This is a genomic window from Rhodococcus chondri, from assembly GCF_036327435.1.
GTDB classification, from domain to species: domain Bacteria; phylum Actinomycetota; class Actinomycetes; order Mycobacteriales; family Mycobacteriaceae; genus Rhodococcus; species Rhodococcus chondri.
In genome coordinates this window covers 1-48,293 of the sequence record NZ_JAUZMZ010000016.1, presented here as the reverse complement: position 1 = coordinate 48,293, position 48,293 = coordinate 1, and the positions used below count along the sequence as shown (strand labels likewise).

Genomic DNA, 48,293 nt, shown 5'->3' with positions numbered 1-48,293 from the left:
CCAGTGGGCGGGGTGACCGGTGTCGAGCAGCAACGTCCGGTCGTCGCCGACCACCAGGTACGTGGAGACGTGACCGTGCCAGATCTCGTCTCCGTACTCGAACTTCAGGCAGTCGCCCAGCCAGAACAGGCCCGGGGCGATCTCGCGAAACGGCTCAGCCATGAACGGGAACCTCTCCTGTGGAGTGAGCTCGACCGCAGGTCAGCAGAAGCTCGCGGGTCAGCTCGTAGTAGGAACGGACGGTCTCACGCCCGACGATGATCCGACCGTGACCAGGAGCTATCGCACGGATGTCGTAGGTGTCGAAGAGCCGGTCCAGTTCTTCGACGAACGGTGCCGGATCGGCGAGCAGCAACCAGTCGATCTTCGTGAACAGGCGGCGTGCCGCGGCGCTGCGGTCGAACGTGTCCGGGGTCGTGTGACGAACCAGATCGGATCGATCCGCATGATCGAGTCCCTCATATGCGAAGAAATCCGAGGTGAACAGGGTGCCCGTGCGCTCGTCGTACAGCCAGAACGTGGTCAGGACGCGGAGTGAGGTCGAGAGCAGGTCGACGCTGCGTCCCGGGCCGACCTCGATGGTGTCTCCGGCCTTCTTGCGAAGGATCTCGATGTGGTGGTCGGTGCGGATCTGTTCCTGCGGGCTGACGTCCTCGAAGAAGTCGAAGGGATTGCTCACACCGCCGCCGAAGATGCTCACGACGTTGAAATCGCGAATGACCGGACCGAGTGCGGTCACACAGTCACCTTCGAATCGCGTGCAGAACACCGACAATTTCGTTTCGGGCCCGAGGATCTCGCCCAGTTGGCCGAGCATCGTGCTTTCATGCGCCGCGACACCGGGATCGATGAGGAGGGCGTGCCCGTCTTCGACGAGGAGAAAAGAGTTGACGGGCTCGAACGCCGACGTGCCGGGAGAGGCCCAGGACAGGCGTCCGTCGTTCGGTGCCGCGTCGCCGACTGCGTACAGCGCATCGGGCACGAGCTCTACAGGCTGGGAAGTCATGGACAACTCCTGATCCGTTCGGGCGATGGCCGGCATAGCCGATGTGTGCCTCAGATAATCGAGATACGTTGCTGTGCAAGTATTTTTATCGAAAATGTGCACTTCCGACCATGATATCCCGGATCTGACGACAGTGTACATTATCGGCAAGGGTAGAGCGATGCGGAGGAAAGCTGTGGGCGAGAACTCGTGGGTACTGCGGAGAGGGGTGCACAATCCGACCGATTCCACTCCGGCGCGATTGCCGTATTCCGTGCGGCGCACGACCGCGGTCGCCATCCTCCGCCCCGACGGTCGCGAGGGTCAGTTGCTGTTGCACGGCAGCGGAAGGGATCTCGGCACTCATGGTGACGGCTCGCCGGTGCAGTTCGACACCGTGCACAGCGCTGTGGAGATCGACTTCATTGGTGGTCGGACTGTGATGTCCGCAGATGCGGGGCAGGCGGGTCCGGATCTGACCGCATTGGTGGGCGTTCGTGCCGGGTCGGGGTTCCGGTCCGCACTCGCGGCAGCGCTCCCGAACGGTGCTCGGGAGCACTCGCTGCTCCACCGCGTACTTGACGACGTACCCGTGGCGACGGTGATATCCGGTTACGCACTCACTCGTGAGGATCCCGCCGTCACCGCTGTACCGGTTCCACGGACGAGTGCCCTTCCCCGCGCGGACTATTGTGCCGGATTCGCCACCGGTGGAGTGTTCATCGGCGGTATCGAAACCAACGGCACTGCGCCCGTGGTGATCGGTCCGCCCGCGCCGGACCTCGTTCGCGGGCCCGACCCGCTCGCGTGGCATCACCTGGACGCCTTGCCTGCGAAAGGTATGCGGCGGTTGCGGCGGATCGATGTCCGCAGAGAAGGGGACCTCGTCGTAGACGCGATGTTCCGCGATAGCTACGTGGACGAGCACTGCGTCGAGACGGTGGTGCACGAGTACCACCTGGACCTGACTGTCAGGGCCGACACGCTCGAGATCGTCCGTGCGGTGGCGACCCCGCGTGTGCTGCCCTGGCCGGAATGCTCGGGTGCTGTGGTCGCAGTGGACCGGCTGATCGGCAGGACCGTGCTCGATGTTGCACCCCTTGTGGTAGGCGAATTCAGGGGTGTCGGGTCGTGTACTCATCTCAATGACCTGCTGCGGTCCGTGGCAGACGTCGCGGAGCTGCCGATGAAGCTGGCGGCCTTGCACTGATGTCGCGCATCCCGACCGAGTCGGAGGTAGGTCAGGCCAGAGCCAAAGTCGTGAGGATGTCGGCAGAGAATGCATCGGAAGGCGCGTTCCATGGACCGGAATGCACGACTCCGAGCGCTGCGCCGAGTTCGGGATTCTCCCTGAGCGCACTGCGCATACGTGACCGCCTGGCAGCGCGGTCGGGCGAACCGAAGCCGGCGAGCAAGTCCGACAATGCGCTGGCGAACCGCAATCTCGCCATGCGTCTCTGACGCTCCTCGGCGTATCCGGCGAGGGTCTGTGGGGTCCATTCGTTGTGATCCAGGAGCGCCTCGGCCAGCACGCGCGCGTCGCGCAAGGTCACGCTGAGTCCCTGCGCAGTCACCGGATTGCTCCACCCGGCGGCGTCGCCGATCAATACTGCACCGGGAACAACGGTTTCGCTCGTCCACGCATCGTTCATCGGGAAGGTGGCACACGGACCGATGGGTGTCGACTCCGCAAGTGTCTGGGGGTCCGGGAAGATGGGCGTGCGGTACGACTCCAGGAACTCGGGGATCGCGGTGCGTCCCTTGATCGGGGTAGGATCGCTCGTGCGGCGTCCGACGTACAGCCGCAGTCGGTTGTCCTGTCTCGGGATGACTATGAACTGGTTGCGTCCGTCGATGGCAATCGTGGTCACGGAGCGGTCCCACACCCCGCCGTCGTCGACGAGCATGCCGGAGAGCTTGACCCTCGCATGGGTTGCGAACAATGTGACCCCGAGTGCAGCCCGGGTAGTGGAGGTCTTGCCGTCCGCGCCGACCACCAGTCGGCAACGCAGTGAATGGTTTTCACCGTCCATCTCGTAGGTCACAAGTGGCTCCGGCCCCACTTCGATTGCAGTTCGGTGCACGCCGCGAATGAGGACCGCCCCCGCTTCGGTTGCTGCTGCGGCAAGTGCTTCGCGTAGTTCGGGATGTCCGACGCCGATCACTCCGGGGGATCCGGGCACGACCGAGGACAGGTCGCTCGAGAGACGCTGTGCCGTCTCGACGGAGGATGCTTCGTCGTACGGAACCATCCGGGTGATCACCGACATTCCGTCGGCTGCGAGGAGCGTGTCTGCGACACCCAGTTCCACAGCCTCCAGATAGCCCCATGGCATGAGGGCCTCACCCCGGACCATGTCCCTGTAGACGGGTTCCCGCTCGAGTACGGTCACTTCCAGGCCGGCTGTGGCCAGACGGACCGCTAGTGCGCATCCACCGATGCCTCCACCGACGATCACGACGTCGCAGTCCATCCCACTACCTCCGATGCCGCCAAGAGTCATTTACCCACTGTAAATCAACCCATTTATTGTGACATAATGGCGTGTGCGTCGGCTAGACCGAATTCGAACGATCGAGGAGGTGCCGGATGGCTCGCCGCCGTGGTGGAACGCAGCCCAAGCCCATATCCGAGACAGATGTGGTGCAGGCAGGCCTGCGCGTCGTTGAACGTTCGTCCCTCGAACGGCTGACGGTGCGGGCGGTGGCCGAAGAACTCGGAGTCACCGCACCTGCTGTCCACTACCACCTGCGCGACACGGACGGACTCGTCAGTCGAGTCGTCGAAGCAGTGGCCGCACAGGTCGACATCACAGTGGACGCCGATGCCCCGTGGATCGAGCAGTACATGGATATGGTCACCGCGATGGACCGGACCTTCCTGCGGTACCCGGGTACCGGCGTGTATGCGTTGACGGTCACCCGGCCCTCGCCCGCAGCCGGCCGCCTCACCGATACCGCGCTCGGGATCCTGCGGAAAGCGGGCTTCAGCGACGAGGAAGCGCGCGAATTGTTTACCGCGACTTATCTGATGTTCGTCGGCTGGCTCGCTACACGCGGGCTCGCCGAAAAGGGTGCGACGCATCCCGCACTTGCCGTGGCGGTCGGAAACCGCCTCGGGAACAACCGCACCGAACCGCTCGACGCAGCGCTGCGTCGCTTACTCACAGCGGGTCCGACAACGAATGGAGAACGGTCTTGACCGACAACGGCTGGATGAAGAGCTACTATGCAGCATGGGATTCCGCCGATGCGGACGAAATCTGCGCTTGGTTCGACGACGATATCGTGGTCGAAGATGTCCCTACCGGGCACGTTGCAGTAGGGGCTGTGGAGGCGCGCGCGTTCGTCGAGCGAGCTCTCGAGCTTACGCCCGGGACCACCTACGAGGTCGTGACAACCATCGCCGACGGCGACGAGTTCGCAGCCGAGTGGATCATGCGGCCCGCTGGAATACGTGGGACCTCGATCGGAACCCTGCGCAACGGCAAGGTTGCCACCAATCGCGACTATTGGAGTTCTGCGCGCGAGAAGAAAGAACACTGAACGCGCTCGAGGGGGAGTGATGTTCCGGCCACGGGGCCGTCAGCCGAGTGGTCCACCGGCTCCGTGGCCCTATTCCTCCAGTTCGAGCGCCATCACTCGAGGTCAGTGCTGAACCTTGATCGCTCCCATCGGGCACGCCATCGCGCCGGATTCGGCCGAACTCTCTGATCCCGGCGGAACCTCGAAGTCCGTCGGCGTCGCGAAGCCGTCGTCGTTGAGATCGTAAAGGTCCGGCGCTGTTGCAGCGCACATGCCGTGTCCTTCGCACTGCAGAGCGTCGATATGAATTCGCATGGAGGTACTCCGTTTCGGTGGGTGACTGCTGTTCGGTTCGGTACGAAAGTTGAAGTTGCTACGCGCGAATTCGCTCACGCCACTTGTGCAGATCGATATCGCGCGCCCCGTGGTCCCGGAGCCACCCTCCCGGCCCTCCCGGTGCGGTGGCGATCCGTTCGACGACCGCGGCGATTGCCGGTTCGGGCGTTTCGAACCAGTGGGCGCCGAGGAGTGGACGGGTCGAGCGCGACTGAACGGAGGCCCACCGCTGTCGCAGTGCGGGCATGTTCGGCGCGGTGGCGAGATAGTCCGCGATCACTGCTTCGGGACGAACTCCGGCGGCGAGCAGTAGCGCGGCAATTGCGACGCCGGTGCGATCTTTGCCCACCGCGCAATGGACGAGTACGGGCCCGTCCGCGTGGGCCACCAATGGGACGAGTGCGGCGATGCGTGCAGCGCCGGAGTCGAGGATGAGATCGTAGAGTTCCGGTAGATCTCCTGGCGGGGTAACCCCAGGTGCAGCGGCGTCGTGTAGCGGATGGTGATGCACGGTGGTCTGGTGGGGCCACTCGCATCGTGAACGCTGCACCTCACGATGCGATCGAAGATCGACCACGACACGCGGCGGCCAGGACGAAACGTGTGCCGGTACTGCGTCGTCCGTTCGGGGTGCGTCGCTCCGGTGCAGCACTCCGGAGCGGGTTGTGCCGCCGTCCCCCATCGGTAGTCCGGCTACGTCGCGCAGATTGGCCAGGGTGGTGATGGTGTGTGCGGCAGTGCCGGATTCGATCACATCTGCTTCCTTCTGCGGGTCATGGTGGGGCGTGGGTGACGGCTTTGGGGTTGTCGTCCGCGCCGGTCCACCGAGTCTAAGTGACATCATCGTCAGATCCAAGGATTCGACGGTGTGCGATGGCAATCGAGCAACGAGCGATCCTCCCGTCTCGGACGCCGGGCTGCAGTAACCCTGTTGACCGCGATGAGTAATCGGATTACCGTCTCGATCGGTGGTGATGTGCTTCACAGTTCGTTCCTGCCGGCGATACGCCGCGACGCGTTGATCCGAGGTGAATACCCGCTCCGGCCGGTGACGGACCCGGCTCTCTCGACGAGAAGTCTCCTCTACGAAAGGTGTCCGATCATGGCAAACCGCCACGGAGTCGTGAGCGCGGACGCAATTGCCAGTGTTTCGCAGCCGCAGCCGCAGCCGCAGCCGCAGCCGCAGCCGCAGCCGCAGCCGCAGCCGCAGCCGCAGTCTCGGTCTGACCCGGGTGTTCAGACGCTCGGCGTGCGGGTGGCGGGCGATGAAACAGAACTTTCTCGACACGGAACGACTCCCCTCGACCGGTTCGTCGAAGTCGAAGCGCGACGCCAACTGGAGTTTTTCACCGGAGATGCGAGGGCCGCTACTTTGCGGCGCCATGCACGGCAACGAAAGCGATTGACCCGACCGAATACAGCATCGAATTGAGGCAGGAAAATGACCAGCCCTTCCGCGTCGCACGAAGGCGGCAGTGATTGTCCATTGAGCGGCATCCGTGTCCTGGAGGTGTCGACGACACGGGCCGCACGAATCGCCGGACAGCTCCTCGCCGACCTCGGGGCCGACGTCGTGCGGGCAGTCGACGTCCTGCCGGACCCGGCCATACCGGCGAATCCCGGTGAAGTGTGGTGGGACCGAGGAAAACGACTCGTGCCCTTGGGGGCCGAGGAGATTCAAAATGCGATCGGGGGAGCCGACGTCCTGTTCGTCGACCACACACCGGCCGGGCTCACGGCATCGCACTTACGCGCGGAGGAAATCCAGGCCAGGAATCCCGGACTGACACACGTGTGGATGCCCCCGTATGCAGCGTCGGGCAGGTGGGCGGAACTCGACGAGGACCCCTTGCTGCTGGATGCCGTCGGCGGCGTCGCAGGCCGGTACCCCTGTGTCGAAGATCGGCCGGTGGCGCCAGTCGTCGCAACCACCTCGCTTCTTCACGGTGCACTCGGGGCAGGGGCCGCTGTCGCCGGATTGGTGGGCCGCACCAGAACGGGAGCAGGGCACACCGCCGTTGTCAGCGGTGTGCACGCCGCTGCAACACAGATGGCGACGATGATGATCGAGGGAGTCGACCAACCCGTCTTCAGCCCCGGCCGCTCGGTGCGCTCGTTGCCCTTCTGGCGCATGTACCAGGCATCGGACGGGCAATGGTTCTTCCTTGCCACGCTGACCCCGGATCTGTTCTTCCGTGCCCTCGATGCACTCGATCGGATGGACATCCTGGTGCTTCCGGAGGTCGGCGGAGAGTTCACCAACCTGATGGTCGTCGGCAGCCCGGGAGTGCAAGCGGTCGAACACGAACTCGAGTCGCTGTTCGCGACGGAGCCCTGTAGTCACTGGATCAGCACCTTCGCTGCTGCAGACGTGCCGTGCGCGCCCGTCCGGACGAGGGCCGAGTGGGCAGTGAGCGACATCGTCGCGGCCAATCACGGCATGACCACGATCGAACACGACGTGCTGGGCGAAGTCACCATGCCCGACGTGCCGATCGCATTCTCCCGCAGTCGAGTGCAGACCCCCCGCGCTGCCGTTGTGGAGAGGTCGCGGACACCGGAGATCTGGCCGCGCCGCACCAGGACCATGGACGCCGCGGCTCCGTCGGGACAGCGTCCCCTCGAGGGTATCCGGGTGATCGACGCCGCTACGTTCCTCGCGGCTCCTCTGGCCGCGTCGCTGCTCGCGGATCACGGCGCAGAGGTGATCAAGGTCGAACCGCGGGACGGGGATCCCTACCGCGCGTTCACCCTGTCGTTCATCTCCGTGAATCAGTGCAAACGCGGGGTGGTGCTGGATCTGGGCACCGAGCCGGGACGCGACGCGCTGCTGAATCTCGTTCGCAGAGCAGATGTCCTGGTCGAGAATCTGCGCCCGGGCCGTCTGGACAAGCTCGGCGTCGGCCCGGAAGTGTTGCAACGTGAGCGTCCCGAGTTGGTGCAGTGCACGGTGTCCGCCTATGGTCGTGCCGGCGATTACGCGACAGCGCCGGGATTCGACCCGGTGTTTCAGTCGCTGAGCGGCATGGCGGCCGCGCAAGGCGGTGACGCCCAACCTCTCGCGGCCCCGATGCCCGCGCACGACACCTGCACGGGCGCCCTCGGGGCCCTCGGTGTACTTGCAGCACTGTACGAGCGTGGCACTACCGGCGTCGGACAACAGGTATGGGCGTCGCTCGCGAGCACGTCGATATTTCTCCAAGGCAGCGAACTGACGGCATATGCGGGTCGCCCCGAACCGCAGCGCGGTGGAGTGGACCATCCGGGTCCCGCGGACGGCCACCGGTTCTACGCCTGCACCGACGGATGGATTGCCGTCGCCGCTGTCGGGGCCGATCGAACGACGGCTCTTCTCCGGGCACTCGGGATCGGTGACCTCGCCGAAATCGAATCGGTACTGACAACGCGCACGGTCGAGGAAGCGCTAGCCCTCCTCGCCGAGCACGGCGTGCCGGCGTGCCGTGTCCTCGAGCAGCAGGGTGCGCTCGAGGACCCGTTCCTCCAGGAAAACCGGTTCTCGCACGTCGTCACCGATCCGCAGTTCGGGAGGTTGCGCATGGTCCGCACCTTCGTGGAGTGGGGGAATGACGACAAAGACTCTCCGGGAAGGTCTTTCACGGTCGGCGAGGACACCCGAGAGGTGCTCGCGGGCTTGGGGTACCCGAATGCCCGGATCGACGAGGTCCTGGGAGGCCGTCGAACGGTACAGGAACAGGAGACGAGTGTCCGTACCTCGTGATGTGGCAGGAGGCGGGCCGCTTGCCGGTGTGCGAGTCGTCGAACTTGCGGGGATCGGGCCGGGACCGCACGCAGCCATGATACTGGCGGACCTCGGTGCCGAGGTCGCGTGTGTCCGGCGCCCCGATTACAATTTCGGTCCTGTCGGCCCGCGGAATCCGCAGTTCCGCGGTCGAATTCTTGTAGAAGCAGATCTCAAGGACCCCGAAAGCAAGGAATCGATTCTCGCGCTGATCGACCGTGCCGACATCCTGATCGAGGGATTTCGACCGGGTGTAGCCGAACGGCTCGGTCTCGGACCCGACGATGTCCTGGCACGCAACCCGCGAATGATCTACGGCCGGATGACCGGATGGGGACAGGACGGCCCGCTGAGCCTCCGAGCCGGGCACGACATCAACTACATCGCCCTCACCGGACTGCTCCACGCAGTCGGACGGGCCGGCGAGCGCCCGCTACCGCCCCTCAACCTGCTGGGCGATTTCGGTGGCGGATCGATGTTCCTGGTCGTCGGGATCCTTGCGGCACTACACGAACGAAACAGATCCGGTCACGGGCAGGTGATCGATGCGGCAATGGTCGACGGTGCCCCGATGCTGGGTCATCTGCTGTGGGCGTTGCGTTCTGCGGGTCAGTGGTCGGACGAGCGGGGCACGAACCTGCTCGACGGCGGAGCGCCGTTCTACGACACGTACGCGTGCGCCGACGGGAAATACGTTGCGGTCGGTGCGCTCGAGGCCGAGTTCTACCACCAGATGGTCACGGGCCTCGGGTTACCGGCGGCGTCGCTCCCGGAACAGCATGACAGGTCGCGGTGGGCCGAGTTGCGCACCGTGTTCGAGGAGAGGTTCGCGACGAAGACACGCGACGAATGGACGGCCGTCTTCGACGGAACCGACGCATGCGTTACTCCGGTCCTCGACTTCGCCGAGGCGCCCGAGCATCCACATATGGCGAGTCGCAGAGTGTTTCAAGAACTTGCCGGTGTCGTGCAGCCGGCACCGGCGCCGAGATTCTCCCGCACACCGGCAGAACCCCCGGCTCCGCCTCCGATACAGGCGACCACCGCATCCGAACTATGGAAGAACCCATCGTCTGTGACGGCGAGTCCCGGAAGTTATCAGAGGAGTGTCGAATGAGGCGAACAACCCGACTGTGTGTGGCGATATCGGTAGCGGCCCTGGTGCTTGCGGGGTGCGGGGGCAGCGACGGGGATTCCGATGCGGCAGAACGCCTGCGCATCGCCTCGATTCTCGCGCCCACCACGTTCGATCCGCATCTCGCGCGGAGTCCGCTGGCGATGGAGCCGTACATTTTCCCGATCTACGACCAGTTGATTCGGGTGGACAAGACGGACGACGCTACGACGCTGCAGCCGATGGTCGCCGAGACGTGGTCGTACAGCCCGGACATGCGGTCCATCACGTTCGAGCTTCGCGACGACGTGACGTTCCACGATGGCACCCCCGTGACGTCTACGGCGGTCAAAGCGAGCATCGAACGCGCGCGAACGCTTCCTGGATCGACCGTGACGGAGTATTTCTCCTTCGTCGACGGTATCGAGACACCGGACGATCGGACCGTCGTTGTCGCATTGAACGCGCCGCGTGCCGACGCGATCTTCGCATTCGCGACCACACCCGCGAGCATCATCAATCCGGCGTTGATGAACCACGATTTGAGTCAGCTCGATGCCGGGTCAGGCCCATACCGGCTCGTATCGGTTCGGCCGAATGACCGTGCAGAGTACGAGAAGAACGCCGACTACTGGGACACGGAACTGTCGGCGTTCGACACTCTCGAAATTCTTGGTATCCCGGATGACAACGCCCGCTTCAACGCGCAGCGCAGCGGTCAGGTCGAGGCGTCCATGGTCCGGCTGCCACAGCTTCGCGATGCTCGGGCCCTCGTCGATTCCGGAGGGTACGAGCTCACCGAGATCGATCATGCGACGTGGTGGGCCATGTACCTGAACAGTACCCGTGGACCACTGGACAACCCCGATGTCCGGCGGGCGATGAACTACGCGATCGACCGGGACGCGATCAACGAGGGCTTGCTCGACAGCCGTTGCGCGCCGACCGGGCAGCCGCTCCAGGCAGGTATCGCCGGGCACGTGGACGATCCTTCTGTGAAGTACACATACGACCCCGCGAAAGCACGGCAACTCCTGCAGGCCGCGGGGTACGGCGACGGATTCCGGCTGAAGGTCGTGACGGGGGGCAGCCTCGTACCTGTGACGGCCGCGATGCAGGATCAGCTCGCTCAGGTCGGCATCGAACTCGACGTTCAGGCCGCAGACCTGAACGACGCTCTGGCGCAGTGGCAAGGTGGGACGGCAGATGCGTTCTCCTATTCTCGAGGGGCTTCGTCCGATCCTGTGATCACCCTGCGGGACAATTTCTTGACGTCACGATTTCAGGGGCAGCTACCTGCTGGGGTGCGGGAAACCCTCGACCGACTGGTGACGCAGCAGCACTCCGACGAAGAGCGCGTTGCGTTGCTGGAGGACGTTTCGCGTACGGTCTCGAGCGAAGCGTTGGAGTTGTTCATCTGTGCCCCACCCACTACGTATGTGCATACCGACTCGGTCGGTGGATTCGACACGATGGGCGTCGTCACCCACGGTGGCCCGTTCAATGTGCGCGATCTGTATCCGCGTCCGTGAGCGATGCCGGGGATCTGTAGTCGCCGGGACGGGATCGATCTTCAGGAGTCCTGTTCATGACGTCAGCGTCAGAGGAGCTGTGCTCCAGTATCCGGAATCAACCGGGAGCAAGGGATGGAACCCTCGGTATCGACCTCTTGCCGAAAAGTGACATGACTGCCAGAATCAATGAAGACCATGGCAGGCGGTACAACCGCACCACGTGGCTGCGGAGCGGATCCACGCTCCCGGTCGAAAGGAGTCCGATGCGGACGTTCGATGGAATCTACGTAGCCGGTGCGTGGCATCCCGGCCGGGGCGAACGTATCGAGGTGGCCTCACCTGCGACGGGAGAGGTACTGGGATACGTCTCGGAAGCCACTCCGGAAGAGGTGGGGCAGGCGGTCGACGCAGCCCGCGCAGCGCTGCACGGTGAGTGGGCGTCGTACAGCCCTGCGGACCGCGCCGCTGCACTCGGCCGGCTCGCGGACGGCCTCGAGGCACGGAAGAACGATTTCGCCGAGCTGTTCTCGGCCGAGGTCGGAACACCCCGCCGCGCATCGACATTCGTCCATATCATGAGCACCCTCGGCGTGCTTCGAGCCTACGAGAAGATCGGGACCGACTATCCGTTCGACGAGGTGCGCCCGTCGATGACCGGAGGAGAAGTCCACGTCCGCGGGCTGCCGGTCGGCGTCGTCGGTGCGATCCTGCCGTGGAATGCGCCACTGTTCACCGCCTGTCTCAAGCTCGCCCCGGCCCTCGCCGCCGGATGCACGATCGTGTTCAAGCCGGCCCCGGACGCTCCTCTGGCAGTCTCGCTCTTTACCGAGATCATCGAGCAGGCCGACCTGCCTCCGGGCGTCGTGAACATCGTGTCGGGCCACGCCGCGACCGGCGAGGCACTCGTGACGCACCCCGGTGTGGACAAGATCAGTTTCACCGGTTCGACCGCGGTCGGTGCTCACATCGGCGCGTTGTGCGCCGCGGACATCCGCCGGTGCAGTCTCGAGCTCGGTGGCAAATCAGCAGCGATTCTCCTCGACGATGTCGTACTCGACCATACGACGATCGCCGGATTGGTCGGCGGCGTGATGGGCAACAACGGCCAGGTATGCGTATCCCGCAGCAGGATCCTGGCACCCCGATCACGCTATGACGAGGTGGTCGCGGCACTCGGCGACGCCGTCGGTGCCCTGACCGTGGGAGATCCCTCGGACCGCGCCACGGACGTCGGCCCGCTCATCAACGCCACCGCGCGCGACCGCGTCGAAGGCTACGTCGCACAGGCGGTGGACGAGGGCGCACGGATTGTCGTCGGTGGTGCGCGACCCGAGGGCCTCGACACCGGATGGTATGTGGCCCCGACGGTTCTCGCGGACGTCGACAACAGCATGACCATCGCCCGTGACGAGCTGTTCGGTCCCGTCGTCGTGGTCATACCCTACGAGGGCGACGACGACGCCGTCGCTCTGGCCAACGACTCGGAATACGGCCTGGGAGGAGGGGTCTGGTCGCCAGACACGTTGCGGGCGAATCGTATTGCGGTACAGCTCCGCGTCGGCGCGGTGTCGATCAACTCGGCTCCGTCCCTGGACTGCGGCGCTCCCTTCGGTGGATTCAAGAAGTCCGGCCTCGGTCGGGAAGGTGGACCGGAAGGCCTCGCCGAGTACCTCGAATTCCAGTCGATCATCCGCTGACCCCGATCGACCGTCCAACGCGTAACCAACTCTCACCGGCGCCGAGGCGCCGACATGCACGGAAGGATTCACATGGAGACTCAGGCCGCGATCCTCTGGGAGCACAACGCGCCGTGGTCCGTGGAGACGATCGAGCTCGATCCACCGAAAGCCGGGGAAGTGCTCGTCGAGCTGCACGCGTCGGGGATGTGTCATACCGAGGAACACATCCTGCTGGGAGACATGCCGTTCCAGATCCCGTTCGTCGGCGGGCACGAGGGTGCCGGTGTGGTCAAGCAGGTCGGCGAGCACGTGTCCTGGCTGCAGCCCGGCGATCACGTCGTCTTCAGCTTCGTCCCCGCGTGCGGTCGCTGCCCGTCCTGCTCGACCGGGCACCAGAACCTGTGTGATCTCGGCGCCCTGATCGGTCGCGGTCGGCAGATCCTCGACGGCGGCAGCCGGCACCACGCACGCGGCCAGGACCTGTCGATCTCGTCGGCGCTCGGAACGTTCGCGCATCACACCGTCGTCAACGAGGCCAGCTGCGTCAAGATCGAACCCCACCATGCTCTCGACCGGGCCTGCCTCCTCGGATGCGGATTCGTGACGGGGTGGGGTGCGTCCGTCTACGCCGCGGAGATCGAACCGGGCCACAATGTGGTCGTTGCGGGTCTCGGCGGCATCGGTGCGGCAGCGCTTCAAGGTGCGAAATTATCCGGTGCGCGCACCATCACGGTGATCGACCCGAGCGAGTTCAAGCGCGAGAAGGCGATCGAGCTGGGTGCAACCCACGTCGCTGCCTCCTGGGAGGAGGCAGCGGAAGTGGTGAAGGAAGCCACCTGGAACCGGGGCGCCGACCGATTCATCTGTGCCATGGGCGTCGGTGAGGGCAAGCTCATCGCCAAGGCACTGAGGATGGTCGCGAAGCGGGGCTGGCTCGTGGTGGCCAACATGCACCGTCTCGTCGAAAAGGAGGTGTCCATCAGCATGATGGATCTGGCTCTGATGGAGAAGCGCATCGTCGGGACCCTCTACGGGTCGGGCAATCCACGCTCCGATATTCCGAAGATGCTGGAGCTGTGGAGCTCGGGGTCGGTCGATCTCGATGCGATGGTGACCCGGACGTATCCTCTGGAAAAAATCAACGACGGATTCGACGACATGCGCGCAGCACGAAATATCCGTGGCGTACTTCGGTACCCGGCGGCCGAGGCAGCCGGCGCCTGATCCGGCGGGTTCCCTCTACGACACTGCCCCTGCCGGTCATCGACCGGCAGGGGCAGTGTCGTAGAGGTCTCGGATCGGTGAGCTCAGCGCCGCCGAACCGCAGGGGTGCGAGAAAGATGTTCCTGGGCAAGGGAACGCAGGGCAACACGATCGATCTTCGCCATGGCGTTGAGAGGAATCGCGTCGACGACGATCATGTGGTCGGGTGCCTTGTAATCGGCGAGCCGCGCACGCGACCACGTGCGCAGATCCTCGAGCGAGGGTGGGCTTTCGGGATCCTCGGGAACGACGAATGCCACACCGATCTCACCGATGACCGGGGCCGGGTGACCGACCACAGCGGCCTGTCGCACGTCCGGGTGCTCACCGATGGTGTGTTCCACCTCGATCGGATGCACATTGAAACCACCGCGGATGTACATGTCGCCGACTCGTCCGGCCAACGCCAGGTTGCCTTCGCCGGTGAAATATCCGAGGTCGCCGCTGACGAAGAAGCCGTCCCGGTCGAAGCTGTCGGCGGTGAGCGTGTCGTTGTTCCAGTAACCCCGGGTCACACAGCCTCCACGAATGCGGATCCGGCCGACCTCACCGCGGGGCAGCTCCCGGCCGTCGTCGTCGGTGACCCGGACCGTCATGCCGTGCTGGGGCCGGCCCACCGTCCGGAACTGGATCTCTCTCGCATCGTCCGGTTCGGTGCCGCTGACTGTGGGGGATTCGGTCATTGCGTACCGCACGACCAGTGGCACTCCGATCAGGTCGCGGACACGCGAGACGAGTGCGGGTGAGGCCGGCGCGCTGGCGACCACGCCGACGCGCAGGTGCACAAAAGCGGAGCGATCGAGGCCCGGTAGTTCGAGCAGTTTCTCCCACTGGGTGGGGACGCCGCCGCCAACCGTGACGCGTTCGTCGCGGAGCACCGCGTACATCCCCGCTGCCGACCACGGAACCGGGCCCGTGACTACCGCGGTGCCCCAGATCAACTGGTCCCACAGCTTGGACATGTAACCGGCGTGGGGAAACGGAGTGCCCGTCAGTCGACGGTCGTACGGGGCGCTCATGACGCCGGCCGCGGCGGCGGATGCGGCAAGGTTGTCGGCGTCGAACCAGGCCCCCTTGGGCAGGCCTGTGGTGCCGCTGGTGAAGACGATGGTGACCGGATCCGAGCGCGTGACTGCTACCGAGGGCGTCACTCCAAGCCCCGCCATTGCTGCAGCGACCGCGTCCGCGCGGGACATCACCGGATAACCTGCGGGCACCTCGCGCAGACCCGCATCGGGGTCACGGATAGCGAGCACTGGGCGCGACTGTTCGAAGATCGCCTCCGTCTCGCGTGGGCCCAGCCTCGGATTGACGCCGGTGGTGACCGCACCGAGTATCGAAATCGCGGCGAAGCACACTGCGTAGTCGATGCCTGACGGCAGTATCAGAGCGACGACGTCGCCCTTTCCGACGCCATGTTCGGACAGGTGCGCCGCGAGCGAACGTGACCGGAAAACCCACTTCGCGAACGAGATCCGCGCCGTACCTGGCTCGACGTACGCGTCGCGGTCGCCGTGGACGCGTGCCGCGGCGTCGAGCAGGTCGCCGGTGTTCGCGAACTCCTCCGCGCGCAGCGGGGGAGAGGTCTCGAGCGCGGTCACGGTTCTTCGGAACCCAGGAGCACGGTGCCGCTGGAGCAGAACCAGCCGCCGGTACCACTCACGCATGCGATTTTCGCGTCCGGGACCTGCCGCGGTCCGCTTTCCCCGCGCAATTGCCGCGCGGCCTCGACGATGAGGAACAGTCCGCGCTGGCCCGGGTGACACGCCGACAGTCCGCCACCATCGGTGTTGGTGGGCAGCGAGCCGCCGAGTCGCAGTGCTCCGGACTCGACGAACTTGCCACCTTCGCCCTTCTCGCAGAAGCCGAGATCCTCCATGGTGAGCAGTAACATGTAGGTGAAGGCGTCGTAGATCTCGGCGACGTCCACGTCGGACGGCGTCACCCCGGCCCGCGAGAAAGCGAGCGGACCGGTGACCGAAGCCGGACCCACGGTGACGTCGTCCCACTGACTGGTCAGCATGTGCGAGGTCGCTTCGCCGGTACCCAGTACCCAGACCGGGTCCGACTTGAGGTCCTTCACACGGTCCTCGGCCACGAGCACTGCAGCGGCGCCACCGTCCGATCGGATGCAGCAGTGCAGCTTCGTGAACGGATCGGCGATCATCGGCCCCGACACCACGTCCTCGATGGTGATCGGATCGCGGTAGTACGCCTCCGGGTTGTCCTTGGCGTTGAATCGTGCGGACACCGCGACCTCGGCGAGCTGCTCGATGGTCGTGCCGTACTGGTACATGTGACGACGCGCAGCCATGGCGTACTTCGAGATGAGGGTGTGTCCGTACGGGGCGTCCCACTGCAGGGGGCCGCGCGATCCCCAGTTGACGTTCGCTGTCCGTAGACCCTTGCGGAGGTCGGCGCGGGCCGTGGAGCCGTAGGTGAGTAGGATGACGTCGGCATGGCCGGCCGCGATGGCATCGGTGGCGTGCGCGAGCATGACCTCCCAGGACGCACCGCCGACGGTGGTCGAGTCGATCCACCGAGGCTTCAGGCCCAGATATTCACCGACGTCGGTGGGGGGCAGCGTGCCCTGGCCGGTGGAGGCAAGGCCGTCCACATCGGAGGGGGACAGTCCGGCATCCGCGAGCGCCCGACGGCTCGCCTGGGCCATGAGTTCGTAGGCGTTCTTGTTGTCGACCCGACCGACATCGGACAGTGCGACTCCGGCGACAGCTACTTTGCGGCTCACTGGGGGGCTCCCTGCTCGAGGAATTCGGCGAGAGCGGCGGTGGGCTCTTCGACGAGGTGGGACAGGACATGTGCGCGTTTGAGGAAGAGATGGGCATTGTGTTCGTAGGTGTACCCCATCCCGCCCTGGATCTGAATGTTGGCGGCGCCGTTGTCGATTGCGGCACGCGAGGAAGAAATTCTTGCCGCAAGAACCTGGAAGTCGGAGTCTCTGCGGCCGGCTTGGAGGGCCGCGGCAGCAAAGTAGACCTGGGAGCGTGCGGCGTCGGCCCGCACGGCCATGTCGGTGCAGGCGTGCTTGACGGCCTGATGCACGCCGATGGGCCGTCCGAACTGCACCCGGGTCTTCGCGTGCTCGGTGGCCATGTCGGCGGCCGCCTGCGCGACTCCGGCGAGGCCCGCCGCCGACAGCAACAGTGCCCGCGTCCGGATCGGATCCGCACTGGCGGAGACCCAGTGCAGAATACGACCCGATGTGACGGTGGCGGTGGCCAACCGGGTCCCGGGGTCGATGGATTCGAGGGTTTTGACGCCGGTGAATTCGGTGGCTTCGACCAGTGCGGCTCCGTCCTCGGCGATAACGAGCAGGTGGCCGGCGCCCGCCGCGTCGATGAGATCGAATGTGCCCTTGAAGCCGTCCGGACCGACGGCACCGTCGTTACGCAGTTCGGCGAGACCGACCAGGGTACGGCCATCGGTGATTTTCGTGATGAGGTCGGTGTCTCCGCAGTGCGCGGCGATCCTCGCTCCGAGGGAGGTGGCGAGGAACGGGCCGGTGGCCAGGTGTTGTCCGAGCGTTGCGAACAGCAGCGCTTCGTCGTCGAGTCCGCGTCCGGAGCCGCCGTGTTCCTCGGGAAGCCCGAGCGTGGTCAGGCCGAGCTCAGCGCCTTCGCGCCAGATATCGATGTCGACGGACATCGGTTCGTCGATACGCCGCCGGATATTCTCGACAGGCATCCGCGCGGCGATGAAATTTTCAGCAGCGGAGATGATCTCGCGTTGCTCGTCTGAAGGTAGGAGATCCATGATCAGTCGCTTTCTGTCACCGCGGAAGACCGAGGACGCGCTCCCCGATGATGTTCCGCTGTATTTCGGAGGTGCCGCCGCCGATGGACTGGGAGAAGGAGTGCAGGTAGGTTCCTACCCACCCGTCCGTGTCCCATCGTGAATTTCCGCGCAAGGCATCCGGCCCGAGGATGTCCATTGCCAGAGCAGCGACTTCCTTGGTGACATCGGAGTACAGCAGCTTGAGCATCGAACCCTTGGGGCCGGGAGTATCGGACTTCATGTTCTCGCAGATGCCGACGTAGGTCATCGCGCGCAGGGAGGCGACGGATGCGCGCGCGCGGGCGAGTCGGCGGGCGAATTCGTCGTCGGCGATGGCCGGGCGCCGGCCGTCGGGTCCGACGTGGTCGTGTGCGTAGTCGATCAGCTTTTCCACGATGCGGGCCAGTCGAACCTGGTTGGCGGTGAATGCGGTACCGCGTTCGAAGGACAGGGTCGACATCGCCACGCTCCAGCCGTTGCCGATCTCGCCGACGACATTGCTGATCGGGACTCGCACGTCGTCGTAGAAGACCTCGCAGAATTCGGCTCCACCCTCCATCGTCTCGATCGGTCGGGTGGTGATTCCGGGGGTTTTCATGTCGCAGATGACCCAGGTGATGCCCTTGTGCTTCGAGTTTCCGTTTTCGGTGCGGACGAGCAGTTCCTGATAGTCGCCGATATCGGCGTAGCTTGTCCAGATCTTCTGCCCGGAGACGATCAGATGGTCGCCGTCCAGAATTGCCTGGGTCTTGAGCGATGCGAGGTCCGAACCTGCCTCGGGTTCGGAAAATCCTTGGCACCACAGTGATTCGCCGCGGAGGATCCGGGGGAGGTGGAACGACTTCTGCGCCTCCGATGCCCTTGTGATCAGAGTCGGCCCGGCATGGTTGAGGCCCACGAAGTTGGCGTCGATGCCGGGGAAGCCCTGGGCGGCATACTCTTCGTACCAGATCAGCTGCTGGAGCAGCGTGAGTCCGCGGCCGCCGTATTCGGTCGGCCATGCGATGCCTGCCCAGCCGCCCTCCCATTGGGCGTGTTGCCAGGCCAGATCGTAGTCGCGGATCTCGGCGTTGTTCCGGGGGCGTGGTTCGGTCGGTTTGTTCTCGACCAGCCAAGTGCGTACTTGATCCCGGAACTCCACCTGTTCCTTCGTGAAGTCCAAATCCATGGGAGACCTTCCTTGGGGCGGATCCGCGGATCCGCGATCGTCACTCCGAGTGTAAGTGACAAGAGCGTCAGATTGAAGTGCTAATTCTGCCGTGTTCGGCAGCCGTACCGAGCGGCGAGAGCTTCGCTACCGCGGGCCAGCAACGTCACGTCCGCGCCGACGAGAACGAAGCGAGCGCCCGCGTCCACGTAGCGGCGCGCGAGCTTCTCGTCGAATGCGTTGACTCCTGCAGACTTACCGCACCCGGAAATGGTCTGCAGCGCTTTTTCTATGGTCTCGACGACTTCTGGTGCGTCGGGGCGACCCAGATATCCCATCGATGCGGCCAGGTCGGCGGGCCCGATGAAGACGGCGTCGACGCCATCCACGGCGGTGATGTCGGGCAGGGCCGCGAGCCCCTCGACGGACTCCACCTGAACCGTGACGGTCAGTCCCTGGTCGGCGATGATGAGATAGTCAGAAGTTCGATTCCATCGGGAGGCGCGCGCGAGTGCGCTACCAACCCCGCGGACACCCTCGGGGGGATATCGGGTGGCTGCGACGAGAGCCCGCGCAGCGTCGGCAGACTCGATCATCGGCACGATCAGGTTGGTCACACCGATGTCGAGTAGCTGCTTGATGGACACCGGATCTGCGGATGCCGGCCGCACCAGCACCTCGATGGGATACGCCGCCACCGCCTGGAGCTGCGCGAGCGTCGATCGGATGTCGTTGGGTACGTGCTCCTGGTCGAGCATCAGCCAATCCAGCCCGGAGCCGGCGCAGATCTCTGCGCTGTAGGCGTTGCCCGAAGCGATCCACATGCCGTACTGCGCCCGGTCCCCACGCAGCACCTCCGCCCATCGATTACGCGTCATCGGCTCTGCTCCTCGCCGCGCTCGAAAGTGATCGACACAGTGCCCAGCGGGCCGTAGTCGGCGACGAAGGAATCGCCGGGCTCAGCGAAGATCGGTGTGGTGAAGGACCCGGCGAGGATCACCTCGCCGGCTTCCAGTCCGACGCCGTGCGGGGCGAGCCGGTTCGCCAACCATGCGACACCGTTGGCCGGATGGTTCAGAACTGCTGCAGCAACACCGGATTCCTCGATGACGCCGTTTCGGAGAAGCAGAGCCGACACCCACCGCAGGTCGATGTCCATCGGTTTGACCACCCGACCACCGAGCACCAGCCCAGCGTCGGCGGCGTTGTCGGCGATGGTGTCGACGATCGTGCGCAGGTGCCCGGTGTCCGGGTCGCTCATCTGCACCCGCGCGTCGAGAATCTCGAGCGCCGGCGTCACATACTCGGCTGCGCGCAGCACGTCGAACAGTGTCACGCCAGGGCCTTTCAGCGGTTCACCCAGTACGAACGCGAGCTCGACCTCGATGCGTGGCCGGATAAACCGCCCGGCGGGCACCGAGCCACCGTCGTCGAAGAACATGTCGTCGAAGATCGCGCCGTAGTCGGGTTCGGTGATCGACACCGCGCGCTGCATCACCCGGGAAGTGAGCCCGATCTTGCGGCCGCGCACCACCCGGCCGTCGGCGACCTCGAGTTCCACGAGGCGCCGCTGGACGGCGTATGCGTCCTCGATGGTCATCTCCGGGTATTGCAGCGACAACTGCCGGATCGGGATTCGGGTTCTTTTCGCCTCGTAGAGACGGCGCGCGGCGTCGTCGAGTGCGGCGTCGTCAGGGGCGCCCTCGGCGGGTTGTCCACTCATCGGTTGTCCATCCATCCATCGTCTCGTGTGTTCACTCACGGTCTGTTCATCGCCGTAGTGGTCACCGCGTGAGGAAGGCGACCGCTGCCGGGTTGAAGCTCTCGGGATCTTCGAAGTGTGGCCAGTGGCGCACCTCCGCCATCTCGAACACCTCCGAGTTCGGGATGACCCGCGCGACGGTGCGTGCCGTCGACTGGTATTCGCCGTGGTCCTTACCGGAGGCGACGACCATCGTCGGGGCGGTGATGGTCGCCCATTTCTCCTCAGGGATGAGGTTGCGGTCGCGGGCCTCGGCATCCTGCAGGATCAGCAGGTGGTCGATGCTCTCGCGTGTGTCGTCGCGCTGGTAGATGGCCTGGCGTAGCGCGATGAGGTCGGGCAGGCGATTGCTTTCGTCGGCGATGAGATGCTCGAAGACCTTGTGGATCGATTCCCAACTCGGGTTGTTGACAGCCTCGGTGCGCTCGGCGCGGATTCGGGCCATGTTCGACGCTGTGGCGATCAGCCCGGCGGGGGACATGAGGATCAGTTTGGTCACGCGATCGGGGTGTTCAACCGCGACGGCTGCAGACACCCAGGCGCCCAGCGACATGCCGACGAAGTGGGCCCTGTCCATGCCGAAGTGGTTCATGACAGCGAGAATCTGCCGGACGTACACCGCAATCTCGTAGTCGTAGTCGGGCTTTTCCGAGAAGCCGTTACCGACCATGTCGATTGCGACGCAATGGAAGTGCTTGCTCAGTTCGGCGAGATTGGGGGCGAAGGTCTCCCAGTGTCCGCCGGTGCCGTGCAACAGGATCGCATGCGGCTTGTCGGGCGAGCCGACTTCGGCAAAGCGGGTGCGGACACCGGCCACCTCGACGAAGCCCTGACGGAACTCGAGCTCTCGGAGATAACCCCAGATACTGCGGTAATTCTCCGTGTCGATGGTGGGCGCCGAGGTGGCGATCGTTGTCTCGGTCATGTGCGGACCTTTCCAGGGTGGGTTACCGAGGCGGGCTCGACGAGGAGGCCGCCCGAAACGAGTATCTAATCAGGGTGTGCATCTTTGCTTACTGCACATTAATACGCTCTGATCTGCATCATTCGCGAATAACCCCATTGGGGCCATTCGGCCTCTTCCATTGTTTCTGACAGTTGCATACGATATGACTATGGAGGGTCTTCGCAAGATGAGCAAGCCCCGCCGACTCGGTCTCACGTGTCGGTGACGTCAACAGCTAAGGGTGTCGAGCGCAATGTCTGCATCTGCCCAAACCGGGCCTGCACAGAACGGCGGTCACCACGCAGTCAAGCGCCGGCTCCTGGCGGAGCTGGTCAACGAGTTCGCTGCCGTCGGGATCAGCCTCGATACCAGCGGTAACGGACCCAGGCTGCTGGTCGAGGATCTGGAGTCGGGAGAGCACATCTTTCTGAGCCCACTCGAGCTCGCAAGCCTGTGTCTTGCCTCCGATGAAGACCGCGAGGACTGGATCCGGGTCGGCAACTACCGCGAATCCCGAGACCCATCCTTCGGTCGAGGTCCCCACGGTAACGGGGTTCGCTCGTGACCATGCAGACGGCCCTGGTCGGGTTGGGTATGACTCCCATGTCCCTGAAGCCGGGCGATACACCGCTACAACTTGCGTGCGAAGCCACCCGGTTGGCCCTGGCCGACGCCGGTCTGGCCCACTCCGATGTCGACGGACTGCTCGTGGGTTCGAGTCAGGGGGTGCGCCCCGACCGCCTCGGAGTCGCATTCGCGGCACAGGGAGGTTTCTCCGATCTGCGGCTGCTCGAGCACGTAGAAATCAAGGGCGCGACGACTATTGCGATGATCCAGCGTGCGCAGCTCGCCCTCGACACCGGCGCCGCCCGCACGGTCGTGTGCGTGTTTTCCGATGCGCCGCTGGTCGCGGGAAAGGGCGCCGGATCGACGTATGCGCACAGTGGAGGGCGGACCGGGGCCCGAGGTCTGGAACGGGCATCAGGCCTGCTGGGTTCCGTGCCCACCTACGCACTTCTCGCCAACCGGTGGATGCATCTCTACGGCGGTACTGCAGAGGACCTGTGCGCAGTCACTACAGTCACCCGAGACTGGGCGCTGGGAAACCCGGACGCCGTGGTGCGCACTCCCCTCGATGCCGACGGTTACTTCGCAAGCCCGATGATCGCGGAACCGTTGCGACGACTCGACTGTGCGCGCCCGGTCAACGGAGCGGTCGCGGTCGTGGTCTCCAGCGATCCGGCAGTGGGTCACAAGGCCCGCCTCGCGGTTCGTGGCATCGGACGCGACCATCCGGTGCGTCGCCGCCGTGCCGGTCGTGAGTCGTGGTTCGGCGGCGGCCGCCGCGCGGTCGACGATGCGCTGGCCACGGCGGGGATGGCCCGCAGCGACCTCGACACCGCCCAGCTGTACGACCCGTTCTCCGTCGTGACCCTGCTGCTCCTCGACGAGTACGACCTCACAGGCGGAGCGCCGGCGGGCGAATTCGTCCGGGCAGGAGGCACCGCGAAGGGGGGTGCCTTGCCCACCAATACCGGAGGAGGTCAATTGTCCGGTTTCTACCTTCAAGGAATGACCCCGCTCGCCGAGGCGATGATCCAGTTACGCGACCAGGGCGGCGACCGGCAGGTGGCCGGCGCGACCACTGCACTGGTCGGCGGTATCGGCGGTCGCATCGACCACCATGCCGCGATGATTCTGGAGCGGACGGCATGACCGCCGTGCAGAAAGCGCCGGACTGGCTGCTCGACGACGGGCTCGCACCCGATGTGGACAACGACCTGCTCGCCCCGCTGTACGAGGGCAGCGCCCGCGGAGAACTGGTCCTGCCCTTCTGCGGATCGTGCCGCCGTCCGCTGGACCTCGAGCAACCGGTCTGCGACGGATGCGGATCCTTGGAACGTGATTGGCTTGCAGTAGAACCGGTAGGAACGGTGCATTCGGCTACGGTTATGCACCGCGCCGAACCGGGCCTCGTTCACGCCGACGGGCCGTATCCGATCGTCGACGTGGACCTCACCAGCGGCCACCGGCTCATCATGACCACGCTCGAACCGACACGGATCCCACCGCCCATCGGCGCACCGGTCCACGTTGCGTTCCGATTTCTCGGAGGGGTCGCGATCCCCGCAGCCCAACCCACAGCCCCATCAGAGACGGAGGCCACTTCATGACCACCACCGAATCGACGCCGACCCACTCGGACGAATTCGACGTCACCCGCATCGTGCAGGAAGACCGCGTGCACGGTTCGGTCTACACCTCTCCGGAGATCTTCCAGCGCGAGTTGGACACCATCTTCCGCACCGGATGGGTCTACGTTGCGCACGAGAGCGAGGTCGCTGAGCTTGGAGATTACGTCACCCGGGTGATCGGCAAGGACCCGGTCGTCGTCTCGCGCGGCAAGGACGGTGAGATCCGCGTTCTGCTCAACCGGTGCACGCACCGGGCCAACAAGTTGTGCAACGCGGAGAAAGGCAACGCCAACTCCTACCGGTGCCCTTATCACGGCTGGACCTTCAGTAACGACGGTTCCCTCACCGCAGTACCCATGAGAAACGGCTACGGTGAAGCCTTCCAGAAGGTCAAGTCGGAATTGGGTCTGGCCCAAGCGCCTCGCGTCGACAACTACCGCGGTTTCATCTTCGCCTCGCTCGCAGCCGACGGCATCTCGCTGCTCGAGCACCTGGGGCGTTCGACCAAGGCGATCGACCGGCTGCTGGCGCTGTCGCCGACCGGCACGATCGACCTGCGTGCCAATTGGATGAAGCACCACCATCGCGCCAACTGGAAGATGGTCGTCGAGAACAACGTCGACGGTTACCATGCCCTGTTCACCCACGCGTCGGTCTACGACGCCGTGCGGCCCGCGAAAGTCTCGCATGTGCCGTCCAAAGTAGACGTCGTCGTCCGCGACCTTCTCGATGGGCATTCCGAAATCGACTACTCGGCCGAATATCGCAAGCTCGACGAGGAATTCATCTGGTACGGCCGCACGAAGCGCGAGAAGCTCCCAGAGTACGTGGCGGCCATGGAAGAGACGAACTCCGAGGACGAACTGCACGACGCACTCGTTGTGGGTCCGCCGCACACCCTCATCTGGCCGAACCTGTTCCTTGCCGAGATGAACATCATGTTCGTCGAGCCGATCGCCGTGAACGAGACCATCGCCTACACCACCGCTGCACTGTTCCCCGGTCAGGACCGGATGAACCAGAAGACGCTGCGTCGCGCCGAAGGTGCAATGGGTCCGGCCGGCTTCCTCATCGCAGACGACGGAGAGATCGGCATGCGCAACCAGGCGGGCCTCGCTGCCGAAGAACCCGAATGGCTCGTTCTCGCACGCGGCCTCGAAACCGATATCGAAGACGAGACCGGAATCGTCAACAGCGACAAGAGTGCAGAGACCCCGCAGCGCGGCTTCTATCGCCAGTGGGCCAAGGTCGTCGGACAGGAGAACTGAACACATATGACCACCATCGAATCGCCGCTCACGACCGGATCGCCGCGTAGCGACGCGCCGAAGGCGCTTCCGGCTCCGGACGCGGACATCATCGCGTTCCTGAATCTCGAAGCCCGTCTCGCGGACGAAGCCCGGTACTCCGAGTGGGAACTGCTCTGGGACGACGACGCCCTGTACTGGGTGCCGATGCATCCGGAGGACGACCCTGCTACCAGCCTGTCGTACATCTACGACAACCGGCGACGCATCAAGAGCCGTGTCGCCCAGCTTAATACCGGTAATCGGCACTCGCAGACACCGCCGTCCGTGATGCGCCGCATCCTCGGCAACCACGAGGTCGTCGCGTCCGACACCGACACCGTGACGGTCGAGTCCAACTTCGCCCTGTTCGAATACCGTTACACGCAGCGGATCTGGGCAGGACGCGTCGTTCACAAGGTACGTCGCACCGGCGACGGGCTGCGGCTCGCGTCCAAGACGGTCCACCTGATCAGCGCAGGCGGACCCGTCGAGACGCTGGCCTTCCTCATCTGACAAGCAAGCGCGACGAACAGGATCCGGGGCATCCGGATCCTGTTCGCACCGGAACCGATGCTCTGAAACATGATTGCGAGAAGCCCGTGCTCGTTGGAGATATCCCACGCAACAACGCCCGCCGCTACCCGGCGAAACCCGCTGTGATCGAGGGCGGGCGGACTCACACCTGGTCCGAAGTTGATGAACGGGCGACTCGCCTGGCCAACCATTTTCTGGCCGCCGGCCTGGTCAAGGGCGACCGGATCCTGGTTATCGCGCGCAACTGCATCGAATGGCCGGAGATTACGTTCGCATTCGCGAAGGCCGGTCTTGTCACCGTTCCGGTGAACATCCGTCTCGCGCCTGATGAGATGGCGCACGTCAGAGACGATTCCGGGGCACGCGCGGCGGTGGTCCATTCCGCTCAGGTCGAACGCTTCGGCATCGAACTGAATGAGCTCGACGCCGTGGTCCAGATCGGCGGCGACGCCGTCGGCGTCGAATACGAAACCGCACTGCGTGCCGCATCGTCGATCGACCCGGCCCCCGCGGACCTGACACCGAACGACATCCAATTCATTCTGTACACCAGCGGAACCACCGGCCGAGCCAAAGGCGTGGTGCACGCGCATCGCGGCATGCTCGCCCAGGCGGTCGACACCAACCTCGTCACCGAAGGCAACCGCTCGGACGTCTTCCTCGCCACTACACCGTTTTTCACCGCCGGCGGTATGGTGCGCACCCTGGCATGGACGTACCTGGGCCAAACCATGGTGATTCATCAGCGATTCGATCCTCAAGCAGTGATCGACGAAATCGAACGCAGTAGAATCACTTTCACGACCTTCATTCCGACAATGCTGCAGCGCACGCTGAAGATCCTCGAAGAAGGTCCGGCGCGGGATGTAACCAGTCTCCGGCGGATCAGTTACGGCTCGGCGCCGGTTCCGCCCGGCCTGGCGAAGAAGGCCATGGACATGCTCGGGTGCGACCTGCAGCAGCGGTACGGACTGACCGAATGTGGTGGCCAAGCCACGATTCTCACACCGCAGGACCACCGGGACATGGTGGCGGGCAAGGATTCGATCCGCACGTCGTGCGGGCAGGAGACACCGATGTGCTCGATCCGAATCGTCGATGCGGACGGCAGTGAACTGCCCGCCGGCGAGATCGGCGAGATCGTCATCGTCAGCGAGGCGAACGCAATCGGGTACTGGAACCGTCCGCAGCAGACCGCCGAGACGTTCCGTCCGACGGGTCTGTGGTCCGGCGACCTCGGATTCCTCGACGGCGAGCGGTACCTGCACATCACCGGCCGCAAGACCGACATGATCATCTCCGGCGGTTTCAACGTCTATCCGGCCGAGATCGAACGAGTCATCGGCCACCACGAGAACGTGGACCTGGTCGCTGTGGTCGGAGTGCTGGACGCAGAGTGGGGAGAGACGCCGGTCGCCGTGGTCGTGCCCCGCGCCGGTGTCGACACCGAGAGCCTCGCTACCGAACTCACCAGCTTGTGCCGCGCTGAACTGGCCGGTTACAAGCAGCCGCGCCGCTTCGAGTTCCGCAGCGAACTGCCCCTCGGGCCGGCCGGGAAGATCCTCAAACGTGTCGTCGCAGACGACCTTATCGCCGTGGGAGCGAAACGTTGACAACCTCCACATCCACCCGCCTGCGTACCGAAACGATCTGGGAGCTCGTCGAGGCCCGCGCCGAATCGACGCCGGGCGCGGAGTTCGCGGTCGACGAACACCGCCGCTCCTTCACGTTCGCCGAATTCCGCGATCTCGCCGAATGTATCGCCGCTGCCCTTTACGAGCGCGGTGTTCGCGCCGGCGATGTCGTGTCCTGGCAGTTGCCGACCACGGTCGAATCCATGGCCCTTGCAGTGGCCCTCACCCGACTTGGAGCGGTGCAGAATCCGCTGGTGATGATGCTGCGGGACAAGGAAGTCAAGTTCATCACCGACCAACTCGAGACGTCCCTGCTGATCGTCCGATCGGAATTCCGTGGATTCGACCACGCCGGCATGGCCGCGCGGCTGGCCACCGCCAGGCCCGGGATGGACGTCCTCGTCGTCGATGCTTCGATGCCGGCGAGTACCCCGGCGATCCTGCCGCCGCGCGCGTCGATGCCCTCCGAAACACGATTCGGTCCGGATATCTCGTGGATTCTCTATACATCCGGTACGACGTCTGCACCGAAGGGCGTCAAGCACACCGACCGTACCCTGCTCGCTGCCGCCGCAACGTTCACCGACAATGTGCAGACGACACCGCAGGACCGGTGCGCAGCGCTCATCCCGGTCGGACACGTCGGTGGTCTCGGCCACCTGCTGCACGCGCTGGAAATGGGACATACCTTGCTCGTCGGCGCAACGTTCGTGCCGGAAGAGACCACCGACTTCCTCATCGAACAGGGCGTGACACTCGTCGGTTCCGGCCTCCCCTTCACCAACGAGTACCTGCGGATCTCCCGTGAGAGGGGCATCGCACCCCTGTTCCCGCAGGCACGCGCCGTGCTGATGGGCGGATCCGGACGTCCGCGAACCCTTCACTTGGATGCGAAGAACAGACTCGGTGGCGTCGGGATCATCTCCGGCTACGGAATGACCGAATGCCCGTACGCGACATGGGGTCGACCCGACAACACCGACCTTCAGCACGCAGAGTTCGAAGGTGTACCCGGCAGCGGCGGCGAGATCCGAGTCGTCGATTCGGACGGCAGACAGCTTCCCGCCGGTGAAATCGGTGAGATCCGGTTACGCGCAGCACAGATGTTCAAGGGTTACGTCGACTCCTCCCTCGATGCCGATGCGTTCGACGACGATGGGTTCTTCCGGACCGGCGACCTCGGTTTCCTCGACGCCGATGGCTGTGTCTCGGTGACCGGACGGATCAAGGACATCATCGTCCGCAAGATGGAGAACGTCTCGGCCTGCGAGGTCGAGGAGGTCCTGATCGGTGATCCGACCATCGCGGACGTCACAGTTATCGGCCTTCCCGACCCGGTATCGGGTGAACGAGTGTGTGCCATCGTGGTTCCGGTCGATCCCGATACACCGCCGACGCTCGAATCCGTCCGCGATTACCTGCGGACCACGGAATTGAACGTGCGGAAGTTTCCCGAGCAGATCGAGATCCTCGACACGATTCCCCGCAACCCGCTGGGCAAGATCGCCAAGCACGAACTACGGAAGCAATTCATCGACCCCGACGGACAGGTGGCGCCCGCCAACAGTGACGCACCCGGAACGACCCCCGCCACCGAGGTGGTCGAGTTCGAGACGATCGAATTCGAGGTCGCCGACCACATCGCAACCATCACGTTGAATCGGCCCGAGCGGCTCAACTGCTTCAACGAGACGATGGCCCATGATATGGCCGCTGCGTGGGCCCGGGTACGCGATGACGACAACATCCACGTCGCGGTTCTGCGCGCCAACGGTGAACGGGCGTTCTGCACCGGTGTCGACCTCAGCGAAGGAGCGTGGTGGACGCACCTCAACAGGTGGAACCAAGAGGATCCGGGTATCGACCTCGGACCCAAACAGCACCGTGTCTGGAAGCCGGTAGTGTGCGCCGTGAACGGTATGGCCGCCGGTGGCGCAATGTATTTCATCAACGAGTCCGACATCGTGATCTGCTCGGAGGACGCCACGTTCTTCGATCCGCACGCCAACGGCGGAATGGTCTCGGCGGTCGAACCGATCGGCATGCTCGCCCGCGGAATCCCCGTCGGTGAGGTGTTGAGGTGGGCACTGCTCGGCAGCGACGAACGCATGACCGCGGAAACGGCGCTGCGCGCGGGCATCGTCACCGAGGTGACACCCACCGCGGAGTTGCGGGGGCGAGCACATCAATTGGCCACGGAGATTGCCGGTCGCCGGCCCGAGGCGATCCAGGGCACGGTCCGCGCGATCTGGGAAGCCCTCGACATGAACCCGACGACGGCCCTGCGGAACGGATTGTCGTACACGCAGATCGGAAACCAGGGCGAGGGTCGATCCGATTCCCGCAAGAACAAGCGCACCCCGCGCTTCCGCTGACCGCGCTCCCACAACGCGCTAGAACAGGAGTACACATGAGCAGCAGCGTCGAAGCAGACCGGCTCCTCCGATTCGGCCAGGTGATCGGTGGTGCCGAGGTCCAGGCAGCTTCCGGCAAGACCTACCGGAGCCTCGATCCGTATACCGGGAAGCCATGGGCAGAAGTACCGGACGGAAGCAAGGAGGACATCGACCGCGCCGTCGAGGCGGCACGCGAAGCGCTGAACGGCGAATGGGGCCGGCTCACGGCCACTGCTCGCGGCAAGCTGCTGCGCAAGGTCGGCGACATCATCGCGCGCGAGGCCGACAACCTCGCCGAACTCGAAGTGCGCGACGGCGGCAAGTTGATGCGCGAAATGTCGGGGCAGATGAAGGGCCTGCCCGAGTACTACTACTACTACGCCGGGCTTGCAGACAAGCTCGAGGGCAGTGTGGTTCCGACCGACAAGTCGAACTTCCTCGTGTACACCACGCACGAACCGGTGGGTGTCGTCGGCGCGATTACACCGTGGAATTCACCGCTGCTGCTGCTCACCTGGAAGCTGGCGGCGGGCCTCGCTGCCGGATGCACATTCGTGATCAAGCCGAGCGATCACACTCCGGCATCGACGTTGGCCTTCGGACGACTGTTCGAGGAAGCGGGATTTCCGCCCGGTGTCGTCAACGTGGTAACCGGCTGGGGACCCGAGACCGGCGCCGCGCTGGCGTCGCATCCAGGCGTCGACAAGATCGCTTTTACCGGGTCCACCGGGACCGGGATCAAGGTCGGGCGGGCCGCGCTCGAGAACATGACCCGCTTCACCCTCGAGCTCGGCGGTAAGTCGGCGCAGGTTGTTTTCCCCGACGCAGATCTCGATGCCGCGGCCAACGGTGTCGTTGCGGGGATCTTCGCGGCCACCGGACAGACATGCTTGGCCGGTTCGCGGCTGCTGGTGCATGAGTCGGTGGCCGACGAACTGGTCGCGAGGGTGGTCGACCGTGCGTCGCGGATCGTGATCGGTGACCCGAAGGATCCGAAGACCGAGATGGGGCCGGTTTCCAACGAACCGCAGTTCCAGAAGGTCCTTTCGCACTTCGCATCTGCTCGGGAGCAGGGTGCCACGATCGCTTACGGTGGTGAACCCGTAGAGGAGCTGGGTGGATTCTTCGTCAAGCCCACCGTGCTCACGAACGTGACGCCCGAGATGAGGGCTGTGGCCGAAGAGGTTTTCGGTCCCGTGCTCGCGGTATCGACCTTCACCGACGAGGACGAGGCGATCGCGGCGGCGAACAGTACGGAGTTCGGGCTCGCGGGATCTGTGTGGACGAAGGACGTCTACCGTGCGCACCGCGTGGCGGGACAGCTCCGCGCGGGCACGGTGTGGGTCAACGCCTACCGGGCAGTGTCTCCGCATGTTCCCTTCGGTGGCATGGGCGCAAGCGGTATCGGCCGTGAGAACGGCATCGATGCCATCAAGGACTTCACCGAGACCAAGGCTGTGTGGGTGGAACTGAGCGGCCAGACGCGCGACCCCTTCACCCTCGGCTGACCGAACACTCCGGAATCGTAAGGAAGAATATGACCGACAACGGAAAAATCGACGCCGTCATCGTGGCAGGGGCTCGCACCCCGATCGGGACCGCGTTCAAGGGCACCCTGAAAGAGACCACCGCGATGGAACTCGCGCAGGTGGTGGTGGAAGAGGTGCAACGTCGCTCCGGCCTCGACGCGTCGCAGATCGACGACATCATCCTCGCCGAGTCCAACTACGGCGGCGGTGACATCGCGCGGCACGCGGCAGTCGTGGCCGGAATGCTGCAGGTGCCGGGACAATCCGTGAATCGGCACTGCGCGGGGAGCCTCACCGCGATCGGTAACGCTGCGGCGACGATCATCGCGGGAGCCGAAAAGGCCATCATCGCCGGCGGTACCAACTCGTCGTCGACCGCGCCGTGGCAGAAGTTCCGAACCCCGGGCACAGTCGACGAATTCACCGAGAAGTGGATGCCGCCGTCGCACCCGGACACTGCCGAGGCCCCCAACATGGACATGTCCATCACCGTTGGGTGGAACACGGCCGAAGAAGTCGGCATCACCCGCGAAGAAATGGATGCGTGGGCCGTTCGCTCGCACCAGCGGGCTATCGCTGCGATCGAAGCAGGCGCCTTCAAGGAAGAGATCGTGCCCGTCCAGGCTTTGCAGGCGGACGGTAGTCGTGTGGAGTTCACGACCGACGAACACCCGAGGCGGGACAGCACGCTCGAGAAGCTCTCGGGCCTGAAGCTGCTGCACCCCGAGATCGAGGGATTCTCCGTGACCGCGGGAAGTGCAAGCGGCATCAACGACGCGGCCGCCGCGGTGGCGATAGTCGGCAGTGAATTCGCGGCGGAACAGGGGCTGACTCCCCTTGCGACAGTGCGGGCGTGGGCGGCGTCGGCGGTGGACCCGGCCCGGACGGGCCTGGCCGTACTCGATGTCATCCCCAAGGTGCTCGACCGCGCAGGCGTCGGAATCGGCGACGTCGCACTGTGGGAGATCAACGAGGCGTTCGCATCGGTGCCGATCGCGGCCTGCAAGAAGCTCGGCATCGATGAGAACCTCGTCAACGTACTGGGTAGTGGTTGCAGCCTCGGACATCCGGTGGCGGCCTCCGGTGCACGCATGGTGATCTCCCTTATCCATGAGCTGCGCCGTCGTGGTGGAGGTATCGGTGTCGCGGCAATGTGTGCGGGCGGTGGACAGGCCGGTGCGGTGGTAATCGAAGTTCCGACAGATTCCCACTAGAAATGAACAGAACTGTCAGATAGTCTGGGCTCAGGCGCCCCGAACGGGTGGATGAAACCCCGCTCGGGGCGCCTGACGACTTGCACGAGGTTCGACGTTTCGGTGAGGGAGGTGCAGCGAATGCAGTCGACACCGCGTCGCGCAACGTTCGAGGGTGCAGGGGTCGCCCTGGTGGGGGACCTGTGGCCGGCTGGGGACGACAACACCCCTGTACGCGGGATCGCGCTCTTCCTGCACGGTGTGGCGCAGACCCGGCACTCCTGGCGTCGCACGGCGGCGCGCCTCGCGCAGACCGGATGGGTGGCCTATGCGATCGATCTGCGAGGGCACGGTGACAGCGAGTGGGCAGTCGACGGCAGCTACGGTGTCTCGGCCCATCTGGCGGATCTCCACAAAATTGTTCAAACCGTCAGAAATGAACATCCGGGACTGCCGGTTGCCATCATCGGGGCCTCTCTCGGCGGCAAGGTTGCACTGATCGGTCTCGGGGAGGCCCCCGATCTCGCCGAGATCCTCGTCCTGGTGGACATCGCCGTTACGGTCGAGATGGGTGGCGGTCACAGGGTGCGCGAGTTCATGAAAAGCGCACCGGCCGGATTCGCGTCCCTCGAGGAGGCCGCCGAGGCGGTCTCTGTCTACAAAGCCGGGGCGCCGCGCGCAGGCAACGTCGACGGCCTCCGGAAGAATCTGCGCCTGCGTGACGGCCGCTGGTACTGGCACTGGGATCCGGCCATGCTCGCCCCTCAGGACTCGACGGATCCGGACGCACCTGTCAGTGAGGAAATCCGCCAGCGCGCATCGGAGGCAGCACGGAGGATCACTCGTCCCGTGCTGCTCGTCCGCGGACAGGCATCGGACGTGGTGTCCGAGGCCGGTGTCGACGAGATGCTCTCTCTGATAACACATCTGGAGGTGATCGATGTGCGTGAAGCAGGGCACATGGTCACCGGAGACGACAACGACATGTTCACCGCCGGTCTCGGCGACTTCCTGACGCGAACTGCGTCGGACCACGGTGCTTTTCCGAAGGGAACGGGATAGAACGATGAGTTCCGAGACAATGGCTCCGGATTCGGAGCAACGGTCGTCCGAAGGGGCGACCAAGCTCGAACAGGTGGTGATCCGCATTGCGGGTGACTCCGGGGACGGTATGCAGCTCGCAGGTGACCAATTCACAGCCGAGGCTGCCGCCTTCGGTAACGACCTGGCAACTCAGCCGAATTACCCCGCCGAGATCCGGGCGCCTCAGGGAACTCTGCACGGTGTGTCGAGCTTCCAGATCCAGATTGCCGAGTACGACATCCTCACCGCCGGCGACCGGCCGGACGTGCTGGTCGCGATGAATCCTGCGGCGCTTAAGGCGAACATCTCCGATCTGCCGCGCGGCGGCACATTGATCGTCAACACCGACGATTTCACCAAACGCAATCTGGCGAAGGTGGGGTACGACAGTAATCCCCTCGAATCCGACGCCTTCGAGGAGTACCACGTACACGCCATTCCGATGGCGACGCTGACGATCGGCGCGGTCGAATCCGTCGGCATCGGCAAGAAGGACGCCGAACGGTCCAAGAACATGTTCGCTCTCGGTGTCCTGTCCTGGATGTACGGGCGACCGCTGGCAGCGATCGAAGAGTTCCTGGAACAGAAGTTCGCGAAGAAACCCGATATCGCGAAAGCCAACATGCTCGCACTGAGGGCCGGGTGGAACTACGGCGAGACCACCGAGTCGTTCGCCACGACCTACGAGGTCGCTCCGGCGAAACTCCCCGCCGGCACCTACCGCCAGATCACCGGCAACACCGCCCTGGCCTACGGCCTGGTCGCGGCGGGGCAGAGGGCCGGTATGGACGTGTTCCTCGGCACCTACCCGATCACCCCCGCGTCGGACATCCTGCACGAGTTGAGCAAGCTCAAGCAATTCGGTGTGGTGACGTTCCAGGCCGAGGACGAGATCGCCGGCATCGGCGCAGCGATCGGGGCATCCTACGGTGGAGCCCTGGGAGTGACCAGCACGTCCGGGCCGGGTGTCGCGCTCAAGTCCGAAGCGATCGGCCTCGCGGTGATGACCGAGCTCCCGCTCATCATCGTCGACGTCCAGCGCGGAGGCCCGTCCACAGGCCTGCCCACCAAGACCGAACAGGCCGACCTGCTGCAGGCGATGTTCGGGCGCAACGGTGAGTCCCCGGTCGCGATCGTCGCGCCGCAGTCGCCCGCCGATTGCTTCGACGCAGCGGTGGAAGCCGCACGGATCGCCGTGACCTACCGGACGCCGGTGATGTTGCTGTCCGACGGTGCGATCGCCAACGGCTCGGAACCGTGGTCCATCCCGGACATCGGTTCTCTGCCCACCATCGAATCCGACCTCGCCGTTGCGCCGCACGATGCGGAGCAGCCCGGAACACATCTGCCCTACGCGCGCGATCCCGAGACCCTGGCACGAGACTGGGCCGTGCCCGGCACTGCGGGACTCGAACATCGAATCGGCGGGCTCGAAAAGGCCAACGGGACCGGCGATATCTCCTACACCCACGACAACCACGAACTGATGACCCGGGTGCGCGGTGCGCGGATCGCCGGTATCGAGGTGCCGGATCTGATCGTCGACGATCCGGGCGCAGATGCCGACATCCTGGTGCTGGGATGGGGATCGTCGTTCGGGCCGATCGGCGAAGCCGTGCGCCGGGTGCGTAGCTCCGGCCATACCATCGCTCGCGCACACCTGAGGCACCTGAACCCGATGCCCGCCAACCTCGGGAAAGTCCTCGGAAAGTACCGGCGCGTGGTGGTACCGGAAATGAACCTCGGCCAATTGTCGATGCTGCTGAAGGCCCGCTTCGACGCCGACATCCAGCCCGTGACCAAGGTGTCCGGAATGGCGTTCCTCGCCGAGGAGCTGCACGAGGCGCTCCTCGCGGAGTTCGCCGGAACCCTGACCGCCATCGAAGCAGCGAAGACACCCGCCGCCGTTGCCGCTGTCGTCACCCGTTGACGACGCGCACCGATTTGGAGAACACCATGACCAGTGTCATCTCGAACGGAATCGATTCGAGCACCCGTATCGGCGTCGACCTGGGCCTGAGCGCCCTCGCCGACGTACCACACACCGACGTGCCGCAGAAGGCGAAGGATTTCACGTCTTCGCAGGAAGTGCGCTGGTGCCCGGGATGTGGCGACTACGTCATCCTCGCCACGGTTCGCAGCATGCTCCCGCAGCTGGGTCTCAAGCGCGAGAACATCGTGTTCGTGTCGGGCATCGGCTGCTCCTCGCGGTTCCCGTACTACCTCGAGACCTACGGCGTGCACTCGATCCACGGCCGTGCCCCGACCCTGGCAACCGGATTGGCCGTCACCCGACCGGATCTGTCGGTGTGGGTCGTCACCGGTGACGGCGACTCCCTGTCCATCGGTGGCAATCACCTGATCCACGCGCTGCGACGCAACGTAAACATGCGAATCCTCATGTTCAACAACCGGATCTACGGGTTGACCAAGGGACAGTATTCGCCCACCTCGGAAGTCGGCAAGGTCACCAAGTCGACGCCCATGGGATCGATCGACGCACCGTTCAACACGATGTCGCTGGCGATCGGCGCAGAAGCGACCTTCGTGGGACGCGCACTCGACTCCGACCGCGCCGGGTTGACCGAGGTTCTGCTCGCGGCCGCCCAGCACCGTGGTTCCGCATTCGTCGAGATCCTGCAGGACTGCCCGATCTTCAACGACGGGTCGTTCGACGCTCTCCGCAAGGACGGGGCGGAGTCGCGACTGATCCACGTGCGGCACGGCGAACCCGTCGTGTTCGGCGCCGACGGAGGACTCTGCTTGGTGCGCAAAGGTTTCGGTTTGAGTGTCGCTCGAACGAGCGACGTCGACCCGGCCCATATCATCGTCCACGACGCGCACACCGACGACCCCGAATACGCCTATGCGCTGTCGCGGTTGTCGGACCAGGGCCTCAACTACACCGTGACCGGAATCGTGCGTCAGGTTGTGCGCTCCACCTACGACGACGCCGCCCGTGAGCAGGTCGTCCGCGCAAAGGAGACCGAAACGGCGGATCTGCAGCAGGTTCTCCACGGCAACAACACGTGGACTGTTTCCTGAACCCGGTCTCTTCCTAGGGCCCTAACCCCGTCCCGTTAGCAACGCCACGTCCCATCCGTTCCGACAACGAAATGAGAGTTCCATGACCTTCGATACCGATGCCGCGAACCGCGCTCTTGCCGGCCTGCGTCCGTTCCCGGTTGCCATCACCACGGTCAACGGTGGATTCGCCAACGGTCTCATGTCGTTGTCCGCGGGGTCGGCCAGCATCATTCCCGAGGCTCCTCGCGCCACCATCAGTCTCACCAAATACAACAAGACGCACGACATGGTGCTCGAATCCGGGATCTTCGTGATGCACATGCTCAGTGCCGAGGACGACCAGATCGAGAAGTCCCTCGAGATCCTCATGACCCTGGGCGGCAGCTCCGGCCGCGACGGCGACAAGATCTCGAAGCTGCGGACCAAGACGGGTGTCACTGGAGCACCCATCCTTCTCGATGCCCACAGCTACGTCGAGGCCCGCGTCACCGGGTCGCTCGACGTGCAGGAGAGCACCATCTTCGTCGGTGACGTCGTCGGCGCCGAGATCCTCCACGACGGGGGACGCCTGCGTATCGGAGAGGCATGGAGCAAGCTCCCGCAGGACTGGATCGAACAGTACGACGCGAACCACGAACCGCAGCTCGCGAACGCCCGCGCTCGCCGCTTCGGCTCGACCGTCTAGAGGGAGTCTCGTGACCACCGTCGAAGACACGTCGATCACAGGTGCCTGGGAACTGCCCGAAGAGTTCCGCATGCTGCGCGACACCGTGCGCCGGTTCATGGCGACCGAGGTGCATCCGCTCGAGGACACTCTCCCGCACGACGCCGCGGGCCTGCCCCGCGAACGGTTGCTGCTGCTTCAGGAGAAGGCACGCACGCTCGGCCTGTGGGCCATGCAAACTCCGGCCGAGTACGGCGGTGCGGGCTTGAGCGTCTTGGGTCAGGTTATCGTCGCCGAAGAAGCTGCCAAATGCCGTATGGGAGCCTTTTTCCCGGCACTCGGAGCCTTTGGTGGCAACCCGCCGAGTGTGATGTTCAAGGCGGCACCCGAGCAGTTTGCGAAGTTTGCCCAGCCGATCATCGACGGCACGGCGACCAAAGCCTACACCTCGATCAGCGAGGCATCCGGCGGCTCCGATCCGGCACGCGCCATCCAGCTCAAGGCAGTCCGTGACGGCAACCACTACGTGCTCAACGGCAGCAAGATGTGGACGAGTCACGCGGAGAATGCAGACTGGGGCGTCGTGTACGCACGCACCGGTGAAGGCCGCGGGGGGATCTCGTGCTTCATCGTCGAAAAAGACACCCCCGGAGTGTCTTTCCGTCGTATCAACGTCATGGCGTCGTTCGCTCCGTACGAGGTGCACTTCGAGGACGTGCGGATCCCGGTCGGCAACCTGATCGGGGAGGAGGGCAAGGGCTTCGCCCTGGCGAGCGACTTCCTCGTCTACGGCCGAATCATGTACGCCGCGGGACCCATAGGAATCGCACAGCAAGCCCTCGACATGGCATGTCGGTGGGCCAAGGACCGCGACGTGTTTGGTGGCAAGCTCGCCGACAAGCAGGGCATCCAATGGATGCTCGTCGAGTGCGAGGTGGAACTGCGCGCGGCACGGCTGCTGATGTACCAGGCCGCATGGAATGCCGATCTCGGCAAGGACGTCAAGGTCGATGCGTCGGTGTCGAAAATGTACGGCACCGAAGCCGCATTCAAGATTCTCGACCGGTGCATCCAAATCCACGGTGCGCTGGGCCTGTCCGACGAACTGCCGCTCGAACGTTGGTACCGCGACCTGCGCGTCAAGCGTCTCGGCGAGGGCGCCACCGAGGTGCAGCGCGTCGTCATCGCCCGCGAGTTGCTGCGCTGACAGGAAGAGACACACCATGACGCTGAAATTCAATCTGATGTTCCCGATGCGCGCGGTCAAACACTATCCGCAGTGGATCGGGGACGGCAGTCTCGGAAAGGCCGCGCGACTCATCGAGGACGCCGGCTTCGACGGCTTCTCGATGAGCGAGCATCCCTACCCGGACAAGGACTGGCTGGCCGACGGAGGGCACCATGCCTTCGATCCGTTCGTCTCCCTGAGTATGGCCGCGGAGGCGACCCGGCGGATTCGCCTCATCACCTACGTGATGGTCGCCGGATACCGCAGCCCCTACCTCGGTGCAAAATCGGCGTCGAGCCTCGATGTCCTGTCCGGCGGTCGCCTGACCCTCGGAATGGCTGCCGGATATCTGAAACCGGAATTCGATGCGCTCGGAGCCGATTTCGCGCGACGCGGCAAACTGCTGGACGAGGCTATCGCCGCGATGCGGGCCACGTGGGCAGGAACCGAGCACACGGGCTCGGAATTTGCCGTGAGCAACCATATTTCGCTTCCGCTGCCCACACAGATCGGTGGCCCGCCCATCTGGATCGGGGGCAACAGCAAGGCGGCGCAACGCCGTGCCGTCGAGTCCGGAGACGGATGGATGCCCATGGCACAGAACACGCGCACGGCCGAAATCACCCGCACCCCGGCTCTCGAGAACATCGACACGCTTCGTTCTCTGATCACGGCGCAGAACAAGCGTCGCGCCGAGATGGGCAAGCCGGACATGGACGTGAGCTTCGTGCCGTTCGAGAAGGAGCTGCTCCGCACCGCCGACAACGCTACGTTCTGTGCCGAACTGGCACCGCGACTGGACGAGTATCGCGAGGCCGGCGTCACCTGGATCACGATCGAGCCATCGAGCCGCAGCTATGACGATTTCGTGGGCGACATCGAGTTGATGAGTGAGACGCTGATTCGCGGTTAGCGCGGGAATGGAGGTTGCGATGTACATCGCTTTCACCGAAAGCATGCTGGCCCTCCGGGACGAGTTGCGCGCCTACTTCACAGAGTTGGTGACTGCCGAAGAACGCTCCAGCAAAGAGATCTTTAGCCGGGACCGACTGATGGAGATCTCCGGAAAACTCGGCCGCGACGGCTGGCTCGGGATCGGCTGGCCGGTCGAGTACGGCGGCCAAGGTCGTTCCGAACTCGAACAGTTCGTGTTCTTCGACGAAGCCAAGCGCGCCGGCGTACCCATTCCGATGCTCGCGCTAAACACCGTCGGACCGACCCTGATGACCTACGGAACCGAGGAACAGAAGCAACGGTACCTTCCGGCGATCCTGAGTGGCGAGATCGATTTCGCGGTCGGGTACACCGAGCCCGCCTCCGGCACGGACCTCGCGTCGTTGCAGACCCGGGCCGTGCGCGACGGCGACGAGTACGTCATCGACGGCAACAAGATCTTCACCACCGGTGGCGCGGTGTCCGACTACATCTGGCTTGCCGCCCGCACCGATCCGGCCGCACCCAAGCACAAGGGCCTGTCGATCTTCATTGTGCCCACCGACAGTCCCGGGTTCGAGGTCACACCGCTACCGACGATCGCCGAGGACGGCGTGCGGGCGACGACATCGACGTACTACTCGAACCTGCGCGTCCCGGTGGCGAATCGTGTTGGGGACGAGAACGACGGTTGGAGGTTGATCACCACCCAGCTCAACCATGAGCGTGTCGCGCTCGCGGCGTCGCGTGGTTGGATTCTCGGCCTCGCCGAAGAGGTCGGGGAGTGGGCCGTTGCGGCCGAGACGCCGGGCGGTGGCCGCCTGATCGACACGCCGTGGGTACGTCACCTGCTCGCACGGATCGACGCGCGGCTCGAGGCGATGAAACTCTTCAACTGGCGCATGGTTGCACTGGCCAACGGCGGCGGTGCGCTCACCCCGCACGACGCGGCAGTATCGAAGGTGTACGGCACCGAGATGCTCATCGAGGCAACTGCCGACCTGCTCGAGGTGCTCGGTCATGCAGGATCCCTGCGAAACGGATCTCCGGCCGCTGTGCTGCACGGACGAGTCGAGACCGCGTATCGCGGCGCGGTCGTGGGCACATTCGGTGGCGGTAACAACGACATGCTGCTGGAGATGATCTCGACATCGGCGCTGGGCATGGTTCGCACGAAGCGATGAGTATCCGTCGCAGTAGATCGATTACATCGGAAGACGAGGACTGACCATGGATTTCGCGCCCACCAAGGAACAGGTTGCGGTACGCGAGTTGACCGCCACAGTGGTCGCATCACGGGATGCGTCTGCCCCGAAATGGCCGGACACACAGTTGTGGACCGCCCTCGCCGACGCGAGTCTGCTCGGTATTGCATTACCGGAGGACGTCGGCGGCAGCGGGCTGGGTCTCGTCGAGTTCGGCTTCGTGCTTGCCGAATGCGGTCGCGGACTCGCCCGCGTGCCGGTGCTGTATTCGACGGTTGCGGCGCTTGCGGTCGATCGTTTCGGCTCCGAGACCCAACGCCGAACGTGGCTGCCCGGCCTGGTCGACGGCTCCCGGATCCTGACTGTCGGTATCGACCTCACCGAGCGCAGTTCCCACCCCACAGCCCGCCGCGACGGCGAGGGCTGGATCCTCGACGGAGCGCTCCCGTCGGTCCCGTGGGCGGAGCAGTCCGACCGGATCCTGGTCGCCGCGGACGCAGCCGACGGCACAGTCCTGGTGCTTGTCGATCCGCATGCCGAAGGCGTAGCGACGACCGCGCAGGACACCACCAACGGAGAACCCGACGCCACAGTTACCCTTACCGGGGTCGTGGTGGCTCCCGATGAGGTGATTTCCGGTCTGGACCCGAACCATTCTGCGTTGCAGTGGGTCTGGCAAAGACTTGTCGCGGGATCCTCAGCTCTACTGCTCGGAGTGTGTGAGGGTGCGCTCCGTCTGACTGCGGACTACACCAACGAGCGTGAGCAATTCGGACGGGTGATCGCGACGTTCCAGGCGGTCAAGGTCCATGCGGGAGAAGCGTTCATCGATACGGAAGCCATCCGCGTGACGACGTTTCAGGCGCTGTGGCGGCTGGACCGTGGATTGCCGGCCGAGCGAGAAGTCTCCATCGCCAAGTTCTGGGCGTCGGAGGGCTCGGCCCGGGTCACCGGTACTGCTCAACGACTGCACGGAGGAATCGGGGTTGCGCTGGACTACCCGGTGCACCGGTATCTGTTGTGGGCAAAAAATACCGAACTTCGGCTCGGCTCCGCGCAATGGCATCTGGGCCGTCTCGGCGAGTTGCTGGAAGCGTCGTCGTGAGTGTCGGAGCGCTCGACGGTCTGCGCGTCGTCGAGCTCGCCACCGGCATCGCCGCGCCCTTCGCGGCGCGACTGCTCGCCGACCTCGGAGCCGATGTCGTCAAGGTGGAAGACCCGCAGGGTGATCCTCTTCGCCGGGAAGGCCCGTTCCGCTCCGACGACTCCGCGCACACCGACGGCGGTGTGTTCGGGTACGTCTCGGCCAACAAACGCGGCATCGTGCTCGACCCGTCCGAGATCGACCGGGTCCGCGAACTCGTCACGGGCGCCGACATTCTGGTCGAGAATTTCGGCCCTGGCGGACTCGAGGAACGTGGCTTGGCGCCTGCACTGCTGCGCGAGAACAATCCGGCCCTGGTGATCGCTCGGCTCTCGGACTTCGGCCAGGACGGCCCGGATGCGAACCTGCCCGCCTCCACCTTGACCCTTCAGGCCCGGGCGGGCTGGGTCTCTGCCCGCGGCGGCGCGTCCTCGCCGCCTACCCAGGTCGGCGGCGCCTACCTGGACTTCATCGCGGGCACCTACCTGGCGGTGGGAATCCTCACCGCGGTCGAGACCGCCCGCGTCACCGGTCGCGGGAGCGATGTGGACACCTCGCTTCTCGAGTGCGCGCATTCCACGACGTCGTTCCCGGTCCTCACCAATGGTGTCCTGTCCAGGATGGGTCGAGGTCCGAACAGCCCCGGCCATGTGCTCCTCGGTGTCAAACCGTGCGCCGACGGGTGGGTCGGCATCAACGTTCTCACCGGACAGCAGTGGCGTGACGTGTGCTCGCTCGTCGACGCGGAGGAGTACGCCGACAAGCAGGACGCGCTGCGTACCGGGGGGCCGGACCGCGTGGGCTTCGAGGCCCGTGTCGACGCGTGGCTTGCAGACCAGCGTGCCGAGGATGTCGTCGAACTGTGTCAGGCCTTGCGTATCCCTGCCGTCCCGGTTTACGACGGTGCATCCATCGTGCGGAGCGCGCAGTGGACCGAACGCGAGTTCTTTACCCGTGCCGGCTCCCGGCACGGGGAGTTTCTTCACCCGTCCTTCCCGTGGCGACTGTCCGGGAGTCCCGCACAGTGGCACCGGCCCGCGCCGCGGCTGGGTGAGCACACCGCCGAGGTGCTCGCCGCGCCTTGGCCGCGTCGCCTGCCGCGCGCAGTCACACCGGGAGCCGACCCGCAGCGTCCGCTGGCAGGAGTGCGAGTCCTGGACCTGGGCACCTTCTGGGCTGGTGGCGCGTGTGGCACGTACCTCGGTGCGATGGGCGCAGACGTCGTCAAGATCGAATCCCTGCAGCGGCCGGACGGTTTCCGATTCAACATGTCCGGGCCCGCGCTCGGCCCCCGATGGTACGAGTTCGGTCGCTTCCGAGCGGTCAACCTCAACAAACGGTCACTCACACTGGACCTCACCCGTGACGAGGGTCGGGAACTGCTCGAGCAACTCCTCGCCTCCGCGGACGTCCTCCTGGAGAACTATTCGGCGCGCGTGATCGAGACACTCGGCTTCGGCTGGGACCGCGTTCGCGACATCAACCCGAATATCGTCATGGTTCGCATGCCGGGGTACGGCCTCGAAGGACCCTGGCGCGGCTACGTCGGCTGGGGCAACGCGTTCGAACAGGTAGCCGGACAGTCCTATATCAGTGGCCCGCCCGGCGGGAAACCGCAGACTCCCGGCGGTTACACCGATCCGCTTGTCGCGATGCACGGGGTCGTCGCGACGCTCGCCGCCCTGGAACATCGGCGTCGAGGTGGCGGTGGACAATTGGTCGAGGTATGCCAGATCGAGGTCGGAGCAACTGCGTGCCCGGAACCGGTCATTCACCATTCGATGACAGGGGAGATTCGGCATCGCGTCGGAAATCGGAGCGTCTCGGCTGCGCCGCAGGGCGTGTACCCCACGACCGACGGCTGGATCGCCCTATCGGTGCGCGACAACGCAGAGTGGAACGCACTGCTCGAGGCACTCGGCCCGGACCGCTTCGGGGATCCGGACTTTGCCACACCGGAAGGCCGTCATGCAGCACATGATCGGCTCGACGCTCTGTTGGCCGACATCACATCGCTGCATGACGTGGCCTACCTGACGAAACTTCTGTCGAACAACGGCGTTCCCGCAGCCAAGGTCGCCGTCAGCAGTGATTATCTGCAGGACCCCCAACTGTCGCATCGGAAGTACTACGAAACCTTCGACCACGATGACGCCGGCCCCGACTGGTACCAGGGCTGGCCCATGAGATTCTCCGTCGGACCCGAGCGCTCCCACCGCAGCGGTACGCCCACGCTCGGGCGGCACAATCGGGAAATTCTCGGCGGTGAACTCGGACTCGACGACGACGAACTGGCAGCACTCGAGCAGAACGGAATCATCGGAACCGTGCCCACGGGACTGCAACTGTCCCCTTCCGGATCGGCGGAGAAGGGATGACCGGACAGGTCGGGACGGATGCTGCGGTCAGCAAGGGCGGGATCGAATTCGAAACCCTCATCGCCGAGTTCCGTCGAATGCATGCTGCACTGTGTGCTTCGGCGCCCGATCAGGAATTGACAGCGGCGTTGCGAACCGAGTTCCGTTCCCTAGCCGACCGATTGGAATCTGTCCGGCAGCCGGTCGAGGCGAACCGTGCGTCGTGGCGGACCGGGATGAGTTCGCGCGGCCATCCGACCCTGGTGCCGTTCGATGTTGAGCACCTCGACCAGCGGGTCTTCTGCGCGCGCCTCGAGTTCAGTGATGTACACCTCGGTGGAAACGGTGCGGTCCACGGTGGGACGATCCCGCTGTTGTTCGACGACTTTCTCGGCATGTTCGTCAGCGCGAAGGGACAACCACACTCGCGCACGGCGTTTCTGAAAGTCAACTACCGCAGGATCACCCCGATCTACACCCCGCTGTTGGTAGAAGCGACCATCGACCGGATCGACGGTCGCAAGACGTGGGTATCGGGCCGCTTGTCGCACGGGTCCGAGGTCACGGCAGACGCCGAGGCACTGTTCCTCCGGTTGCTTCCGGGCCAGCCGTGAACGGTCCGGCAGCGCCGAAGGCGGGTACCTGCCTTTCTGACGCATCGAGAAACAGGAGAGCCGTCGATGTCTGTGCAATTTGGAGTCTTCGTACCGCAGTTCCGTATCGGCTTCGACGGGATGCGGGTTCGCGCCCTCGCGGCCGAGCGTGCGGGATTCGATTCGTTCTGGCTCATGGATCATCTGTACTCGCCCGGCGGCAAACCGACCGACAGCCTCGAGAGCTGGACATTGCTCACTGCACTCGCCGGCGCCACATCCACAATTCGGCTCGGACACCTGGTGGGATGCAACCCGCTCCGCCATCCCGCACTGCTGGCAAAGATGGCAGCCACGGTGGACAACATCAGCGCCGGGCGACTCGACCTCGGGCTCGGCTGGGGCTCGGTCGAAGCGGAATTCGATATGTTCGGCATCCCGGTCGGGTCGCGGCGTGAACGTGCGGAGGCGCTCGGGGAAACCCTCGAGATCTTCCGGAAAATGTGTGTGGGAGAGCCATTCGACTACGACGGCCGGCATTTCCGGCTTCGTGGCGCGTACGGTTTGCCTGTTCCGGTACAAAGCCGCATTCCGGTCCATATCGGCGGTGGAGGCAAGCAACTGACAATGCCGCTCGTGGCGGACCACGCAGACTGGTGGAACTGTCTGGGAAGTGCTCGGCACCGGATCGACGAGTTGGCGCCGTTGCGCGGACAAGCACGGATCTCGGCGCAGTACGCAGTGGGGTTCGCGCACGACATCGAGCAACTTCCGGAGGTGGTGGCCGCGACCGCACGCCGAATGCCCGCGCAGAGTTGGGGTGCACCGCTTGTCGGAACAGCGGACATGCTGGTCGATCAACTGAACGCAGAACGTGAGAACGGCGTGGAGCTGTTTGTTCTTCGGTTCCATGATTTCGCGGAGCCGGAGACCCTCGAACGCTTCGGTCGGGACGTGATCGCAAAGATGTCGTGAACCAAAATGTGCTGTGGGCGCTACGTCGACAACTCCCGAGAACAGGAAATTTGGATGCTCGAAACACTGAAGGATAGGCGCATCATCATCACAGGCGGCGCCAGTGGGATGGGAGAGGGCCTGGTACGGGCTTTCCCCGGCCTCGGCGCCGAAGTGGTGTCCCTCGACATCTCAGAACGTCAGGGGCGGGAGATCGCAGAGGAGAGCAAAGCGCAATTCGTGCAATGCGATGTGGCGGACCAGCAGTCGGTCGAGAAGGCGGTAGCACAGGCCGTCGATACCCTGGGCGGCCTCGACGTATTGATCCACGCAGCGGGTATTGCTCCCGGGGGCGCGGCAGAGGAAATTCCACTCGAGACCTGGAATCGCGTCATGAACATCAACGCGACGGGCACGTTCCTCACCAACCAAGCAGCCTTCCGTTATCTGAAGGACGACGGTGGACAAATAATCAACTTCGCGTCCGCTGCGGGTGTTCAAGGCCTTAAGAACAAGGCTGCATACTCGGCGAGCAAGGGAGCTGTGATCGCCTGGACCCGAACGGCAGCGCAGGAATGGGCCAAGTACGGCGTCACTGTCAACGCCATTGCTCCTGCCATTTGGACACCCATGTACGACAAGACCCGCGCGTCGATGACCGCAGAACAATTGGCGGCACACGACGCCTACATGGCCACCGCGGTGCCGCTAGGAGGGAAGCTCGGCGACGTCGAGAGAGATTTCGTTCCGGTGATGGCGTTCCTCTCCAACGAGGGAGCCCGATTCATGACGGGTCAGGTTTTCCCGATAGATGGCGGAACCCTGATGATGCGGTGACCTGGAGATGTTGTGCTGCCTCTCGGGCTCGGGGCGATCGAAGCGCCTGTGGTCGGACCGCGGCGACGGAGGTTGGTAACGTGACGGCTCTCCGACCTGTGCTGGTGAGCCACCGGATGCTGTGGACCTCGGGCATCGCCGTTCGGTTCGCGTAGGTGCTCTTCCCTACGAGAGACAGCAGATCGAGGGGATGCAGTCGTTGCGGCACCTACCGGTTAGAGCATGAGGACGGAAAACGTATGAATACGGCACGACCAGGGACCCTTTCCGTCGCCGATCTGACGAAAGACGCGGCGGGAGAGCCGCTCCTCGCCGAGGGTGGTGTGGTGAGCAATCCGTGGCTCGTCGTCGACCTGGACGAGGCTCCTGTTGGCGGCCTCGAGGGGGCGGTCGAGCAGGCTGCCTTGGCGGACCGGCTCTTGATCGGGCGCTCCACTCGGGAGGTGCGAGCGGACCTCGCACCGTTGATTGATGCACTTGATCTCACCTATGCTCCCCGTGCGGTGTCGCGTGGTGTGGTAGAGACCGCCGATCCCCACGCGGCTATTGCCGCGTTCACCGACGCGGTCGAGAAGAACCCTCAGGCGGCGCTCACGCTACGACAGGTGTTACGAGCGTCGGAGACTCTGGCAGCACCCGCAGCGATCGATGTCGAGTCCTTCGCATATTCCATGTTGCAGGGTGGGCCCGAATTCGCGGCGTGGCTCACCGAACGCGGGTCGCGGCCGCTGCCGCCGCCGTGCGACGAACCGGTGCTGATCGCGCGCGACGGTGACGTACTGCGCATCACCCTCAACCGCCCCGATCGGCGTAATGCGTACGGGACCGCACTACGTGACGCTCTGGTGGAGGGTCTGCGGCTCGTGGTACTCGACGACAGTATTGAGCAGGTGGTGCTCGAGGGGGTGGGTTCGTCGTTCTGTGCGGGTGGTGACCTCGACGAGTTCGGGCGCACCCCCGATATCACTCTTGCTCACCTGATCCGCACGCGTGGGGGAGCAGGACGGCTCGTTGCGCAGCTGGCCGATCGAATCGAAGTGCACTTGCACGGTCATTGTATCGGCGCTGGTATCGAGATACCTGCGTTCGCCGGGAGGGTGGTGGCGGAGCCCGGCACGATGTTCCGGCTCCCGGAAGTGGCCATGGGGCTCATCCCGGGAGCCGGTGGCACCGTAAGCATTCCGCGCAGAATCGGCAGGTGGCGGGCATTGCACCTATTTGTCACGGCGGTGCCGATTAACGCGACGGACGCTCTGCGGTGGGGGCTGATCGACGAGATCAGGCCAGCAGGGTCGTAAGCCGCCAGCCCGAGTCTGCAATCGGATCGGCAGTTTACCCGCGAGGGCGGGTTCTCGATCCGCGGAGGCAAAATCCCGCTACGAAGGACTTACCGGCATTGTGTCCGACCCGAGAATACTGGGCAATCGGTCTGATCGTCTTTGCTTCGGCGGGTGTCCCGGTGGCCTCTGCGCTCCGGCATGCTCATGGGCTGCGACGCGCCCCCCTTCTGATCGGGCGAGCCACCGGGCGGCGTCGACGTACTAGCCTGGAAAATTCGTGGTTGTTCACCGATCCGAGCATGTAGATAAGCGAAAGCGCCTGTCCTGCAGGGCATAATGGGACTTCTCTAGGGTTCCATCACGCAGGCGGGAAGGCACTTCGCAGGTGAAGA

Annotated in this window: 41 protein-coding genes and 1 pseudogene; 31 read left to right on the top strand and 11 right to left on the bottom strand. The window is 64.6% G+C overall.

Features of this window, described 5'->3' with window-relative positions; translation table 11 throughout:
- Window positions 1-154 precede the first annotated feature (154 nt).
- Window positions 155-1,006: an oxygen-binding di-iron domain-containing protein gene (locus tag Q8814_RS04950; protein ID WP_330150903.1), complete on the bottom strand. Its 852-nt coding sequence runs from the start codon at window positions 1,004-1,006 to the stop codon at window positions 155-157.
- A gap of 208 nt (window positions 1,007-1,214) precedes the next feature.
- On the opposite strand from Q8814_RS04950, the gene Q8814_RS04945 reads away from it, so the two are divergent.
- Window positions 1,215-2,195: a DUF2889 domain-containing protein gene (locus tag Q8814_RS04945; protein ID WP_330150902.1), complete on the top strand. Its 981-nt coding sequence runs from the start codon at window positions 1,215-1,217 to the stop codon at window positions 2,193-2,195.
- Window positions 2,196-2,226: 31 nt separating this feature from the next.
- On the opposite strand, the gene Q8814_RS04940 is transcribed toward Q8814_RS04945, so the two are convergent.
- A complete protein-coding gene (locus Q8814_RS04940; protein WP_330150901.1) occupies window positions 2,227-3,489 on the bottom strand; it encodes an FAD-dependent oxidoreductase in 1,263 nt (420 codons plus the stop codon).
- Window positions 3,490-3,575: 86 nt separating this feature from the next.
- On the opposite strand from Q8814_RS04940, the gene Q8814_RS04935 reads away from it, so the two are divergent.
- Together Q8814_RS04935 and Q8814_RS04930 are read left to right on the top strand one after the other, a co-directional pair.
- Window positions 3,576-4,187, top strand: a complete 612-nt coding sequence (locus Q8814_RS04935) for a TetR/AcrR family transcriptional regulator (protein ID WP_330150900.1) — start codon at window positions 3,576-3,578, stop codon at window positions 4,185-4,187.
- Window positions 4,184-4,531: a nuclear transport factor 2 family protein gene (locus Q8814_RS04930; RefSeq protein ID WP_330150899.1), complete on the top strand. Its 348-nt coding sequence runs from the start codon at window positions 4,184-4,186 to the stop codon at window positions 4,529-4,531. The genes Q8814_RS04935 and Q8814_RS04930 overlap by 4 nt, the downstream gene beginning before the upstream one ends.
- Before the next feature lie 102 nt (window positions 4,532-4,633).
- Here the strand turns inward: Q8814_RS04930 and Q8814_RS04925 are convergent, their stop codons facing one another.
- Both Q8814_RS04925 and Q8814_RS04920 read right to left on the bottom strand, forming a co-directional pair.
- Window positions 4,634-4,825 (bottom strand): ferredoxin, encoded by a 192-nt coding sequence (locus Q8814_RS04925; protein WP_330150898.1) that lies wholly within the window; start codon window positions 4,823-4,825, stop codon window positions 4,634-4,636.
- A gap of 58 nt (window positions 4,826-4,883) precedes the next feature.
- Window positions 4,884-5,600, bottom strand: coding sequence for a tyrosine-protein phosphatase (locus tag Q8814_RS04920; RefSeq protein WP_330150897.1), 717 nt, complete (start codon window positions 5,598-5,600; stop codon window positions 4,884-4,886).
- A 687-nt stretch (window positions 5,601-6,287) separates the two neighbouring features.
- On the opposite strand from Q8814_RS04920, the gene Q8814_RS04915 reads away from it, so the two are divergent.
- From Q8814_RS04915 to Q8814_RS04895, 5 genes are all read left to right on the top strand, one after another.
- Window positions 6,288-8,585 (top strand): CoA transferase, encoded by a 2,298-nt coding sequence (locus tag Q8814_RS04915; protein ID WP_330150896.1) that lies wholly within the window; start codon window positions 6,288-6,290, stop codon window positions 8,583-8,585.
- Window positions 8,569-9,723 (top strand): CaiB/BaiF CoA transferase family protein, encoded by a 1,155-nt coding sequence (locus tag Q8814_RS04910; RefSeq protein ID WP_330150895.1) that lies wholly within the window; start codon window positions 8,569-8,571, stop codon window positions 9,721-9,723. Before Q8814_RS04915 ends, Q8814_RS04910 begins: the two co-directional genes overlap by 17 nt.
- The gene (locus tag Q8814_RS04905) at window positions 9,720-11,252 is read left to right on the top strand and encodes an ABC transporter substrate-binding protein (protein WP_330150894.1); all 1,533 of its coding nucleotides are present in this window, start codon (window positions 9,720-9,722) and stop codon (window positions 11,250-11,252) included. The genes Q8814_RS04910 and Q8814_RS04905 overlap by 4 nt, the downstream gene beginning before the upstream one ends.
- 245 nt (window positions 11,253-11,497) lie before the next feature.
- Window positions 11,498-12,931, top strand: coding sequence for an aldehyde dehydrogenase (locus tag Q8814_RS04900; RefSeq protein ID WP_330150893.1), 1,434 nt, complete (start codon window positions 11,498-11,500; stop codon window positions 12,929-12,931).
- A gap of 72 nt (window positions 12,932-13,003) precedes the next feature.
- A complete protein-coding gene (locus Q8814_RS04895) occupies window positions 13,004-14,137 on the top strand; it encodes an NDMA-dependent alcohol dehydrogenase (RefSeq protein ID WP_330150892.1) in 1,134 nt (377 codons plus the stop codon).
- An 83-nt stretch (window positions 14,138-14,220) separates the two neighbouring features.
- Here Q8814_RS04895 and Q8814_RS04890 read toward each other — a convergent pair whose 3' ends face one another.
- From Q8814_RS04890 to Q8814_RS04860, 7 genes are all read right to left on the bottom strand, one after another.
- On the bottom strand, window positions 14,221-15,777 hold the full coding sequence (locus Q8814_RS04890; protein WP_330150891.1) for a class I adenylate-forming enzyme family protein: 1,557 nt from the start codon (window positions 15,775-15,777) through the stop codon (window positions 14,221-14,223).
- Window positions 15,774-16,925, bottom strand: a complete 1,152-nt coding sequence (locus Q8814_RS04885) for an acetyl-CoA acetyltransferase (RefSeq protein WP_330150890.1) — start codon at window positions 16,923-16,925, stop codon at window positions 15,774-15,776. Before Q8814_RS04885 ends, Q8814_RS04890 begins: the two co-directional genes overlap by 4 nt.
- Window positions 16,922-17,950, bottom strand: a complete 1,029-nt coding sequence (locus Q8814_RS04880) for an acyl-CoA dehydrogenase family protein (protein ID WP_330150889.1) — start codon at window positions 17,948-17,950, stop codon at window positions 16,922-16,924. Before Q8814_RS04880 ends, Q8814_RS04885 begins: the two co-directional genes overlap by 4 nt.
- Window positions 17,951-17,966: 16 nt before the next feature.
- Complete coding sequence (locus Q8814_RS04875) at window positions 17,967-19,139, bottom strand: acyl-CoA dehydrogenase family protein (RefSeq protein WP_330150888.1); 1,173 nt, start codon at window positions 19,137-19,139, stop codon at window positions 17,967-17,969.
- 80 nt (window positions 19,140-19,219) lie between these two features.
- Window positions 19,220-19,996, bottom strand: coding sequence for an aldolase/citrate lyase family protein (locus Q8814_RS04870; protein WP_330150887.1), 777 nt, complete (start codon window positions 19,994-19,996; stop codon window positions 19,220-19,222).
- Window positions 19,993-20,841 carry a 2-oxo-hept-4-ene-1,7-dioate hydratase gene (gene hpaH, locus Q8814_RS04865; protein WP_330150886.1) on the bottom strand — a complete coding sequence of 283 codons (849 nt, stop codon included), beginning with the start codon at window positions 20,839-20,841 and terminating at the stop codon, window positions 19,993-19,995. The genes Q8814_RS04870 and hpaH overlap by 4 nt, the downstream gene beginning before the upstream one ends.
- 61 nt (window positions 20,842-20,902) lie before the next feature.
- A complete protein-coding gene (locus tag Q8814_RS04860; RefSeq protein ID WP_330150885.1) occupies window positions 20,903-21,805 on the bottom strand; it encodes an alpha/beta fold hydrolase in 903 nt (300 codons plus the stop codon).
- A 274-nt stretch (window positions 21,806-22,079) separates the two neighbouring features.
- Here Q8814_RS04860 and Q8814_RS04855 point away from each other — a divergent pair, with 274 nt between their 5' ends.
- The 23 genes and pseudogenes from Q8814_RS04855 (at window position 22,080) to Q8814_RS04745 (ending at window position 47,919) form a co-directional block, all read left to right on the top strand.
- Window positions 22,080-22,391, top strand: coding sequence for a hypothetical protein (locus Q8814_RS04855; protein WP_330150884.1), 312 nt, complete (start codon window positions 22,080-22,082; stop codon window positions 22,389-22,391).
- Between the two features lie 2 nt (window positions 22,392-22,393).
- A complete protein-coding gene (locus Q8814_RS04850; protein ID WP_330150906.1) occupies window positions 22,394-23,542 on the top strand; it encodes a thiolase family protein in 1,149 nt (382 codons plus the stop codon).
- Window positions 23,539-24,000 carry a Zn-ribbon domain-containing OB-fold protein gene (locus Q8814_RS04845; RefSeq protein ID WP_330150883.1) on the top strand — a complete coding sequence of 154 codons (462 nt, stop codon included), beginning with the start codon at window positions 23,539-23,541 and terminating at the stop codon, window positions 23,998-24,000. The genes Q8814_RS04850 and Q8814_RS04845 overlap by 4 nt, the downstream gene beginning before the upstream one ends.
- Window positions 23,997-25,289 carry an aromatic ring-hydroxylating oxygenase subunit alpha gene (locus Q8814_RS04840; protein WP_330150882.1) on the top strand — a complete coding sequence of 431 codons (1,293 nt, stop codon included), beginning with the start codon at window positions 23,997-23,999 and terminating at the stop codon, window positions 25,287-25,289. The genes Q8814_RS04845 and Q8814_RS04840 overlap by 4 nt, the downstream gene beginning before the upstream one ends.
- Before the next feature lie 6 nt (window positions 25,290-25,295).
- Window positions 25,296-25,823 (top strand): aromatic-ring-hydroxylating dioxygenase subunit beta, encoded by a 528-nt coding sequence (locus Q8814_RS04835; RefSeq protein WP_330150881.1) that lies wholly within the window; start codon window positions 25,296-25,298, stop codon window positions 25,821-25,823.
- A gap of 86 nt (window positions 25,824-25,909) precedes the next feature.
- Window positions 25,910-27,457: a class I adenylate-forming enzyme family protein gene (locus Q8814_RS04830; RefSeq protein ID WP_330150880.1), complete on the top strand. Its 1,548-nt coding sequence runs from the start codon at window positions 25,910-25,912 to the stop codon at window positions 27,455-27,457.
- Window positions 27,454-28,920: pseudogene (locus Q8814_RS04825) on the top strand (AMP-binding protein); the annotation flags it as partial. The gene Q8814_RS04830 and the pseudogene Q8814_RS04825, both read left to right, overlap by 4 nt.
- Window positions 28,921-29,076: 156 nt before the next feature.
- Window positions 29,077-29,853 carry an enoyl-CoA hydratase/isomerase family protein gene (locus Q8814_RS04820; RefSeq protein WP_330150905.1) on the top strand — a complete coding sequence of 259 codons (777 nt, stop codon included), beginning with the start codon at window positions 29,077-29,079 and terminating at the stop codon, window positions 29,851-29,853.
- A gap of 35 nt (window positions 29,854-29,888) precedes the next feature.
- The gene (locus tag Q8814_RS04815) at window positions 29,889-31,382 is read left to right on the top strand and encodes an aldehyde dehydrogenase (protein ID WP_330150879.1); all 1,494 of its coding nucleotides are present in this window, start codon (window positions 29,889-29,891) and stop codon (window positions 31,380-31,382) included.
- A gap of 29 nt (window positions 31,383-31,411) precedes the next feature.
- The gene (locus Q8814_RS04810; RefSeq protein WP_330150878.1) at window positions 31,412-32,617 is read left to right on the top strand and encodes a thiolase family protein; all 1,206 of its coding nucleotides are present in this window, start codon (window positions 31,412-31,414) and stop codon (window positions 32,615-32,617) included.
- Window positions 32,618-32,737: 120 nt separating this feature from the next.
- Window positions 32,738-33,658: an alpha/beta fold hydrolase gene (locus Q8814_RS04805; protein ID WP_330150877.1), complete on the top strand. Its 921-nt coding sequence runs from the start codon at window positions 32,738-32,740 to the stop codon at window positions 33,656-33,658.
- Window positions 33,659-33,662: 4 nt separating this feature from the next.
- Window positions 33,663-35,609: a 2-oxoacid:acceptor oxidoreductase subunit alpha gene (locus Q8814_RS04800; RefSeq protein ID WP_330150876.1), complete on the top strand. Its 1,947-nt coding sequence runs from the start codon at window positions 33,663-33,665 to the stop codon at window positions 35,607-35,609.
- Window positions 35,610-35,635: 26 nt separating this feature from the next.
- Window positions 35,636-36,724, top strand: a complete 1,089-nt coding sequence (locus Q8814_RS04795) for a 2-oxoacid:ferredoxin oxidoreductase subunit beta (protein ID WP_330150875.1) — start codon at window positions 35,636-35,638, stop codon at window positions 36,722-36,724.
- A gap of 82 nt (window positions 36,725-36,806) precedes the next feature.
- Window positions 36,807-37,391 (top strand): flavin reductase family protein, encoded by a 585-nt coding sequence (locus tag Q8814_RS04790; RefSeq protein ID WP_330150874.1) that lies wholly within the window; start codon window positions 36,807-36,809, stop codon window positions 37,389-37,391.
- A 70-nt stretch (window positions 37,392-37,461) separates the two neighbouring features.
- Entirely contained in the window at window positions 37,462-38,577 is a 1,116-nt protein-coding gene (locus Q8814_RS04785; RefSeq protein ID WP_330150904.1) for an acyl-CoA dehydrogenase family protein, read from the top strand.
- A 16-nt stretch (window positions 38,578-38,593) separates the two neighbouring features.
- A complete protein-coding gene (locus Q8814_RS04780) occupies window positions 38,594-39,511 on the top strand; it encodes an LLM class F420-dependent oxidoreductase (RefSeq protein ID WP_330150873.1) in 918 nt (305 codons plus the stop codon).
- Window positions 39,512-39,530: 19 nt separating this feature from the next.
- The gene (locus Q8814_RS04775) at window positions 39,531-40,715 is read left to right on the top strand and encodes an acyl-CoA dehydrogenase family protein (RefSeq protein WP_330150872.1); all 1,185 of its coding nucleotides are present in this window, start codon (window positions 39,531-39,533) and stop codon (window positions 40,713-40,715) included.
- Window positions 40,716-40,761: 46 nt separating this feature from the next.
- Window positions 40,762-41,841 carry an acyl-CoA dehydrogenase family protein gene (locus tag Q8814_RS04770; RefSeq protein WP_330150871.1) on the top strand — a complete coding sequence of 360 codons (1,080 nt, stop codon included), beginning with the start codon at window positions 40,762-40,764 and terminating at the stop codon, window positions 41,839-41,841.
- Window positions 41,838-44,258 (top strand): CaiB/BaiF CoA transferase family protein, encoded by a 2,421-nt coding sequence (locus tag Q8814_RS04765; RefSeq protein ID WP_330150870.1) that lies wholly within the window; start codon window positions 41,838-41,840, stop codon window positions 44,256-44,258. The genes Q8814_RS04770 and Q8814_RS04765 overlap by 4 nt, the downstream gene beginning before the upstream one ends.
- Window positions 44,255-44,851, top strand: coding sequence for a PaaI family thioesterase (locus Q8814_RS04760; protein ID WP_330150869.1), 597 nt, complete (start codon window positions 44,255-44,257; stop codon window positions 44,849-44,851). Before Q8814_RS04765 ends, Q8814_RS04760 begins: the two co-directional genes overlap by 4 nt.
- 66 nt (window positions 44,852-44,917) lie before the next feature.
- Entirely contained in the window at window positions 44,918-45,805 is an 888-nt protein-coding gene (locus Q8814_RS04755) for an LLM class flavin-dependent oxidoreductase (protein ID WP_330150868.1), read from the top strand.
- Window positions 45,806-45,859: 54 nt separating this feature from the next.
- Window positions 45,860-46,621, top strand: coding sequence for an SDR family NAD(P)-dependent oxidoreductase (locus Q8814_RS04750; RefSeq protein WP_330150867.1), 762 nt, complete (start codon window positions 45,860-45,862; stop codon window positions 46,619-46,621).
- A 239-nt stretch (window positions 46,622-46,860) separates the two neighbouring features.
- The gene (locus Q8814_RS04745; protein WP_330150866.1) at window positions 46,861-47,919 is read left to right on the top strand and encodes an enoyl-CoA hydratase/isomerase family protein; all 1,059 of its coding nucleotides are present in this window, start codon (window positions 46,861-46,863) and stop codon (window positions 47,917-47,919) included.
- The last annotated feature ends 374 nt before the right edge of the window (window positions 47,920-48,293 follow it).

Bases quoted from the DNA above. Each gene is read 5' to 3' on its own strand.
- Q8814_RS04950 (WP_330150903.1), bottom strand. From the start codon at position 1,006: ATGACTTCCCAGCCTGTAGAGCTCGTGCCCGATGCGCTGTACGCAGTC.
- Q8814_RS04940 (WP_330150901.1), bottom strand. From the start codon at position 3,489: ATGACTCTTGGCGGCATCGGAGGTAGTGGGATGGACTGCGACGTCGTG.
- Q8814_RS04935 (WP_330150900.1), top strand. From the start codon at position 3,576: ATGGCTCGCCGCCGTGGTGGAACGCAGCCCAAGCCCATATCCGAGACA.
- Q8814_RS04925 (WP_330150898.1), bottom strand. From the start codon at position 4,825: ATGCGAATTCATATCGACGCTCTGCAGTGCGAAGGACACGGCATGTGC.
- Q8814_RS04915 (WP_330150896.1), top strand. From the start codon at position 6,288: ATGACCAGCCCTTCCGCGTCGCACGAAGGCGGCAGTGATTGTCCATTG.
- Q8814_RS04905 (WP_330150894.1), top strand. From the start codon at position 9,720: ATGAGGCGAACAACCCGACTGTGTGTGGCGATATCGGTAGCGGCCCTG.
- Q8814_RS04900 (WP_330150893.1), top strand. From the start codon at position 11,498: ATGCGGACGTTCGATGGAATCTACGTAGCCGGTGCGTGGCATCCCGGC.
- Q8814_RS04895 (WP_330150892.1), top strand. From the start codon at position 13,004: ATGGAGACTCAGGCCGCGATCCTCTGGGAGCACAACGCGCCGTGGTCC.
- Q8814_RS04880 (WP_330150889.1), bottom strand. From the start codon at position 17,950: ATGGATCTCCTACCTTCAGACGAGCAACGCGAGATCATCTCCGCTGCT.
- Q8814_RS04875 (WP_330150888.1), bottom strand. From the start codon at position 19,139: ATGGATTTGGACTTCACGAAGGAACAGGTGGAGTTCCGGGATCAAGTA.
- Q8814_RS04870 (WP_330150887.1), bottom strand. From the start codon at position 19,996: ATGACGCGTAATCGATGGGCGGAGGTGCTGCGTGGGGACCGGGCGCAG.
- hpaH (WP_330150886.1), bottom strand. From the start codon at position 20,841: ATGAGTGGACAACCCGCCGAGGGCGCCCCTGACGACGCCGCACTCGAC.
- Q8814_RS04860 (WP_330150885.1), bottom strand. From the start codon at position 21,805: ATGACCGAGACAACGATCGCCACCTCGGCGCCCACCATCGACACGGAG.
- Q8814_RS04855 (WP_330150884.1), top strand. From the start codon at position 22,080: ATGTCTGCATCTGCCCAAACCGGGCCTGCACAGAACGGCGGTCACCAC.
- Q8814_RS04850 (WP_330150906.1), top strand. From the start codon at position 22,394: ATGCAGACGGCCCTGGTCGGGTTGGGTATGACTCCCATGTCCCTGAAG.
- Q8814_RS04845 (WP_330150883.1), top strand. From the start codon at position 23,539: ATGACCGCCGTGCAGAAAGCGCCGGACTGGCTGCTCGACGACGGGCTC.
- Q8814_RS04840 (WP_330150882.1), top strand. From the start codon at position 23,997: ATGACCACCACCGAATCGACGCCGACCCACTCGGACGAATTCGACGTC.
- Q8814_RS04835 (WP_330150881.1), top strand. From the start codon at position 25,296: ATGACCACCATCGAATCGCCGCTCACGACCGGATCGCCGCGTAGCGAC.
- Q8814_RS04815 (WP_330150879.1), top strand. From the start codon at position 29,889: ATGAGCAGCAGCGTCGAAGCAGACCGGCTCCTCCGATTCGGCCAGGTG.
- Q8814_RS04810 (WP_330150878.1), top strand. From the start codon at position 31,412: ATGACCGACAACGGAAAAATCGACGCCGTCATCGTGGCAGGGGCTCGC.
- Q8814_RS04805 (WP_330150877.1), top strand. From the start codon at position 32,738: ATGCAGTCGACACCGCGTCGCGCAACGTTCGAGGGTGCAGGGGTCGCC.
- Q8814_RS04800 (WP_330150876.1), top strand. From the start codon at position 33,663: ATGAGTTCCGAGACAATGGCTCCGGATTCGGAGCAACGGTCGTCCGAA.
- Q8814_RS04795 (WP_330150875.1), top strand. From the start codon at position 35,636: ATGACCAGTGTCATCTCGAACGGAATCGATTCGAGCACCCGTATCGGC.
- Q8814_RS04790 (WP_330150874.1), top strand. From the start codon at position 36,807: ATGACCTTCGATACCGATGCCGCGAACCGCGCTCTTGCCGGCCTGCGT.
- Q8814_RS04785 (WP_330150904.1), top strand. From the start codon at position 37,462: ATGCTGCGCGACACCGTGCGCCGGTTCATGGCGACCGAGGTGCATCCG.
- Q8814_RS04780 (WP_330150873.1), top strand. From the start codon at position 38,594: ATGACGCTGAAATTCAATCTGATGTTCCCGATGCGCGCGGTCAAACAC.
- Q8814_RS04775 (WP_330150872.1), top strand. From the start codon at position 39,531: ATGTACATCGCTTTCACCGAAAGCATGCTGGCCCTCCGGGACGAGTTG.
- Q8814_RS04770 (WP_330150871.1), top strand. From the start codon at position 40,762: ATGGATTTCGCGCCCACCAAGGAACAGGTTGCGGTACGCGAGTTGACC.
- Q8814_RS04760 (WP_330150869.1), top strand. From the start codon at position 44,255: ATGACCGGACAGGTCGGGACGGATGCTGCGGTCAGCAAGGGCGGGATC.
- Q8814_RS04755 (WP_330150868.1), top strand. From the start codon at position 44,918: ATGTCTGTGCAATTTGGAGTCTTCGTACCGCAGTTCCGTATCGGCTTC.
- Q8814_RS04750 (WP_330150867.1), top strand. From the start codon at position 45,860: ATGCTCGAAACACTGAAGGATAGGCGCATCATCATCACAGGCGGCGCC.
- Q8814_RS04745 (WP_330150866.1), top strand. From the start codon at position 46,861: ATGAATACGGCACGACCAGGGACCCTTTCCGTCGCCGATCTGACGAAA.